40 protein-coding genes (1 of these 40 running past the window's edge) are annotated in these 57,671 nt (G+C 64.8%); 19 read left to right on the plus strand and 21 right to left on the minus strand.

What is annotated here, in order from left to right:
* Together DM373_RS05350 and DM373_RS05355 are read left to right on the plus strand one after the other, a co-directional pair.
* Positions 1-6,307: DUF637 domain-containing protein (locus DM373_RS05350; protein ID WP_208642779.1), on the plus strand; the 6,307-nt coding region annotated here is incomplete at its 5' end.
* Entirely contained in the window at positions 6,308-6,766 is a 459-nt protein-coding gene (locus DM373_RS05355; protein ID WP_110992592.1) for a hypothetical protein, read from the plus strand.
* 80 nt (positions 6,767-6,846) lie between these two features.
* Here the strand turns inward: DM373_RS05355 and DM373_RS05360 are convergent, their stop codons facing one another.
* Both DM373_RS05360 and DM373_RS05365 read right to left on the minus strand, forming a co-directional pair.
* Complete coding sequence (locus DM373_RS05360) at positions 6,847-7,740, minus strand: dihydrodipicolinate synthase family protein (RefSeq protein ID WP_110992593.1); 894 nt, start codon at positions 7,738-7,740, stop codon at positions 6,847-6,849.
* A gap of 33 nt (positions 7,741-7,773) precedes the next feature.
* Positions 7,774-8,556 carry an aldolase gene (locus DM373_RS05365; protein WP_110992594.1) on the minus strand — a complete coding sequence of 261 codons (783 nt, stop codon included), beginning with the start codon at positions 8,554-8,556 and terminating at the stop codon, positions 7,774-7,776.
* A gap of 154 nt (positions 8,557-8,710) precedes the next feature.
* On the opposite strand from DM373_RS05365, the gene DM373_RS05370 reads away from it, so the two are divergent.
* Together DM373_RS05370 and DM373_RS05375 are read left to right on the plus strand one after the other, a co-directional pair.
* A complete protein-coding gene (locus DM373_RS05370) occupies positions 8,711-9,253 on the plus strand; it encodes a helix-turn-helix domain-containing protein (protein ID WP_110992595.1) in 543 nt (180 codons plus the stop codon).
* Positions 9,254-9,263: 10 nt separating this feature from the next.
* Positions 9,264-10,055 (plus strand): AraC family transcriptional regulator, encoded by a 792-nt coding sequence (locus tag DM373_RS05375; protein WP_110992596.1) that lies wholly within the window; start codon positions 9,264-9,266, stop codon positions 10,053-10,055.
* Between the two features lie 112 nt (positions 10,056-10,167).
* On the opposite strand, the gene DM373_RS05380 is transcribed toward DM373_RS05375, so the two are convergent.
* Positions 10,168-10,752 (minus strand): LysE family translocator, encoded by a 585-nt coding sequence (locus DM373_RS05380; RefSeq protein ID WP_110992597.1) that lies wholly within the window; start codon positions 10,750-10,752, stop codon positions 10,168-10,170.
* Between the two features lie 260 nt (positions 10,753-11,012).
* On the opposite strand from DM373_RS05380, the gene DM373_RS05385 reads away from it, so the two are divergent.
* On the plus strand, positions 11,013-12,584 hold the full coding sequence (locus DM373_RS05385; protein ID WP_110992598.1) for a TerC family protein: 1,572 nt from the start codon (positions 11,013-11,015) through the stop codon (positions 12,582-12,584).
* Here DM373_RS05385 and rarD read toward each other — a convergent pair.
* Positions 12,547-13,434: an EamA family transporter RarD gene (rarD, locus tag DM373_RS05390; RefSeq protein WP_110992599.1), complete on the minus strand. Its 888-nt coding sequence runs from the start codon at positions 13,432-13,434 to the stop codon at positions 12,547-12,549. The two genes, DM373_RS05385 and rarD, sit on opposite strands and share 38 nt — an antisense overlap.
* Before the next feature lie 36 nt (positions 13,435-13,470).
* On the minus strand, positions 13,471-15,057 hold the full coding sequence (locus DM373_RS05395) for an EAL domain-containing protein (RefSeq protein ID WP_110992600.1): 1,587 nt from the start codon (positions 15,055-15,057) through the stop codon (positions 13,471-13,473).
* A gap of 314 nt (positions 15,058-15,371) precedes the next feature.
* On the opposite strand from DM373_RS05395, the gene hppD reads away from it, so the two are divergent.
* On the plus strand, positions 15,372-16,448 hold the full coding sequence (gene hppD / locus DM373_RS05400; RefSeq protein WP_110992601.1) for a 4-hydroxyphenylpyruvate dioxygenase: 1,077 nt from the start codon (positions 15,372-15,374) through the stop codon (positions 16,446-16,448).
* Between the two features lie 70 nt (positions 16,449-16,518).
* Here the strand turns inward: hppD and DM373_RS05405 are convergent, their stop codons facing one another.
* Positions 16,519-17,214 carry a type 1 glutamine amidotransferase domain-containing protein gene (locus tag DM373_RS05405; protein WP_110992602.1) on the minus strand — a complete coding sequence of 232 codons (696 nt, stop codon included), beginning with the start codon at positions 17,212-17,214 and terminating at the stop codon, positions 16,519-16,521.
* A gap of 143 nt (positions 17,215-17,357) precedes the next feature.
* On the opposite strand from DM373_RS05405, the gene DM373_RS05410 reads away from it, so the two are divergent.
* Together DM373_RS05410 and DM373_RS05415 are read left to right on the plus strand one after the other, a co-directional pair.
* Positions 17,358-17,801 carry a nucleoside deaminase gene (locus tag DM373_RS05410; protein ID WP_110992709.1) on the plus strand — a complete coding sequence of 148 codons (444 nt, stop codon included), beginning with the start codon at positions 17,358-17,360 and terminating at the stop codon, positions 17,799-17,801.
* Positions 17,802-17,826: 25 nt separating this feature from the next.
* Positions 17,827-19,842: an ATP-binding protein gene (locus DM373_RS05415; protein ID WP_110992708.1), complete on the plus strand. Its 2,016-nt coding sequence runs from the start codon at positions 17,827-17,829 to the stop codon at positions 19,840-19,842.
* A 6-nt stretch (positions 19,843-19,848) separates the two neighbouring features.
* Here DM373_RS05415 and DM373_RS05420 read toward each other — a convergent pair whose 3' ends face one another.
* Together DM373_RS05420 and DM373_RS05425 are read right to left on the minus strand one after the other, a co-directional pair.
* Positions 19,849-21,429 carry a response regulator gene (locus tag DM373_RS05420; RefSeq protein WP_110992710.1) on the minus strand — a complete coding sequence of 527 codons (1,581 nt, stop codon included), beginning with the start codon at positions 21,427-21,429 and terminating at the stop codon, positions 19,849-19,851.
* Positions 21,430-21,537: 108 nt separating this feature from the next.
* Positions 21,538-22,593 (minus strand): tetratricopeptide repeat protein, encoded by a 1,056-nt coding sequence (locus DM373_RS05425; protein WP_110992603.1) that lies wholly within the window; start codon positions 22,591-22,593, stop codon positions 21,538-21,540.
* 112 nt (positions 22,594-22,705) lie between these two features.
* Between DM373_RS05425 and hisN the strand changes: the two genes are divergently transcribed.
* The 3 genes from hisN to DM373_RS05440 all read left to right on the plus strand — a co-directional run bounded on the left by hisN (position 22,706) and on the right by DM373_RS05440 (position 25,523).
* Positions 22,706-23,497: a histidinol-phosphatase gene (gene hisN / locus DM373_RS05430; protein WP_110992604.1), complete on the plus strand. Its 792-nt coding sequence runs from the start codon at positions 22,706-22,708 to the stop codon at positions 23,495-23,497.
* A gap of 96 nt (positions 23,498-23,593) precedes the next feature.
* Complete coding sequence (locus DM373_RS05435) at positions 23,594-24,328, plus strand: hypothetical protein (RefSeq protein ID WP_110992605.1); 735 nt, start codon at positions 23,594-23,596, stop codon at positions 24,326-24,328.
* 238 nt (positions 24,329-24,566) lie between these two features.
* Positions 24,567-25,523: an AraC family transcriptional regulator gene (locus DM373_RS05440; protein WP_110992606.1), complete on the plus strand. Its 957-nt coding sequence runs from the start codon at positions 24,567-24,569 to the stop codon at positions 25,521-25,523.
* Positions 25,524-25,568: 45 nt separating this feature from the next.
* Here DM373_RS05440 and DM373_RS05445 read toward each other — a convergent pair whose 3' ends face one another.
* A complete protein-coding gene (locus DM373_RS05445; protein ID WP_110992607.1) occupies positions 25,569-26,267 on the minus strand; it encodes a pirin family protein in 699 nt (232 codons plus the stop codon).
* 187 nt (positions 26,268-26,454) lie between these two features.
* Here DM373_RS05445 and DM373_RS05450 point away from each other — a divergent pair, with 187 nt between their 5' ends.
* Positions 26,455-28,959 (plus strand): UvrD-helicase domain-containing protein, encoded by a 2,505-nt coding sequence (locus DM373_RS05450; RefSeq protein WP_110992608.1) that lies wholly within the window; start codon positions 26,455-26,457, stop codon positions 28,957-28,959.
* A gap of 3 nt (positions 28,960-28,962) precedes the next feature.
* On the opposite strand, the gene DM373_RS05455 is transcribed toward DM373_RS05450, so the two are convergent.
* Positions 28,963-33,930 carry a dermonecrotic toxin domain-containing protein gene (locus DM373_RS05455; protein ID WP_157966811.1) on the minus strand — a complete coding sequence of 1,656 codons (4,968 nt, stop codon included), beginning with the start codon at positions 33,928-33,930 and terminating at the stop codon, positions 28,963-28,965.
* 232 nt (positions 33,931-34,162) lie between these two features.
* Between DM373_RS05455 and DM373_RS05460 the strand changes: the two genes are divergently transcribed.
* The 4 genes from DM373_RS05460 (at position 34,163) to DM373_RS05475 (ending at position 38,339) form a co-directional block, all read left to right on the plus strand.
* Positions 34,163-35,089 carry an alpha/beta fold hydrolase gene (locus DM373_RS05460; protein ID WP_110992610.1) on the plus strand — a complete coding sequence of 309 codons (927 nt, stop codon included), beginning with the start codon at positions 34,163-34,165 and terminating at the stop codon, positions 35,087-35,089.
* Positions 35,090-35,137: 48 nt separating this feature from the next.
* On the plus strand, positions 35,138-35,560 hold the full coding sequence (locus DM373_RS05465) for a VOC family protein (protein ID WP_110992611.1): 423 nt from the start codon (positions 35,138-35,140) through the stop codon (positions 35,558-35,560).
* A gap of 91 nt (positions 35,561-35,651) precedes the next feature.
* Complete coding sequence (locus tag DM373_RS05470) at positions 35,652-36,431, plus strand: alpha/beta fold hydrolase (RefSeq protein ID WP_110992612.1); 780 nt, start codon at positions 35,652-35,654, stop codon at positions 36,429-36,431.
* Positions 36,432-36,659: 228 nt separating this feature from the next.
* The gene (locus DM373_RS05475; RefSeq protein WP_110992613.1) at positions 36,660-38,339 is read left to right on the plus strand and encodes an MFS transporter; all 1,680 of its coding nucleotides are present in this window, start codon (positions 36,660-36,662) and stop codon (positions 38,337-38,339) included.
* 58 nt (positions 38,340-38,397) lie between these two features.
* Here DM373_RS05475 and DM373_RS05480 read toward each other — a convergent pair whose 3' ends face one another.
* The 10 genes from DM373_RS05480 to DM373_RS05525 all read right to left on the minus strand — a co-directional run bounded on the left by DM373_RS05480 (position 38,398) and on the right by DM373_RS05525 (position 49,738).
* Entirely contained in the window at positions 38,398-38,967 is a 570-nt protein-coding gene (locus DM373_RS05480; RefSeq protein ID WP_110992614.1) for a hypothetical protein, read from the minus strand.
* Positions 38,968-39,063: 96 nt separating this feature from the next.
* Positions 39,064-39,450: a VOC family protein gene (locus DM373_RS05485; RefSeq protein ID WP_110992615.1), complete on the minus strand. Its 387-nt coding sequence runs from the start codon at positions 39,448-39,450 to the stop codon at positions 39,064-39,066.
* A 79-nt stretch (positions 39,451-39,529) separates the two neighbouring features.
* Positions 39,530-40,174, minus strand: a complete 645-nt coding sequence (alkB, locus tag DM373_RS05490) for a DNA oxidative demethylase AlkB (RefSeq protein WP_110992616.1) — start codon at positions 40,172-40,174, stop codon at positions 39,530-39,532.
* Positions 40,175-40,288: 114 nt separating this feature from the next.
* Positions 40,289-41,734, minus strand: a complete 1,446-nt coding sequence (locus tag DM373_RS05495; protein WP_110992617.1) for a curlin — start codon at positions 41,732-41,734, stop codon at positions 40,289-40,291.
* Positions 41,735-41,762: 28 nt separating this feature from the next.
* Positions 41,763-42,233 (minus strand): curlin, encoded by a 471-nt coding sequence (locus tag DM373_RS05500; protein ID WP_110992618.1) that lies wholly within the window; start codon positions 42,231-42,233, stop codon positions 41,763-41,765.
* A 16-nt stretch (positions 42,234-42,249) separates the two neighbouring features.
* Positions 42,250-44,490: an Ig-like domain-containing protein gene (locus tag DM373_RS05505; RefSeq protein WP_110992619.1), complete on the minus strand. Its 2,241-nt coding sequence runs from the start codon at positions 44,488-44,490 to the stop codon at positions 42,250-42,252.
* A 20-nt stretch (positions 44,491-44,510) separates the two neighbouring features.
* Positions 44,511-45,842: a hypothetical protein gene (locus DM373_RS05510; RefSeq protein WP_110992620.1), complete on the minus strand. Its 1,332-nt coding sequence runs from the start codon at positions 45,840-45,842 to the stop codon at positions 44,511-44,513.
* 363 nt (positions 45,843-46,205) lie between these two features.
* Positions 46,206-47,402, minus strand: a complete 1,197-nt coding sequence (locus tag DM373_RS05515; protein WP_110992621.1) for a hypothetical protein — start codon at positions 47,400-47,402, stop codon at positions 46,206-46,208.
* Positions 47,403-47,489: 87 nt separating this feature from the next.
* Positions 47,490-47,957, minus strand: coding sequence for a VOC family protein (locus tag DM373_RS05520; protein WP_110992622.1), 468 nt, complete (start codon positions 47,955-47,957; stop codon positions 47,490-47,492).
* Positions 47,958-48,118: 161 nt separating this feature from the next.
* Entirely contained in the window at positions 48,119-49,738 is a 1,620-nt protein-coding gene (locus DM373_RS05525) for an NADP-dependent glyceraldehyde-3-phosphate dehydrogenase (RefSeq protein ID WP_110992623.1), read from the minus strand.
* Positions 49,739-49,877: 139 nt separating this feature from the next.
* On the opposite strand from DM373_RS05525, the gene DM373_RS05530 reads away from it, so the two are divergent.
* Entirely contained in the window at positions 49,878-52,121 is a 2,244-nt protein-coding gene (locus tag DM373_RS05530) for a putative bifunctional diguanylate cyclase/phosphodiesterase (protein ID WP_110992624.1), read from the plus strand.
* Between the two features lie 21 nt (positions 52,122-52,142).
* On the opposite strand, the gene DM373_RS05535 is transcribed toward DM373_RS05530, so the two are convergent.
* Entirely contained in the window at positions 52,143-55,988 is a 3,846-nt protein-coding gene (locus DM373_RS05535; RefSeq protein WP_110992625.1) for a leucine-rich repeat domain-containing protein, read from the minus strand.
* Between the two features lie 324 nt (positions 55,989-56,312).
* Between DM373_RS05535 and DM373_RS05540 the strand changes: the two genes are divergently transcribed.
* Together DM373_RS05540 and DM373_RS05545 are read left to right on the plus strand one after the other, a co-directional pair.
* Positions 56,313-57,467: a GNAT family protein gene (locus tag DM373_RS05540; RefSeq protein ID WP_110992626.1), complete on the plus strand. Its 1,155-nt coding sequence runs from the start codon at positions 56,313-56,315 to the stop codon at positions 57,465-57,467.
* Positions 57,468-57,532: 65 nt separating this feature from the next.
* Positions 57,533-57,671 carry the 5' portion of a glycosyltransferase 61 family protein gene (locus DM373_RS05545; protein ID WP_110992627.1) on the plus strand. 977 nt of this gene lie beyond the right edge of the window, so only the first 139 of its 1,116 coding nucleotides appear in the window; it begins with the start codon at positions 57,533-57,535; its stop codon lies off the right edge, out of view.

The raw sequence follows: 57,671 nt of genomic DNA on the forward strand, positions 1-57,671 counted from the left end.
CGCGCAGGTGCGCAACCAGGGCGTGATCGAGGCCGGGGTCGAGGCGGACAAGCGCCGCAACGATACTTCTGACCTGACTCTGACCAGCACTGGCCTGGTCAACAGCGGCCAGATCGTCGCCAGCCGCGACCTGGCGGTGACCGTCAGCGACACCCTGGTGAACAGCGGCGGCCTCAAGGGCCAGCGCCAGACCGTGGTGGCCGACACCCTGGACAACCGCGGCGGCAAGGTGCTCGCGGACAGTGAACTGAAGGTCACCAGCCGGGTGCTGGACAACCGCGCAGCCGGCGCGCTGAGCAGCGACGGCAACACTACCGTCACCGCCCGTGAACGCCTGGACAACCAGGGCGGCCGGGTGGTCGGGGTGACCGAGCTGCAAGTAAACGGCGGCGAGGTCAACAACGGCGCCAAGGGGCTGATCGCCAGTGATGGGCAACTGACCGTCGACGTCGCGCAACTGAACAACCAGGGCGGCAAGCTCTCCGCCAGCCACCAGCAGCTCAAGGGCGGCGGCCTGAACAACCAGGGCGGCAGCGTGGTGGGCAACACCATCGAGGCCAGCTTCGACCGGCTCGACAACCAGGGCGGCAGCCTGGTCGCTCGGGAGGGTGAGGCGACCGTCACCGCCCGCCAGCAGTTGAACAACGGCGGCGGTACGCTGCAGGCCAAGACCCACCTGCAGGTCAACGGCGGCGAGCTGCTCAACCAAGGCGGCGCGCTGTTGGGCGCCAGTGTCACGCTCGATGGCGCGTCCCTGGACAACAGCCAGAAAGGCCGGGTGGTGGCCGAAGAGGGGGACTTGACCGTCAAGGCCAGCGGGGCCGTGAACAACAGTGGCGGGCGCTTGCAGGCGACTGTCGCGAACGTGGACATCAGCGCCGCCAGCCTGGATAACCAGAGCGGCGTGGTGGTCGGGCAGAAGGCTGTGAAGGCCACCGCCACCGGCGGCACCCTCGACAACCGCGCCGGCCAGTTGCTGGGTAGCCGCCTGGAACTGACCGCCGACACCGTCGACAACCGGGTGGGCGGGCAGGTGCTGGCCGGCAGCGAAGGCCTGCTGATCAAGGCCAGCACCGTGCGCAACCAGCAAGGTAAGTTGCTGGCCGGCGGTTCGCTGGCCGAGCTGCTGCTCGGCGCCGGGCGGCTGGATAACCAGCAGGGCAGCCTGACCGCCAGCGCCATCACCCTGGTGGCCGGCGATGCCGACAACAGCGGTGGCACCCTGGCCAGCCTGGCCGGCAACCAGCAACTGACCGTGCAGCGCCTGATCAACCGCAGCGGTTTGATCGAAGCCAGCCAGTCCGTGCAGGTCAAGGGCCAGAGCCTGGACAACAGCGGTGGCAAGCTGATCGCCCACGCGGGCGACAAGGCGAGCATCGAGCTGAGCGGCCAGTTGGACAACCGCGGTGGCCGCATTGCCAGCGCCACCACCGACCTTGAGGTCAAGGCCGCCAGCCTGCTCAACCAAGGCGCAACCCTGGAGCATGCCGGCCTCGGCAGCCTGGTGCTGAACGCCAATGCTTTCAGTGGTAGCCAAGGCAGCGTCAGCAGCCTGGGCAAGGGCAGCTGGACCCTGGCCAACGTTGCCAGCGTCGGCACCTGGCACACCAACGGCGCCCTGGATGTCAGCGGCCTGCAAAGCATCGCCCTGGGCGCAGGCGAGCGTATCGCCAGCGCCAGCGACCTGAGCCTGGCCGGCGTGCAACTGAGCAATGCCGGGGAGCTGGTGACTGACGGCAAGCTGACCCTGGAGATGTCCGGTGACCTGGTCAACCAGGGCCTGTTCTCCAGCCTCAAGGCCATGAGCATCAGCGGCAACAACCTGGCCCAGGACGGTGGCCGCATCGCCAGCAAAGAGGCGATGACGCTGACGCTGAACGGTGCCTTGAGCAACCGTGGCAGGCTGACCAGCAGCCAGACCCTGGACATCACCGCCGCCAGCATCGATAACCAGGGCACCCTCGGCGCCCAGGGCAAGGCGACGCTGCATGCCCGTGGGGCGATCAACAACCAGCAGGACAGCCTGCTGTTCGCCGGCGGCCCGCTGGAGTTGCGCGGCACCAGCCTGCTCAACCGTTACGCCGACATCTACAGCAAGGGCGACTTGAGCTTCGCGGCGCTCGGCGGCGGGCGGGCGGCGAGCCTGCAGAACCTCTCGGGCAGTATCGAAAGCGAAGGCAGCATCGACCTGAAGGTCGATTCGCTGGAGAACGCCAAGGCCGACTTCGTGGCCGGCACGGCCATCGTCAATCGCTACTTCCGCATCAATTGCACCGACTGCAGCGGCGGTCACAACACCGGTCAGTTCATCCTCACCACCACCTACAAAGGTACGGTGACCCGCGACTCGCCAGCTGCGCGCCTGCTGGCCAACCGCGACATGACCCTGGATACCGTCACGGTCGATAACCGTCACAGTCTGCTGGCGGCCAACGGCAATCTCACCGCCACCGCGCAGAATTTCTATAACCGTGGCCTGACCCTGGACGGCCGGGTGGAAGAAACCAGCTACCTGGTGCACGACGTTAGCTCTGGCACCTTCGCTGCCGTGCGGGCTATTGCCGACAGCTGGAACGCGCAGAACCGCGACCTGCCGGGGGACCAGCAGGCGCCGTTGCCGACCGAGATCACCAGTTACCCGATCTGGAGCGATGGCAGCACCGTGCGGCCGGGGGCCGAAACCGCCTACGCCGGTACGGTCCAGGCAGGCGGCACCCTGTCGCTGAATGTCAGCGGCGAGCTGGTCAACGGTACCCTTGATGCGCAGACCAACGCCCAGCTCACCGGCAAGGCGCTGGACAGTTCGGCGGGCGGCGCGGGCGGGGTCCAGGTCACCCTGGGCACCCAGGCCGGCGACCCTGGCCCGTTGAAAGACGTCAAACGCATCGAGACCACGCTGGAGGATGGCACCAAGCAGATCAGCTTCGTGCCGGTCGATTTCAGCGGCGCGCCCTTCGTCAGCGTCGACCCGACTGCGCTGCCGAGCTTCCGCTTGCCCCAGGGTGAGTACGGCCTGTTCGTCCGCAGCCAGAACCCGAGCGCCCGCTACCTGATCGAGACCAACCCTGAGCTCACCGACCCAGGGCGCTTCATGGCCTCGGACTACCTGCTCGGCAACCTCGGCTTCGACCCCGACCAGGCCTGGCGCCGTCTTGGCGACGGCCGCTACGAAACCCGCCTGGTCGCCGACGCGGTGCGTGCGCAGACCGGCCAGCGCTTCCTCGCCGATGGCCTGAGCAGCGACTACGAGCAGTTCAAGTACCTGATGGACAACGCCGTGGCCAGCAAGGATGCCCTCGGCCTGAGCGTGGGGGTGGGCCTCACCAGCCAGCAAGTCGCGGCGTTGACCCATGACATCGTGTGGATGGAGGAGCGGGTCGTCGATGGCGAGAAGGTATTGGCGCCGGTGCTGTACCTGGCCAAGGTCGATTCGCGCAACCTGCGTGGCGGCAGCCTGATCCAGGGCCGCGACCTCGACCTGGTCACCGGCGGCGACCTGAAGAGTGTCGGTACCCTGCGTGCCAGCAACGACCTGATCGCCACCGTGGGCGGCAGCTTCTATCAAGGCGGGCTGACCCAGGCCAACGAAAGCCTGGCGATCACGGCCCAGGACAGCATCCGCAATGCCCTGGCCGGTGAAATCCGCGGCAACGATGTCGAGCTGGTATCGCTCAAGGGCGACATCCTCAACGACCGCACGGCCACCGAGGTCGGGGTGGGCAACGACCGGGTCACCCGTGTCGATGCAGGTTCGCTGATCAGCGCCCGAGGTGACCTGAAAATGGTCGCCGCCGAGGACCTGACCAACAAAGGCCGGATCAGCAGCGGTGGCGATCTGACCGTCAAGGCGGGCGGTGATATCAACCTGGTCGCGGTACAGGACCGGACCGTCACCGTCGAGGGCCTGGACCGCGGGCTGCGTACCGAAGAAACCGTGAAGCTGCTCGGTTCCAGCGTGGAAGCGGCGGGCAACCTGACCTTCCAGGCGGGCGGCGACTTCAACATGGTCGCCAGCAGCGCCAGTGCCGGCAAGGACCTCGCTGTTAACGCCACCGGCGACGTCAACCTGATTTCCGGCGAGGACCTGCACAGCGTCGATACCCACCGCAAGGATGGCAAGAAGAAGATCCACGAGGTCGAGGAGCAGACCCATGTGGTCTCGGCCAGCCTGAGCGCCGGAAACAACCTCGACGTCAAGGCCGGCAACGATGTGAACCTGGTGGCGAGCAAGCTCACTGCCGGCGACGAGGCGTACATCTTCGCCGGCAATGACATCAATCTGATCGCCGCGCAGGAACGTGACTACAGCCTGTACGACATGACCAAGAAGGGGGGCTGGGGCAGCAAACAGACTCAGCGCGACGAGGTCACCGACATCACCCATGTCGGTACCCGGATCACCACCGGCGGCGATCTGACCCTGATCAGCGACGGCGACCAGTTGTACCAGGCCGCCAAGCTCAACAGCGGCAATGACCTGACCCTGATCAGTGGCGGCAGCATCACCTTCGAGTCGGTGAAGGACCTGCACGACGAGAGCCACACCAAGTCCAAGGGCGACCTGGCCTGGAACAGCTCCAAGGGCAAGGGCAGCACCGACGAGACCTTGATCCAGAGCGAGTTGAACGCCAACGGCAGCCTGATCATGCAGGCCGTCGATGGCATCAAGATCGACATCAAGCAGGTCGACCAGCAAAGCGTCAGCCAGATCATCGACAGCATGGTCGAGGCCAATCCCAACCTGGCCTGGCTCAAAGAGGCGGAGAAACGCGGCGACATCGACTGGCGCCAGGTGAAGGAGATCCACGAGTCCTTCAAATACAGCCAGTCTGGGCTCGGCGCCGCCCCATCGTTGATCATCGCGATTGTCGCGGCGGCCTATCTGGGCCCGTTGATGGGCGCGTTCGCCAGCAACCTGGCGGTGGGCTCGATCAACAACGGCGGCAACATCGGCCAAGGCCTGAAATTCGCCCTGAGCAAGGAGAACCTGCAGAGCTACGCCATCGCGGCGGCCTCGGCGTACCTGATCTCGCCGCAGCTGGACAAGGCGTTCGGTGTCTCCACCGACAACGCCAACAAGATCACCAAGGGCTTCGACCTTGGCAGCATGACCGACATCGTCCGCTTCGGCGCCTATGCGACTACCCAGAGTGTGCTGCAAGCGGGGCTTGAGACTGCCATCAAGGGCGGCAGCTACGCCGAGAACCTCAAAGGCAACCTGGTGGTCCAGGCCGGCAATGTCGGCATGGCGATTGGCTTCAACATGATCGGCGACTGGTCGCTGGGCAAATACCCCGACGGCAGCCCGCAGAAAGTCATGGCACACGCCTTGTTCGGCGGCCTGGTCGCCAAGGCCTCGGGCAGTGATTTCATGACCGGTGCGTTGGCGGCCGGGGCCAACGAGGCGCTGAGCAAAGCCCTGCAGAAGATGGTTGGCGGCGATGAAAACCTTGAGCTGATGGCGTCGCAGATTGTCGGGGTGCTGGCCGGCGTGGCGGTGGATGGCGACTTTGCCAAGGGGTCGGAGATCGCCAAATACGCAACGGCTTACAACCAGCAGGTTCACCGTCAGGCCAAGGAACGCCTGGAGAAAGGCCTGGCCGTCCTGCACGCCCAAGGCAAGTACCTGGACCTCGATGCCGATACGGTACTGGTGGACTTGCGCAAGATTGCCGATGGCAAGGTGGACAGTTCCAAAGAGCTCAACCCCCAGGTGGTCGCCTTCCTCAATGCGGAGTTCGATCCAGGCAGTCTCAGGGAGAAGATGTTCGAGCCTGAGGACTGGGAGGAGTATGCTGGCATCGCCATTGAACTGCTCTACCCGCTGCCCGCCGGCAAGATTAACGCCTTGCAGAAAATTGGCGGCAAGCTGTCACCCAAAGCCTTGGCGATGCTGGAAGAGAAGTTTGGTGTCGATGTAATCAACGCTGCTTACAAGGGCGCTGACGACGTGGCCACCGTGAGTGGCAAGACGTGCGTCTATAGCTGCGTCATCGATGGTACGACACGCTATGTAGGCATTACCAAGGACATTGTTGCGCGCGGCAAGGCCCACTTGAACGAAAAGGGTATCGTCATTGAAAAGATCAACGGCCTTGAGAATCTGTCGCGAGCTGATGCGCGTGCAGTCGAGCAAACGCTGATCGTTTGGCACGGGTTCATCAAATACAATAACCGCGAGCTGCAAGGGGGGACGTTGTTGAACATGATCAACTCGATTTCGAAGGTCAAGGATCCGACGGCATACGAAAAAGCCTTGATTCGCGGTGTTCAGTTGCTGAGAAGCGTCAAGTACGAAGGGTTTTGAATGGCTAAGAGAGTGAAGTTGGGCGACGTGTTGCAAGTGTTGACGTCGCAGGGGGTCGCTTATGCGCAGGTCACTCACAAGCACCCCGAATATGGCTATTTGATCCGGGTGTTCAGCGGCTTTCATGACCGCCAACCCGGCGATTTTGCAACTGTTGTAGCTGGGCCGGTGCTGTTTTCTGCATTTTTCGTGGTGCAGACGGCGGTCAACCAGAGCCTGTTGGCAGTAGTGGGCCATGTTCCGGTGCCCGAGCACCTGCAAGCATTCCCGGTCTTTCGCAGCAGGAATGGTGGGGCGGGTGGGTCCTTGTGGCTATGGGATGGCGAAACATCCGTTTGCCTGGAACGGGAGCTGAGTGAACAAGAGCAACGCTACCCGGTCAGAGGCATCATCAGCGCACCGCTGCTGGTAGAGCGTATCGAGAAAAACTACCGGGCCGAGACACACGAGGCGTGGTGAGCGAACGACAACACCCGCCTTGCACGAGTGTTGTCGTTTTCGAGCGGCGCTGACACAGCGGCCAGCCTGGCAGATCTAACTCAGTTGGCCTGTTTCAGGCCATCGAGCAGGGTCAGCAGCCGGGCACGATCCTTCTCCCCCAGCCCGAACACTGGCCGCCGTGGCTCGCCCACCGGCAGCCCGGTCATGCCCAGCCCGGCCTTTATGGTCGCCGGCAAACCACCCTTGAGGATGAAATCCAGCAACGGCAACTGGCGGTAGAACAGCGCCTGCGCCTGGGCAAGGTCGCCGGCCAGCACCGCCTGGTACAGCTGCTGGTTCAGCGCGGGGATCAGGTTGGCCGCCGCCGTGCACCAGCCCTTGGCCCCGGCAACGAAGGCCTCCAGCGCCAACGGGTTGCAGCCGTTGTAGAACGGCACTTGGCCCTCGCCGAGCAGCTGCAGCTTGTGCATGCGCTGGATGTCGCCGGTACTCTCCTTGACCATGGTGACGTTGTCCACCTCGCGCACGATTCGCAGGATCAGCTCCACCGGCATGTCGGTGCCGCTGGTGGCGGGGTTGTTGTAGAGCATGATCGGGATATCGATGGCCGCGCCGATGGCGCGGTAGTGCTGGAGGATCTCGGCTTCGCTGAGCTTCCAGTACGCCGCCGGCAGCACCATCACCGCATCGGCGCCGTGTTGCTGGGCGAAGCGCGCACGGCGCACGGCACCCGCGGTGGTCAGGTCAGAGACACTGACGATGCTCGGCACGCGCTTGCCGATGCGTTCCAGGCTGTACTGGGCGACTTGCTGCCATTCGCTGTCGCTGAGGTAAGCACCTTCGCCGGTGCTGCCCAGCGGGGCGATCACTTGCACGCCGCCGTCGATCAATCGGTCGATGGATTGGCCCAGGGCGGGCAGGTCGAGCTGCTCGCCGTCGTGGCTGAAGGGGGTGATGGTGTAGCCGATGATGCCGTGGAATTGAGTGGTCATGCTAAAGGGCTCCGCAAGCAAGGCAGGGTAGGGTCAGGCGAGGCAATCGGCGTGCTGGCGCAGGGCCTGCCGGGCGTAGTAGTTGAATGCGGCGCCATGGCGCTTGGGGCGGTCGATCCAGTCGTGGGCGTCGCGGCCAAGCTCGGGGGCGATCGGTTTGATGGTGCCGGCGGCCATGGCCAGCAGTTGCAGGCGCGCGGCGCGTTCGATCAGCTGGGCGTAGACACAGGCCTGCTCGATGCTGGCGCCGGTGGACAACTGGCCGTGGTGCGAGAGCAGGATGGCGCGCTTGTCGCCCAGGGCGGCGCTGATGATTTCGCCTTCTTCGTTGCCCACCGGCACGCCAGGCCAGGCTTCGAGGAACGCGCAGTCTTCGTACAACGGGCACAGGTCCATGTGCGACACCACCAGCGGCACTTCGAGCATCGACAGCGCGGCGACGTGGGTGGGGTGGGTGTGGATTATGCAGTTCACATCCGGGCGGGCGCGGTACACCCAGCTGTGGAAGCGGTTGGCCGGGTTGGGCATGCCCTGGCCTTCCAGCACTTCCAGGTCTTCGTTGACCAGCAGCAGGTTGCTGGCAGTGATCTCGTCGAATCCCAGGCCCAGCTGCTGGGTGTAGAAGGTGCCCGGTTGCGGGCCACGGGCGCTGATCTGCCCGGCCAGGCCCGAGTCGTGGCCATTGTCGAACAGAATTCGGCAGGTCAGGGCCAGCTTTTCGCGCACAGTCCACGTATTATCCGCGAGCGAGCCTTGCATCTGCGTCAGTGCCTTTTGCACCAGTTGGTCTTTGCTGTGTGTCAGGGTGTTGGCCATGGGGAGTGATCCTCTGTGGCGTGATGGTGGATGTCTCGGCTGGCCCGCCCCCTTGCTTTCGACGGTGGAGGGGCGGTCCATCAGATGACACAAATAATCCTATATGACACAAAGTGTCATTAGCAAGTGCGTTTGTCCGGGAAAGCCGCTTCACATGTCTATCCGACTGAAATTGCTGCGCAAGAAATTGGGGATCACCCTTGAGGTGCTGGCTGAAAAATCCGGCATGACCAAGAGCTACCTGTCCAAGGTCGAGCGTGGCCTGAATACGCCGTCGATCGCCGCCGCGCTGAAACTGGCGCGGGCGCTGAACGTCAATGTCGAGGAGCTGTTCGACGGCGAGCAGGAAGGCCAGGCGCGCTATAGCCTGGTACGTCGCGGCGAGCGCCAGGCGCTGGTCGGCAACGGCCAAGGGCCGGGTTACGCGGTGCTCACCTCGCAGGTTGGCCAGCGCAGCCTGTTGCCGTTCTTGATCCAACCCCCCACCGAGTTCACCGATCCGACCTTCAAGGAGCACGAGGGCGAGGAGTTCCTGTTCGTCCACGAGGGCCAGGTGGAGGTGGACTTCATGAGCGAGCGGGTGCTGCTGGAGGCGGGCGACGCCCTGCATTTCAACGCCCAGACCCCGCACCGCCTGCGCTCCGTGGGCGAACGCCAGGCCCAGTTGCTGGTGGTGGTGCAGGGCGGGGAAGGGTGAGGGCAAGGCGATGATCGAGGCCTCGCGGTTTTGGCGTGACCCTGCCTTGCCGTTTGTCGAGGCCCGGCGCGTGGGGGATGGGCGCCAGGTGTGCTATGCCGCGCATTCCCATGAGAGCTTTTCGATCGGTGTGATCACGGGCGGGCGCAGTAGCTACCTCACGGGGGATGCCCGGCATGAGATCAGCGCTGGCAGCACCGTGCTGATGAACCCCGGCGTGGTCCATACCTGCAACCCGATCCAGGGGGAACCCTGGTCGTACCTGATGCTGTTTGTCGACCTGCCGTGGCTGCAGCAGCATGGCTTTGCCCTGCCGGAGGTGACGCTCAGCACCTCGTCGGGGTTGTACGGTCGGTTGCTCGAGGTGTTTGCGGGCCTGTTCGACGACCGACCGGTCTCTGACAAAGAGGCGCTACTGGTTGCATTTTTCGCAGCGCTGCCTGGCTATTTCGATCAGCGAACAGGCCAGCGCAGGGCGGAGCATCCGCGGCTTGAAATGGCTGCCGCGTTCATCCGCGCCCATCGTCTGGATCCGCTGACCCTTGAAGACATCTGCAGTGCGGTGGGGCTTTCCCGTGCCTACCTGATTCGCGCTTTCGGCAAGCGTTTCGGGCTGACACCCCACGGCTATCTGCTCGACCAGCGGGTGCAGCATGCCCGCGCCCAACTGCGCCTGGGCCGGCCGATTGCCGAGGTGGCGCTGGAGGCCCGGTTTGCCGACCAGGCGCATCTGCAACGGGCGTTCAAGCGCCACCTGGCGGCTACACCGGGGCATTATCGGGCAGGTTGCTCAGCAACATAATCGCGGGGCAAGCCCGCTCCCACGGTATGGGCTACCTGAACTGTCCAACTTTTCAGGGGCAGTCCAGGGGCGTGGGAGCGGGCTTGCCCCGCGATGCGGTCGTGACGGGCATTCAACCTGCCAGCAGATACCCCGCACTCGCCACCAACAACACTGCCAACCCGCGATTGAACAAGCGCAACCGCCTTGGCTCCCCCAGATACTGCCGAATCACGCTCCCGGCCCACGCCCAGCTGGCCACCGAGACAAAGCAGATCGGCCCATAGATCCAGGTGAACAGCCACAACAGTTGCTGCTCGCCAGCGGTATAGGCACCCACCCCGGCCACCGCCGCCAACCAGGCCTTGGGGCTCAGCCACTGCATGGCCGCGCCGTGCCAGGCCGTGGGCGCCCGTTGTTCAGCGTCGGCCTGCAATTGGCCATCGTCACTGGCCAGCTTCCAGGCCATGTACAGCAAGAACAGCACGCCACCCCACAACAAAAGGTGCTGCAGCCACGGCCAGCGCAGCAGCAGCTCGTGCAGGCCCAGGCCGGTGAGCACCAGCAGCAGGCAGAAACCCAGGGTGGCGCCGGCGGCGTGCCCGAGGCTGGCGCGCAGGCCGTGACGGGCGCCGCTGCCCAGCGCCACGATATTGACCGGGCCTGGGGAAATGGAGGCCGCCAAGGCGAAGGCGGCCATGGACAGGGACAAGCTCATGCGCAGATTCCTTGCAACGATGGAGTACCGCCATGCTCGACGACAGGTACGGCTCAGGTATTGAACAAAAATGCTCAAGGCCTCTGTTACAGATTTTGTAATAGTTTCGCGCTGTGGGAAAAAGCTGCTTCGATTGTAGGATCGTCATCCCTTTTTCTGATCAAGGTCTATATGAGCACCTTCGCGGAGCCCCCCAGTTTCCGGCCGTCCCGGCCATCCTTCCCGCGTCCCCGTGACGCCGCCTTTGTGAGTACCCGCTAATGGAATGGCTAGCCGACCCCACGGCCTGGCTGGGCCTGCTGACGCTTATCGTCCTCGAGCTGGTGCTGGGTATCGACAACCTGGTGTTCATCGCCATCCTCGCCGACAAATTGCCGCCCCATCAGCGCGACCGCGCGCGGGTGATCGGCCTGTCGTTGGCGCTGATCATGCGCCTTGGCCTTTTGGCCAGCATCTCGTGGATGGTCACCCTGACCGCCCCGCTGATCGAGGTGTTCGGCAAGACCTTCTCCGGCCGTGACCTGATCATGCTGTTCGGTGGTGTGTTCCTGTTGTTCAAGGCCACCATGGAGCTGCACGAAAGGCTGGAGGGCCATGTCGCCCAGTCGGGCGGCGTGACGCGGCATGCGGCGTTCTGGCCGATCGTCGCGCAGATCGTGGTGCTCGATGCGGTGTTCTCGCTGGATGCGGTGATTACCGCGGTGGGCATGGTCGAGCAACTGTCGGTGATGATGATCGCGGTGATCTTCTCGATCGGCATCATGATCGTCGCCAGCAAGCCGCTGACCCGCTTCGTCAACGCCCACCCGACAGTGATCATGCTGTGCCTGGGCTTTTTGATGATGATCGGCTTCAGCCTCACCGCCGAAGGCCTGGGCTTCCATATCCCCAAAGGCTACCTGTACGCGGCCATTGGCTTCTCGCTGCTGATCGAGCTGTTCAACCAGCTGGCTCGCGCCCGCCGCAAGCGCAGTGTGCAACAGCACCGACCGCTGCGTGAGCGCACCGCCCATGCCGTGCTGCGCCTGATGGGCGGGCGCCGGGTGGAGGCTGACGAGGTGGGCGAGGAGATCGCCGACCTGGTAGAGGACGGCAGCGAGCAAGTGGTCTTCGACCGTCGCGAGCGGGTGATGATCAGCGGCGTGCTGAACCTGGCCGAGCGGCCGATCCGCACGGTGATGACGGTGCGCGCCAAGGTCGATGCCATCGACCTGGCGCAACCGGCCGAGGTGATCACCCAGGCGTTGATCAACTCCTCGTACTCGCGCCTGCCGCTGATCCGCGGCGGTCGCATCGAGGAGCCGCTGGGCTTCGTGCACAAGAAGGAATTGCTCAAGGAACTACTGGCCGGCAACGAGCCGGACCTTGAAGCCCTGGCCCGGGCGCCGCTGAATCTGCTGGAGAGTTTCAGCATCCTCAACGCCCTGGAGCAGATGCGTGGGCAGTCGACGCACATTGCCTTCGTGGTCAACGAATTCGGTGATTTCACCGGTGTGCTGACCATGACCGACATCCTCGAATCGATCGCCGGCGAGCTGCCGGACGCCAGCGAGGTCGAAGGGCCGGGCGTGGTGGAGGAGGCGGGTGGTTTCGTCGTCAGCGGCGCCCTGAACCTGGCCCAGGTGCAGGCGCGTACCGGCTTCGCGGCCCGTGCCACCGAGGACTACCAGACCCTCGCGGGCCTGGTGATGAGCCTGCTCGACCGTCTGCCGGTGGTCGGTGACCGTCTGCAGTGGAACGGCTGGAGCATGACCGTGGTGGCGGTGGAGGAGCGGCGCGTGCGCCAGGTGCGCCTTACACCGAGCGCCGACGCTGACGCAGCAGGTGCTTGATGCCTTCGAGCACCAGCACCAGCACCGCGGCCCAGATCGGCAGGTAGGTCAGCCACTGATCCGGGCCGATGGTTTCGCCCAGCAGCAGGGCGACGCCCACCAGCAGCACCGGCTCGACGTAGCTGAGCAGGCCGAACAGGCTGAACGGCAGCATGCGGCTGGCCAGCACGTAGGCGATCAGGGCGCTGGCACTGATTGCCCCGAGCAGCGGGATCAGCCAGTAGAGGTTCTGGTGTTGCGCCAGGTCCGCGCCCGACAACGGGCCCTGGACCACGAAGTACAGGGCCCATGGCAGCAGCAGGCACATGTCGCACCACAGGCCGCCCAGGTGGTCGGTGCGGCAGCGTCGGCGCAAGACGAAATAAATCGGATAGCCGATCGTCACCAGCAGCGTCTCCCAGGCGAAGCTGCCGTTCTGGTACAGCTCGTGGCCCACGCCCAGGGCTGCGCAGCTGACCGCTACCTTTTGCAGGCGCGACAGGCGCTCGCCGTAGACCAGGCGGCCGGTCAGCACCATCGCCAGTGGCAGCAGGAAATAGCCCATCGACACCTCCAGGCTGCGCCCGTGCAGCGGCGCCCAGAGGAACAGCCACAATTGCACCCCCATCAGCCATGAGGTGCCGACCATGCCCAGCAACAACAGGGGTGTGCGGCGTACCCGCGCGAACAGTTCGCCAACCCGTTTCCAGTCTTTGGAAATCAACATGAACAGCGTCAGGCAGGGCAGCGTCAGCAGGGTGCGCCAACCGAAGATTTCCTCGCCGTCGAGCGGTGTGAGGAAGGAGGTATAGAAATACATCACGGCGAACAGGCAGGACGCCATGACCGATGAAACGATGCCTTTTGACACGAATGCCTCGAAAAACGGGAAGGGTGAGCGGGCGGATCAGCCGCGCATGATCTCAGGGGGCGCGTCTTGCGGCAACCGCAGCCTGCCTGGGCGCGTGGCCAATGCCATGAGCAGCTCGGTGGCGGGCATTGGCCGGGCGAACAGATAACCTTGCTGGAAGTCCACCCCGTGACGCTCCAGGTAGTCGCGCTGCACCGCGGTCTCGACCCCTTCTGCGACGATGCCCAGCCCAAGCTTGGCCGAGAGTTCGATGATGGTGTCGAGGATATGTTGCGACAGCGCATCGCCACCGATCATGGCGACGAAGCTCTGGTCGATTTTCAGGTAGTCGACCTTGAACTGACGCAGGTAGTTGAGGCTGGACTGGCCCGTGCCGAAGTCGTCGAGGGCGATCATGACCCCCATCTCGTGCAGCTTTTCGAACAGTTCCAGGGTCACCGGGGTGGGTTCGATCAGTTTGCGCTCGGTCAGCTCGAGGGTAAGTACCACACGGCCGGGCGGGAAGTGCTGGAGGAAGGTGCGGCAATCGTCGAGCAGGCCAAGGTCGCGGCAATGATCGGCGGTGATGTTGATGCCGACGTGAAATCCATCGTCCAGCAGCTCGACATGGGGTGCCAGGGCTTGTGCGGTGTTGAGCATCAGCGCGCGGGTCATGGCGACGATCTGCCCGCTGTGTTCGGCGTAGGGGATGAACAGGTCCGGGCGTACCAGGCCCTCGCGCGGATGCTGCCAGCGCATCAGCACTTCGACCCCGGCCCAGTGATAGTCGCCCTTGCGCACCACAGGCTGGAAGTACGGCAGGAACTCATTGGCTTCGAGCGCACGGTCGAGTTCGGCGCGGGGCGAGGTGGCGCGGCGTACCTGCCAGCGGCAGACGCTGCCGGCCACCACGCCGAGTACCAGCAGCAGGCTGAGCAGGGCCGGGTAGCGCGAGCGCATCAGCTCGCCCAGCTTGCCCGCGGCGTAGCCGCCCTGCACGCTGAACGGGTAGCGTGTCGAGGAAACGGTGACGGGGGCGCTGGCAGCGACGGGCGGTGTGCCTTGATGCACCAGGCCTTGCTGGCCCATCCAGTGGCTGCCCACCCGCACCAGCAGCTCGTCATCCTGAGCGATCAGGCGCAGGGCCGTCAGCAGGTGGCTGCCGTCCACCGTGGCGATCGCCCCGCGATCACCCTGGCTGACCCGGTAGACCAGCAGTGGGTGGCCCGGCGTGACGGAGTTGCCGTCCATCAGCCAGAGCTGCCCGTTGGTATAGTCGCGTGCATCCACCGGCTCGTCGAAATTGCCGAACAGCGAAGTGCAATAAAGGTTGTCGCGGTCGAACAGGCTGGTGGAACGCGCGAACGCATTGCGCGTGACTTCTATGCGCAGTGCCAACTGCACCTGTTCGCAGGGCTGGCCGGCCTTGGGCAACAGGTGATTCGCGACACTGGACAGGCTGTCTAGAATCATCTCGATGTGCCCGACCACTTCGCGAGCGGTGGCCAGGCTGTTGGCCTGCAGTTCGCGCTCGGTCTGCCAGCGGGTCACGGCCAGCCCGCAGACCAGTGGCAGCACCCCGACGATCCAGGGCAGCAGGGTACGCCAGCTCCAGCGGGCAGGGCGTTTGGGGGTCAGGGGCATGCGCAGGTGAACCAGTGACGGACGGGCGTGTCAGTGCCAAGGATAGCCGTTTGTCGGCGAAGCCTACGAACTAAAACGCGACAAACAAATTTACGCAATGTAGAATTGCGTTACGAATACAACAATAAGGTTCTCCGCCAACCGGAGGATCAAGCCCGCCGAGAATGGGTCCCCATGAAAAACCCTGCATTCAAGCTGATCATTGGTGCCTATTTGGCCCGCAGCGTGCGCGGCATCCCCTGTTCGCCTCCTGTTCCGTTCGCCATCGCAAGCCAGTAATCCAACCGTTTTTTGCTGCAGATGAGGACACGAACATGGCAGATATCTTCGAAAACCCGATGGGCCTTGAAGGCTTTGAATTCATCGAGCTCGCCTCGCCGACCCCTGGCGTGCTGGAGCCGGTCTTCCAGATCCTCGGTTTCACTAAGGTGGCGACCCACCGCTCCAAGAATGTGCACCTGTACCGCCAGGGTGGCATCAACCTGATCCTCAACAACGAACTCAAAAGCGCCGCCTCGTACTTCGCCGCCGAGCATGGCCCATCGGTGTGCGGCATGGCCTTCCGTGTGCGCAACGCCCATGAAGCCTATGCCCGCGCCCTGGAGCTGGGTGCCCAGCCGGTGGAAATCGAGACCGGCCCGATGGAGCTGCGTCTGCCGGCGATCAAGGGTATCGGTGGCGCGCCGCTGTACCTGATCGACCGTTACGAAGAAGGAAGCTCGATCTACGACATCGACTTCAAGTTCATCGACGGCGTGGATCGCAACCCGGTCGGCGCTGGCCTGAAGATCATCGACCACCTCACCCATAACGTCTATCGCGGGCGCATGGCCTACTGGGCCGGCTTCTACGAGAAGCTGTTCAACTTCCGCGAGATCCGTTACTTCGACATCAAGGGCGAGTACACCGGGCTGACCTCCAAGGCCATGACCGCGCCAGATGGCATGATCCGCATTCCGCTCAACGAAGAGTCGTCCAAGGGCGCGGGGCAGATCGAAGAGTTCCTGATGCAGTTCAATGGCGAGGGCATCCAGCACGTGGCCTTCCTCACCGACGACCTGCTCAAGACCTGGGATGCCCTCAAAGGCTTCGGCATGCGTTTCATGACCGCGCCGCCGCAGACCTACTACGAAATGCTCGAGGAGCGTCTGCCGGGGCACGGCGAGCCGGTCGACCAATTGCAGTCGCGTGGCATCCTGCTGGACGGTGCTTCCGAGGCGGGCGACAAGCGCCTGCTGCTGCAGATCTTCTCGGAAACCCTGCTGGGCCCGGTGTTCTTCGAGTTCATCCAGCGCAAGGGTGACGATGGCTTTGGTGAAGGCAACTTCAAGGCACTGTTCGAGTCGATCGAGCGTGACCAGGTTCGTCGTGGCGTGCTGAACGTCGAGTAATCGACGCAACGCTATCCATCGCGGGGCAACTCGTATCGGTGCGCCGATGCGACTTGCCCCGCGATGCGTTTCAGCCAATCTTTGCCTTGGCCAGGAACTTGAGCGTCGCCTGAGCCACGCCCGCAGTGGACGCCGGGTTCTGCCCGGTGATCAGGCCTTTGTCCTCAACCACGAAGGGTGCCCACGGGTCTTCCGCTTTCTGGTACTCACCACCCCGTGCGCCAAGTTCGTTCTCGGTAAGAAAAGGCACCTCCTTGTCCAGCTCTGCCAGTTTCTCTTCGATATTGGAGAAACCGGTCACCGCCCGACCTCTGAGCAACAGGGTGTTGTCGCTGAGTTTCACATTCAGCAGCCCCACTGCACCGTGGCAGACCGATGCCACGGCCCCGCCACGTTCGTGAATGCGCCGCGCCAGGTCTTGCAGCGGCTGGTTGTCGGGGAAGTCCCACATCACGCCATGACCACCGGTGTAATAGATGGCGCTGTACTGCTCGGCCTTGACCTCGCCGGGGCTGAGGGTGGCGCCCAGGCGTTTCATGAAGGCCTTGTCGTCGTACCAATGCCAGTCCAGATCCGGGGCCATTTGCAGGCTGTGCGGGTCGATCGGTACGTAGCCGCCCGCCGGGCTGACATAGTCGACCGTGAAGCCAGCTTGCTGCACGGGGTCGACGAAATGCACGGCTTCACCCAGCCACAGGCCTGTGGCGCGTTTGATGTTGGGGTATTTGGCGGTATTGGTCAGCACGACCAGGATCTTCTTGTTCATGTGCGCATGCCCATCCAACCCAAGGGGGCCGGTCGCCCGGCGAAGGGAAAAACCCTATGAGCATAGCCGCCGCTGGGCGCGGCGCCATGGCCGGCTGGCGTTGTGCTAGTCTCGAGCCAATCATGTGCAGCCAGGAAGTCACCATGACAACGGACAAGTTCATGCAAGCGGCCATCGACGAAGCCCGCAAGGGGCTGGCGGAAGGCGGCATCCCGATCGGCTCGGTGCTGGTGCACGACGGCAAGATCATCGGCCGTGGCCACAACCGCCGGGTACAACAAGGCAGCGCCATCCTGCATGGCGAAATGGATGCCCTGGAAAACGCCGGCCGACAGCCTGCCAGTGTCTATAAGGAAGCCACGCTCTATACCACCCTGTCGCCCTGTGCCATGTGCAGCGGCGCAATCCTGCTGTATGGCATAAAACAGGTGATCATCGGCGAAAACACCACTTTCCTTGGCGAAGAACAGCTGCTGGCCAGCCGCGACGTACGGTTGGAGGTGCGCCATGATGAGGATTGCAAAAAGATGATGCGTGATTTCATCGAGGCCAAGCCGCAACTGTGGAATGAAGACATTGGCCGCTGACGACTCTGTGCAAGGGGCCGCGCAGATGATTCACCTGGCGCCCATTTCGAGCGCCGAGACCGTGGGAAGCGCCCAGATCAGCAGCTTCAACTGGGGGGCAACGCCATTGGGGCCCCTGACTCGATGGCCGCCAGCCTTGCGCATCGCCGTCGACATGCTGCTGCTTTCCGCTTACCCCTGTGCCCTGGTCTGGGGCCCGGCGCTGACGGTGATTCACAACGAGACCTATCCTGCCCCCCTGGGCGAGCGCTCCCATGCCCAGGGCGACAGTTTCGACGCGCTCTGGGCAACGGCCTGGGACGAGATGGGGGCTGCTGTTTTCCAGGCGCTGGAAGGGCAGGGCAGCCTGGCCGAGAACAGCCTGCTGACGGTCAACCGCGACGGGCGCCCTGTCCAGGCCTGGTTCACCTGCAGCTATTCGCCTATTCGCGACGACCAAGGCACGGTGGTGGGCTTCCTGCACGCGCTGATCGAAACCACCGCCAGTGTCGAGCGCACTCGCGAATGGCGCGAACTGGCGCAATCTTTCGAGGCACAACTCTCGCGCTACATGGCCGAGAGTGAGCATACCTGGCAGTTGTCGCCCGACGTGATGTTGATGCTCGACACCGAGTTGCGCGTGCGCCTGGCCAATCCGGCCTGGCATCGGCTGTCGGGTTGGACGGATGGGCAGCAAACGCCGGCCCCGCTGCTGGAGCTGATCCACCCAGCCGAGCGTACCGAAACCAGGCTGGCCCTGATGGCGCTGATGCAAGGGCATGACGCCCCGCCCTTCGAGGCCCGCGTGCGTCAAGGTGAAGGGCATTATTGCTGGCTACGCTGGCATGCCGTGCCGGGCCAGGCGCTGCCGATCCTGATTGGCCACAACATCACCGAGGAACGCCATTCGGTCCAGCGCATGGCCGAAGCAGCGGTGCGCGACAGCCAGCGCATGGAGTCGGTGATCAAGGTGGCGGGCGGCCTGGCCCATGAAATGAACAACGTGCTGTCCGGGGTCGGCAGCAGCCTGGAACTGCTCGAGCGGCGCCTGGCCCAGGGGCGGCTCGAGCGCTTGGACAGCTACGTGCAGGTGGCCCGCGAATGCGCCCAGCGGGCCATCGGCCTGACCCAGAACTTGCTGGCGTTCGCTCGCAGCCAGCCGTTATCGCCCAATCCACTGGACATCAACCAGCTGATACGCAAGGCGCAACCGATGCTCGAGCAGTGCGTTGGCGCCGAGATGCACCTGCGCTGGGAGCTGGACATCGCCCCCTGGCCCGTCCAGCTCGACCCCGACCAACTGCGCAACGCCTTGTTGCACCTGTGTGCCAACGCCCGCGACGCCTGCCTTGGCCGGGGCAGCCTGTCGATCCGTACCAGCAATGAGCGCCTGGCCGGCGCGACTGCCGGGCTGCCGGCAGGCGACTATGTGATGGTCCAGGTCGAGGACGATGGCCATGGCATGTCGGCTGAAGAGGTGACGCGTGCATTCGAGCCGTTTTACACCACCAAGCCTCTCGGGCAGGGCTCAGGCCTGGGGTTGCCCATGGTCCATGGCTTCGTGCGCCAGTCCGGCGGCCAGATGTGGATAGAGTCGAGGTTGCAGCACGGCACTCAGATCGTGCTGATGTTTCCTCGTTATTCGGGCAGCCAGCCGATACCCGAACCCCCGCCGATCACAAGGAAGGCAAGGCAGGGCGAACGCGTGCTGCTGATCGATGACGAGCTCAACCTGCGCGGGTTGATCAAGGAGATATTGGTCGACCGCGGTTTCGAGGTGTTCGATGTGACCGATGCCAACACCGCGCTGGGGCAGTACCGTCATGCCGGCCCATTCGATCTGGTGATTACCGACATCGGCCTGCCGGGCGGCTTCAACGGGCGTCAGGTGGCCAGGGCGATGCGCATGATCAATCCCGAACAGAAAATCCTGTTCATCACCGGCTACACCGAGGATCCGGTTGAGCAGCAACTGCTCGACGAGCCCGGTACTGCCTTGCTGCTCAAACCGTTCTCGCTGGAGAGCCTGGTCATCCAAGTCGACCGCATGCTGCCGGCCTGACCCTGCTCAGGGCGCTACCAGCATCCGCGCGACCTGCTTGCGCAATTGTTCCAGGGCGAAAGGCTTGCGCAACAACTGCATGCCTGTGGCCAGAAACTCATCGCGAGCCATCGCGGTTTGCGCGAAACCCGTGATGAACAGTACCGGCAGCCCGGGGCGCAAGCGGCGGGCGATTTCCGCCAGTTGCCGGCCGTTCATGCCCGGTAGCCCGACGTCGCTGATCAGCAAACCGAACGGCTGTGCCGAATGCAGCCAGCGCAGCGCTTCACCGGCATTTTGCGCGGCACGACAGGGGTAGCCTTCTTCGTGCAAGGTCCGTTCGACCAGTTCGCGCACATCCGGGTCGTCTTCCACCAGCAAGATGTCCTGGCAATCACCGGCAGCGCTCACGGCAGCGGCCTTGAGCGGTGCCGGGCTGTCGGTATGGCGAGGCAAATACAGGCGCACCCGGGTCCCTTTGCCGATCTGGCTGTCGAGCGCCAGGTAGCCGCGTGACTGCCTGCTGAAGCCGTAGACCATCGACAGCCCGAGCCCGACTCCCTGGCCCGTCGGCTTGGTGGTGAAGAACGGCTCGATGGCATGCTCCAGGGTGGCTTGCGACATCCCTTGGCCGCTGTCGCGGATGCTCAGGCACAGATAGTCACCGTGCGCCAGGCCGACCTTGGCCAGCTGCCCGTTGCTGATCTGGACGTTGTCCGCCTCGACGTTCAGCACTCCGCCGCTGGGCATGGCCTCGCAGGCGTTGAGCAAGAGGTTGTCCAGGGACGCCTGCAGTTGCTCGCCATCGGCGCTGGCTTGCCACAGTTGCGTGGCCAGGCGGACCTGCAGCTCGATGCCTGTACCCAGCTTGGCGGCCAGGGCATCGGGAGCCAGCAGCGTGCGCAGGTCGACTGCCTGGCTCTGCAATGACTGGCGAGCGGAGAACGCCAATAGCCGATGGGTCAACAGGGCAGCGCGAGCCACGGCTTGCCGGCCCAGGCGCAAGGGTGGTTCCAGGCCTTCGCTGCGGCCTTGACGCAGGCGTTTGTCGATCAGCTCCAGGCTGCCGCCGATGCTGGTCAGCAGATTGTTGAAGTCATGGGCCACGCCGCCGGCCAGTTGGCCGATGGCTTCCATCTTGCGTGTTTGCTGCAGTGCCCGGTCGTCGGCCTGTTGTTGCTGCGCCAGGGCTTCGAACTGTTCGCACAAGTCTCGCGCCTGATACTGCCGGCGGCGAGCCCGCAGCGCCCACAGTGCCAGGCTCAGCAGTTGCTCGTCAGGGTAGGGTGGGGCAAGGCGCAGCAGGTTGCCTGGCACTGCGCTGGTGTCGGCCTCGGCGTGACTGGTGAGCAGCACCACTGGCAGGTCGGACCAGCCAGGCTGCTGTTCGAGGTAGCGATGCAGGGGGGATTGGAGGTTGCGCGGTAGCGCCTGTTCGATGACCACCAGCAGCCCAGCACCTTCACTGAGCCAGCGGCCAAGGCGCCCCACATCGGCGGTGCGGCGGCTGTGGATACCGGCTTGCCGGAGTAATCGGCAGGTGCTTGTCCCCACCTGGGCAGGCGCCAGGACCAAGGCGCGTTCTTCCACAGCCAGGCATGCGGCCAAGAGCATTCTCCTGTGACGATGGGCACGCCGTGATGGCGTTGCCGCCTTCCTTCTCCTATCACTGGACCTTCGTCGCGGGCCTGGGGTTCAACCGGATTGTGGAAGGTGTCAAAGGCCTTGTTGCAGCACCGGGTCGTCGGGGTTCTGCCGCTCAAGCTCGGCCAGCAGTACCTGGACGTTCTGCAGTTGCCCGGTCTCCTTCCAGTACTCGATCAGCAGTACCCGCGCCCGGCGGTTGGCGGGCTGGCGGCTGAGCAGCGTCTGCAGTTGCTGCTGCGCGGCCTGGACCTGCTCCAAGTGGTGCAGGGTGACGGCAAGGGTGTAGCGATAGTCGCTGTTTTCCGGCTCCAGCTCGACCGCGCGCGACAGTGCCAGCAGGGCGTATTCGTGCTGGTCGTGGCGCGTCAGCCACAAGCCCAGCTGATACTGCAGGAAGGCCGAATCCGGGCTGAGCGCCAAGGCCTTGCGCAGCACCTCGCGCGAGGTGTCGTGGTGGCCCTGGCGCTCCAGCAGGCGTACCTGAGTCGCCAGGGCGTCCAGGTTTTCGGGGGCCAGCGCCAGGGCGCGGGCGAGCGCTGCGCCGGCGGCGTCATAGGCTTGCTCGTGCATGTACAGGCGCGCCAGGTGAACCTGTGCGTCGGCGTCGTCGGGCTGTTGTTCGAGGGCTTGCTGGTACTGCTCCAGCGCTTGTTGCAGTGGGCCGAAATACAGGCCGATGGCATCCGGGTCGAGGCCGAGCAGCGCGTCCACCACGGCAAAGCGCACGCTCTGCTCGTCATCGTCAAGCAACGGCCCCAGCACCAGGCTGCGTTGGGCGGCCGGCAGCAGCCGGCGGATGCTGGCGATGGCGGCGCGACGCACCAGGGGGTCGCCCTGTTCAAGGTCCTGCTTTGCCAGTTTCAGTGCCTGGGGTGACGGGTAGTTGGGCAATTCGGCGTACAGGGCGGCGCGGCGGATCGCCGGCAGGTCGCTGCGCTGCAGCTGCTGGTACAGCACCCGCGCGGCACCCGGCTGGCCTTCATGGGCCTGGCGCAGGGCCTTGGCGTAACTGTGCGGCGGCAGCGTAGGCGGGGTGGATTGCGGGGCCCGCCACAGATAAGCGAGCACGCCTGGCACCAGGATCAGCAGCAACAAGGCGATCAGGATAAGCGGGCGGCGTGGCATCGGGCAGTCCGTGGCGGCGGGAAGGCCAGAGCTTGGGACAGCCGGGCAGTAAATGCAACGGGCGAGGAGTCGGGTATGATGCGTGCCCTTCCCAAGCATTGAGGCCTGATCCATGTCCCTGAGCGCTGAACAGACCGCCGAATTTCGCGCCTTCGCCGAACAGCTGGCCGATGCCGCGGCCATGGCGATCCAGCCGTACTTTCGTGCCAGCCTTGACGTCGAAGACAAGGGCGGGCGCCTGTACGACCCGGTGACCGTGGCCGACAAGGCCGCCGAAGATGCCATGCGTGAGTTGATCCAGGCGCAATACCCGGCACATGGCATCCTCGGCGAGGAGCATGGCGCAGCCGTTGGCAGCAGCCCGCTGACCTGGGTGCTCGACCCGATCGACGGCACCCGCGCCTTCATCACCGGCCTGCCGCTGTGGGGCACGCTGATTGCGCTCAACGATGGCACACGCCCGGTCATCGGGGTGATGAACCAACCATTCACCGGCGAGCGTTTCGTCGGTACCCTCGAAGGCGCATGGCGCAGCGGTACGCCCCTGAAAACCCGGGCCTGCGCCGACCTGTCGGCGGCCACGCTGATGTGCACCACGCCAGACATGTTCGACAACGCTGCGCGCAAGGCCGCTTTCGAGCACGTGGCCGGCCAGGCCAGGCTGATGCGTTATGGTGGCGACTGCTACGCCTACTGCATGCTCGCGTCGGGGTTTGTCGACGTGATCGTCGAGGCCAGCCTGCAACCCTACGACGTGCAGGCACTGATGCCGATCATCGAAGGCGCCGGCGGGGTGATCACGGCCTGGGATGGCAGTAGCGCACAGCACGGCGGCTGCGTGGTGGCCTGTGGCGACCCGGCGCTGCATGCGCAGGTGGTGGAGATGCTGCGCCACGCCATGTGACGGGCACCGGTCATCGCACTTTTTCGCTTTTGCGCGCTCTATGCTTGGCCAGGCTACGCCACCCCCCGGCGTAGCCATTGACCAACACCGGTGCCGATGGCCGCAAAACGACTCGATATTCTCCCGCGCGGCCTGCTGCTGGCAGTTGCCCTGACCTGCCTGGAGGCCTGTACCCAGCAGCAGGGCCGCGACATGCTGACGCAGATCGGCAACGGCAAGCCCGACGAGCTGTTCCAGACCAGTGTCGACCGCATGGCCACGCTGTCCATGCGCGATAACCTGCAAAGCCTGTACCTGCTGATGGACAAGCTGTACCTGCGCAACCCCAGCCAGTGGAAGCAGTCTGGCTACCTCGACGCCACCACCGCCGCCCGGCAGATCCGCATCGCCATCGAGCAGCGCCAGCCCTTGGCGCAACTCGGTGAGCGGCGTGACCTGGCAGCGCTCAGCCATGCCCTGAGCCCGGAGTTCAGGGGCGATCGGGTCGGTGCCTTCATCTACGCCATCGGCAGCATGCTGGTCACCGCCCACGGCGGGCGCACCCAGTTCTACATGACCGACACCCTTGACCCGCTGTTCATCAACAACGCCGCGCGCAATATCGAGAAAGCCACCTGGATGCTCGGCCAGCGCCAGGACGCCAATGGCGTGCTGCTGCTGTTCTCCAACGAGATCTCCGAGCAGGGCAGCAACCTGAGTTTTGCCGTGGAGTTCGGCAAGGTGGTCGCGCGCCTCGACCTGCTGGCGCAGATGCTCGACGAGCGCTACCGGCGCATCGGCCTCAACTATGCGCAGAGCCTGCTGCTGTTGAACTTCCTGCCGGTGCAGTGAGTTGTGCGGTAATCGCACGCCGGGCCTGTGCCAGTGTCCGCTGTCCGCCCGCCGTTTGCCTTGGTCGCATTGCCCTCGATCCTGCTTTTTGCTTAGTGTGGCGCTCAGCATCCGACCGTCGCCTGCCTCAGTACCCCGATGACGGTTGGTTAGAATGACCGTGAACGACCGCAGCCACACGCCCACAAGGCGGTAGGCCGCGGCGCCCATAACAATAATGATGGCGAGTGCCTTGCCCATGGAAAGCCGCCTGTTGAGCGAGCAAAGCTGCGTGTTCCACCGCGCCGACCCTTACGCGGTGTCCGACTACGTCAACCGGCATGTGGGTCAGCACCACATTGGCCTGTCCCGCACGACCCATCCCCAGGCCAGCTTGAGCCATCGCAAGTTCGCCGAGCTGGACCTGTGCCGCATCAGCTATGGCGGCAGTGTGCGGGTTACCTCGCCGGCGCTGGAAACCATCTTCCACCTGCAGGTGCTGCTCAACGGCAATTGCCTGTGGCGCGGCCACCAGCGCGAGCACCACCTGGTGCCGGGCGAACTGCTGCTGATCAACCCGGACGACCCGGTCGATCTCACCTATTCCGATGACTGCGAGAAGTTCATTCTCAAGGTGCCGGTGCACCTGCTCGACTCGATCTGCGACGAACAGCGCTGGCAGCGCCCCAGCGGCGGCGTGCGCTTTGTACGCAACCACTATCGGCTGGAGGAACTGGATGGTTTCCTGAATCTGCTGGGGATGGTCTGCAACGAAGCCGAGGTCAGCGACTCGCTGCCCAGGGTGCAGGGCCACTATAGCCAGATCGTCGCCAGCAAGCTGCTGACGCTGATGAATACCAATGTGCGTAAGGACACCCTGGGTGGCACGCAGGCCAGCCTGGAGCGAATCCTTGAACATATCGAGGGCAACCTGAAGCTTGAGTTGGCAGCTGAAACCCTGGCCGAGCAGGCCAACATGAGCCTGCGTTCGTTGTACGGCCTGTTCGACCGACAGCTGGGTACCACGCCCAAGCAGTACATCCGCCAGCGCAAGCTGGAGCGGGTCAACGCCTGCCTGAGCGACCCAAGTTGCAAGGTACGCAGCGTGACCGAACTGGCACTGGATTACGGCTTCCTGCACCTGGGGCGGTTTGCCGAGAGTTACCGGCAGCGGTTTGGCGAGTTGCCTTCAGAGACCTTCAGGCGCCGAGTGTGATCCGAACAGCAAAGGGCTGCAGGGCAGCCCCTTGCGATCTTCAGTTCACGCCACGTCAACCAGGACGATTTCGCTGTCCTCCAGCGCCGTCACCGTCAGCAGCGTTTCCTCCTCGATGGCCACGCCATCCCGGGCCTTGGCCTGCAGCCCGTTGACCTCGACCCGGCCTTTGGCCGGTACCAGGTAGCCGCGTCGGCCTTGGTCGAAGCGGTACTCGGCGCTTTCCCCGGCGCGCAGGGTGGCCGCCACCAGGCGGGCGTCGGTGCGGATCTGCAGGCTGTCGCCATCGCCTTCGCGGCCACTGGCCAGGGTCACGAAACCTTCGCCACGTTCACCCTTGGGGAACGGACGCGTGCCCCAGGACGGCGCGTCACCGACTTTTTCCGGAATGATCCAGATCTGGAAGATCCGCGTGTCGACCTTCTCCTGGTTGTATTCGCTGTGCACGATGCCGCTGCCGGCACTCATTACCTGCACGTCGCCCGCTTCGGTACGGCCCTTGTTGCCCAGGCTGTCCTGGTGGGTGATCGCGCCTTCGCGGACATAAGTGATGATTTCCATGTCACGGTGCGGGTGCGACGGGAAGCCACTGCCGGCGGCGATCAGGTCGTCGTTCCATACCCGCAGGTTGCCCCAGTGCATGCGCGCCGGGTCGTAGTACTCGGCGAACGAGAAGTGGTGGTGGGCGTCGAGCCAGCCGTGATTGGCGTGGCCAAGGCTTTCGAAGGGTCGCAGTTGCAGCATGATGGTGCTCCTCTGAATTCGCTGGAATGGGGCCATGATCTGCGTTTCAAATATCGAAAAAAAGCGTAAATATCGGCTTGTTATTATCAGATATGTAGATGTGTATTTTGCGATACAACATGCGATTCATCGCCTAATCCACTGATACAAAAGCATTCGCTGGCGCTTTTTGGCGGATGAGGCGAACATGCCCGCTGTTTCGATTTTCAATGGAGTGACCGTGCCCCACGAGCAGCCCCAGGCCCCGGCCAACCTGACCCCGCCCGCCCAGTTGCCCTGGCTGCGCCGCCTGGCTGCGCGCCTGCTTGGCCGTGGCCTTAGCCGTCTGCAGGCGCAGCACCGCGATTCGTGGTTCCTTGGCCATGCCATCGGCCAGCGCAATGGCCATGCCGACGGTTTGCGTGACGGGTACGAACGTGGGCGCTCGGACGGCTACGAAGCGGGGCGTCAGGTCCTGGTGATTCGTGATATGCGCCCGGACACCGCTGCGGTGCCTGGCCAGGACGACAAGCTGTTCGACGACTGGCGCCTGCCGCTCAGTGCCGAGCTGAAAAAGCGCTTCAAGGCCGACGTGGCCCAGCGCCTGCCGGCCGAGGCACAGCCCAGCGCCGCGCAGTGGAAGCTGATCCTCAGCGACACGCCGTCGACCTGCGTGGTCGCCGGTGCCGGTGCCGGCAAGTCGACCTCGCTGGTGCTGCGCATCCTGTTGCTGCGCCACTACCTGGGCTTCGAGCTCGATGCCATGACCGTGGTGACCTTTACCCGCGAGTCACGCAAGGACTTTATCCAGCGCCTGCTGCAGGTGTTCGCGTTGTGGCAGGTCCAGCTGTCGCCGGCACAGGGCCGGGAGCTGGTACGCACCTTCCATTCGCGCATCCTGCCGCTGGTACGCAGCCTGCCGGGTTTCTCTCAGGTGCGTGCCTTCGAAACCCTCGGCAACGAGATGCCGGCAGGCCTTGATGCGAATGCCGACAGCAACCCCTTCGACCTGCGCCTGAATGACGCCCAGCGTCAGCAGTTGAACCTGTCCTACCGGGACCTGTTGGCAGAGAGTCCGCGTTTCGCCGCCTTGATCGGCCAGCTGCGCCAGGAGGCGCTGCTGCTCAAGCCACTGGACCCGGATCACCCGGATGTGCAGAAGCGTGTGCAGGTCACCCAGCTGGCCGCGCAACGCGACGAAGAACTGTGCGATGTGATCGAGGACCTGTGGTTCGCGGCCGGCGCCTGGCCGATCAAAGGCATCGAGCCGTGCCGCGACACCGTGCAGATCCGTGGCAGCCGTTTCCATGTGCACGGTCGCCTTGAGGGGCTGGATGCCTGGGTGGTACTGGGCTTTGACCCCAGCGAGAGCGCCCAGTACCAGCGCCCTGGAGCAAAGCTTGCGGTGCGCGCGGAATGGGCGGTCAAGCGCACGCTGTTCCAGGCGTTCAGCGACAAGCCCGTGATCTGGCTGGACAACTATGCCTCGGCCAGGCGCCTGGCGGCCTCGCTGGCAGGGGATGCCGTGGCCGGGCCTGGGTTCGAATACAAGGTCAAGGGTGAACTGGCCCCGGCGCCGCTGCTCGACGCCTTCGTCACTGCGGCCAGCTTCATCGAAAACCTGGGCCTCGACGTGAGCGCCGCAGTGGCCGCCATGAGCTTCCCGCCGGGTGACAGCGATGGGCCGTTTTTCGAGGCGCTGGCGCTGTACTGGAAGGCGTTTGAAGCCCACCTGATGGCCCTGTCACCGCCGGTGATGACCTACAACCGCATGTTCGCCCTGTTCGGCGAGAACAATCCGGAAAACCTTCAGCTGTTGCCCGACCCTTTGTTGCGGCCGCTGGCACACCTGATGATCGACGAATTCCAGGACGTTTCACCGCAGATCGTCAGTTGGCTGCGCGCCTGCCTTGCGGAGATCCGCCGACGTGGGCCTGCCATGAACCATGGCCGGGTGGCGCAGCATTCGTCGCTGATGTGCGTGGGTGACGATTGGCAGTCGATCTACGGCTGGCGCGGCAGTTCGCCCAAATACTTCGTGGAGTTCACCAAGGTGTTCCCGTCACCCTCCAGCACCCGGGTGATGCTGGTGGAAAACTACCGCAGCCAGCAGTACATCATCGACGCCGCCGAGCATCTGGTGAAGGGGACGCCGACCATCAGTGGCAAGAAAGCCAAGGCCAGCGGGCAGGCAGCCGCGCTGCCATTGGCGCCCGTACGGGTGTTCGAACGTGACGAGGCAGCGCTGGCGCAGACCTTGATCGAGCACTATGAGCAGGGCGAAACGGTGATGATGTTGTTTCGAAAAAGTAGCGATAAGTTATTGATTGAGCAGCATTTATTGCCTGTACTTAAAGCTGATTCTAGCTTGCCTTCCGGGCAGCGCCGGCTCAAGCAACTGACCTACCACAGCGCCAAAGGCCTGCAGGCCGATGCCGTGTTCATGCTCGGTGACTGCCAGTACCTGACCAGCTCGCCGTACAAGAATCAGGTTTACCGCCTGGCCGGGCTGGGTAAACCGGGCGACGCCCAGGCATTCGATACGGCGCAGCAGGAAGAAGTACAGCGCCTGGCCTACGTGGCCGTCACGCGGGCCATCAGCCACTGCTACTGGCATGTGGAAAAGCCCAACGGCGAGGCCATGAATCAGCCACGCGCGTCGAGCCAGGTGCAGGGCCGGCAGGCCTTCTTCGAGGACCTGCGCGGCCAGTGAGGGTCAGTCGTCGCTGTCCAGAGGCAGGGTCAGTTCCAGGCACAGGCTGTCTTCGTCATCTTCCAGGCCCTGGGCCATGCGGTTCATCCCAGTGACGTACTGGTCGCCGTTGATTTCCAGGCGCAGCGGCTGGCCACGTTCGTCCAGCGGGCCCATGCCCAATGCAGAGGTCAGGGCGTCGATCACGGGCGGCTCCAAGGTCCCTTCCATCGGGCTGCCATCATTGCACCACTCCAGGAAATCGATGCCCACATCCCAGCGCGACCTCAGCGCCTCGAACCGCCCTGGGAATTGCGCCCGCAGCACGCGCCTCCAGCTGGGTTGGCGCGAGACCCATTGACGTCTTGCCGGCAAGGCGTTGTTGCGAGTGAGCACCTCCAGCAACACGGCATTCTCCGTCGGGCCGACAATATGAGCGGTGTCGCGGTAGAGCATCTGCATTTGCGGTTCGGTGAAATCGAGTTCTTCGGCCAGGTTGGTGCGCAGGGCCAGGCGCATTTCGATCAGGTCCAGCCCCAGGTTATCCAGCAGCAGGTTGTCGGGGATCCAGTCGAAGCGGTGCAGCGCACTGACACGGGGCTGCAATCCGCGCTGCGCTGCCGGCAGCGCGTCCCAGCGTTGCCTTGCCAGCAAGCCCGTGCGACGGTTCAGGCGCGCGTTGTAGAGCTCCTGAGCCATCTCGTTGACCTGGTCGCGCCGATACAGGCTTTGAAAGTAGGTGAACAATGCATGGGTCGCCTGAGGCTGGCCGGCGGTCATGCGAAAAGCCCGTGCCTCGATCTGCAGGTTGCTCAGCACGTCGGCCCCGGCATCCCCGCAGCTGACGGGGAACAGGGCAGCCACCTCGTTGAGGCGGGCGCACAGTTCGCTGTCTGCCGCGGCGTCCTCCAGCAGGCGCCAGATCTGTCGAGTCATTGCGTGGTTATTGGAGTGTGCCGCACTGGACAGCCCTGCCTGCTCCACGGCCTCGCGCAGGTTACGGTTGGCATCGTCGGCGAACAGGCTGTCCCAGGTAGTGCGCTGGGCCTGGTCGGCGGGCTGTAGCCAATTGCGCGGCCGTTGTCCCGGCAAGGGCGGCGCCGCCACGGCAGGGCGCTCTACCACCACGCCTGCCGCGCGTAGTTCCCGGCGGGTGCCTTCATCCAGCGGATTGTAGTTGAAGCGCCAGCGCTCGCTGTCTCTACCAGTGAGCAGGGCCCAGACGAAGGGGGTGTCCAGGAGGTTTTCGAGATCGGGTACAGCGACGATTTGATTGCGGCTCAGCTCGACCTGGCGCAAGGCATAGTTCGTGCGACCCATCAACGTTTCCAGCCCTTCGGGCCAGCCGGCCAGCTCGCAGTTGTCCAGGTTCAGGGTGCTCAGGCAACGCAGGTTACGCAGATCTGGGCTGATCCCCAGTGGATTGTTGCCCAGGTTCAGCTCGCGCAGCTCGGTCAGGGTGCCGAAGCGCGCCGCCATCCCAGGCGTTAATTGGACCCGGTTCTGGTAAAGGTTCAGAACGCGTAGATGGGCGCTTGCCGTCAGCAGCGCCAAGTCTTCGTCGGTCAAGGCCAGCCCATTGCGACGCAGGGCCAGGAAGCGTAGTTGGGTCAGTGTTGGCAGTACCGCGTGAGCCTGTGCCGGCAACTGCGTCAGGCCACTGCTTTCGATACTCAGCTCCACGAGCTGTGGCGCATTGTTAAGCGCCTCGAACAGCGAAGGCACCCCCAAGGCAGGGCTGCTGATGACACGCACGCGCCGCAGCGACGGGAACGATTGCAAGTAGTCGGCAGGAATCGTCGGCACGTCGAGGTTGTCCAGAAACAAGGTACTGACATGGTCGAAGCGCGTGCTCAGCGGCGGCAAGCTGTCCAGTTCCAGATTGGCCAGCGTTAACGAGTCACCCTCCAGTCGATGCCAGGCCCTGATCAGCGTGCTGGCTAACTGGTTGGCGTGGCGCTGATACCGGGGCGCTTGCTGCGCGATCCAGTTGTCCAGGCCATCGCGCAGGATGCCAAGCTCCGTACGATAGGCCTGGATCTGTTCAGTCACGTTGCCGCGTCGGCGCAAGGTGGCCAGCAATTGCCTGCGCTGCTGATTGTTCATGGCAGGAAACAACGCATGCAGCTCGCGCTCCTCCCGGGAGGCGAACACGCCCGGGCTCAGCGGATAGCCAAGACGCCCGTCGCTCAGGCGCATGGGCGAGCGCAACCCCCTGCGCGCAGGCTGTTGACCGATCAGGCGGGCGGCCTGGGCGCGGTCGGCGATGGCCGTCTGGTATAGCTGTTGATCGGTCCAGTCGGGGTGCAGGGCCAGTAGGCTGTCGCGAATCAGCTGGGTGTCGGCGTTGGCCAGGCTAGGTCGGTACAGGCCGAGGAGCGCCCGGTCCAGGCGCACATTGGCCTGCATAGCACGTGCCTCCTGGGCGACCCGCAAGGGTACGCGCCCATTAAGCAGGTGGGTGCGCTCGGCTCGGGTGGTGGCGCCGATGATTTCCTCCAGCGCATTAACGGGTACCGAGGGGAACTGCCTGGCCAGTGCCCGGGCGGCCGGGCTCAACGGCGGTTGTCGGCTGTTGTAGAGGCTGTCGAACAGCGACGAGCGCCTGCTGCTCAAGTGATCGGCCAGCAGGTCCTGCAGGGCTTGCCGGCGTTGCTCCCTGGCGGTACCCGCGGGCAGCAGGCGGGTGATCCTGGCCTCGTCGAGCTGTTCGAGGACGCGGCGTGCCAAGTCTCCGTTGTCCAGGTCGCTGCTGGTCAGCTCAATCACCTGGTCACCTGGATGCTCGCGGCCGTAGAGGCTGAAACCACCCCAGGCTTCGGGGCCATCGAACACCTTGAGCACCACGTCTTCGGGCCAGTCGGGCAGTTCGCTCAGGACGGTGATGGCGAAACTCTTGTCGGCGGCCAGTGGGCGGCCATTGCGGGTACGGGCGATGATGTCGGTTACTTCCATGTCCTTGCTCAGGCGTAACAGGGCATCATCCAGCTGCGGCGGCACCGGCTCGCCATCGGCAAGTACCGGCTCCAGAACACCCTGTTCCAGCCCTGTGCTGTCGAACGCTGCGGCCAGGTCGGCATCGCTTTGCCCTTCGGTGACCGGGCCCATCCGTCGTAGCAGTCTGGCCCGGCCCCAGCCCTTGACCTGTTCGTGGGCCAGGCGCCAGGCACCTTTACCGTTGCCGTGAAGGACGGGGCGGTAACCTTGCTGGTCGATTGCATGCACCAGTTCCCAGGCGCCGGCTGTGTTCTCGAGGACTTCGCAAGGCTTGCCATCGAGGCGCACGTAATGCCGGCCGTCGAGCTCATAGATGCCTTCTGCGTCCGGTTGGAGGTCAGGGGGAAGCTCCACCTGGCTGTGGTAAGGCGTGAGTTGCGGGTGCCACAACAACTCCTCGCCACCGAATATCACGCGTTCCAGCCAGTCGACGAAGCCCGATGCCTTGATCGCCGTGGAGGCCGCGCCAATGACCACAATGCTGCCAACGGTCAGCGCCAGCGCCTTGAGCTGCGCCACTGCCTCGGCGTAATCGCCCTCCGACCAGGCCTCGTAGGCGAGGTAGACGTTGTCCAGCACCTGCGCGGCGAACACCAGCAGCATGACGGCATCGAGCCCCGGTACCAGCATGGCGGCGACGTTGAGCAGGTTCAAGCCGGCCTCTTCCCAGAACGCCAGGCGTTCCTGGCGCACCTTGGCGTTCACATCGGCGGTGGGCACCGCAATCGCCCTGGCGTTGTCCTTGAGAAAGGCGACATGATCGTCGTAAAGGCTCATCCAGTACGGCAAATCGACTTGCCGCTGCCGGATACCAAGGCCCGGTGAGGCCTTGGGCCGATTGCCCTGCAGTGAGTGACCGGCAGCGGGCCAGAGCGGCTCCAGGGGAATCAGGGCGCCCACGCCGTGGTATTCGCTGTCGTCTTCGTACAGCTGTTCAAGCAGTTGTCCACTCATCTTCGGCTGGTCGCCGTGCGCGACATGCTCGACGAAGCGCCGGCGGTACTGCGCATCCAGCAGTTGCCCGGCCAGATAGGTCTGCAGTTGCTGCAGGTTGGTGAATTCCTGCATCGGCCGTCGATCATCGAAGGGCAGGTAGGCGACGATTTCGGCGTCTTTGCCGGCAGGGCCGAGCAGCAGTACGCCATGCACCTTCATGCCGAGCACCGCCAGGTTGCGCACGGTCACGGGTTGACTGCCATAGCGCGGTGTCGCGCCTTCGATGCAGAACTGGCGCAGTGCCTGGTAGCCAAGGCTTGAGAGTTCGCCGCGCATCAAGGCGATGACGGCCTTAACCGTGAGCATCGCCCGATGTGCTTGAATCCAGGCGTCCTGCACCTGAACCTTTTGCTGGCCATTGAAGATGTCGTCCAGGTGCGCCTGATAGCGTTTGCCCAGGTCCAGGGCGCGGCAGCTAGTGACGAAGTGGGCCATGCTCAGGCCGGGCAGGGTGCTGGCGTCGTTGGCGTTGACCTGCAAGGTGCTGAACGGGCCGACCTCGGCCATGCCCTCGAAGTTGTGCATGGCCGCCTCCAACAGGCTGCGCGATTCGATGGCGCCAACCGGTACGTTGTTCCATTCCGGCTCATAGGCCCCCGCGCCCAAACCCAGTGAATCCAGGCCCGGCACGGTTTCAAGCGAGCCGCCGAGGTGGGTGTCGAAGGGTTGGAAGCTGTACTGTGCCTGGGTGACCGGTACGTCGATGGCCAGTTTCTGTTGCAGCAGGGGTTCGCAGAACTGCGGTAGCGATTGCAGCTTGCTCAGTGCCTGGTGCAGGGTTTTGCGCGTGGCCGTGCGCACCTTGATGGCGTCGCGCAGCAATTGCTGGTGCACTGCTGAGGCGTTGGCGAACCACCCGATCGGTGTTCCGTCTTCGTCGATATGCTCGTTGTGAGCGCTTTGCAGCACCCGTTCCAGGTGACGGGGATGCAGTTGTTTGGCCCAGGCCGGGATGCGGCGCTGGATCTGGTTCTGATGGTACGGGGTGGGGTTTTCCATTTGCGTTGCCTGGCAGTTAGCGGGGCCGCCATCGAACACCGGATCCGCGTCGTGGCTGCGGTACATAGTTGCCGGCGCCAGGCTGTCGCAGCGGGGAATGCACGGTCGGTGACGCGCACGTCACAGTCGGTAACGGGCCAGCCTGCCAGGGCCACGTGGGCGATGGTGGGGCGTGCGGCACCCTGCGGTGTCGAAGGAGCCGGCCCACTGGGCCCTGCCATGGAGTGAAGTGATGGCTGTATCGACTCGTGCAAAAGACCATTTGCTTGACCTCAACGGCATCGAGATTGCCGTGCGTACCTGGGGCCCGGAAGGCGGTATCCCAGTGCTGGCACTACATGGCTGGCTGGACAACGCCGCCTCGTTCGAGCGCTTGGCGCCCTTGCTGGAGGGGTGTTTCGTAGTGGCGCCAGATCTGGTCGGCCACGGTCGCAGCGACCACCGCCGCGACGACAGTGGCTATTACCTGTGGGAGCACGCCGAGGACATGCTGGCGGTGGTCGAACGTCTTGGCTGGTCGCGCTTTCACGTCCTCGCCCATGGCATGGGCACGGGTGTCGCCTCGATTCTCGCGGCGTTGACCAGCGCCATTGCCAGCCTGCAGTTCCTCGATGGCATGGGCGTTCCGTTTACCGTGGCCGAGGGCGACCGGGTCGAGCACATGGCTCGCGCTTTTCGCCTCAAGCGCATGCTGCTGCGCAGCCGCCAGCAGGGCTTTGCCGAACCCGAGGCGCTGTGTTTCGACAACCTTGAGCAAGCCCTTGGCCAGTGCCGTAAACGCTTCGCCTGCGACTTGCCGGCCGATGCCGCGCGGCTGATGGCGCTGCGCGACCTGTTGCAGGTGGGCGACGGCTATTGCTGGCGCCACGACCCGCGCCTGGACCTGCCCGAGCCCATGCCGCTGACCGAGCGCGAAGCCTGCGAGCTGCTGCAGCAGATCCGTTGCCCGTTGTATCTGCTGCTGGGGCAGCAGGGCGCTTTCGCGGGCGATGGCTTTGCCCGGCGCCAGGCGGCGCTGCCTGGGCAGACGCGGGTGACCTGGCACCCAGGGGGGCACCATTTCCATCTACAGGCACAGGGCCAGGCGCTGGCGCAGCAGATCCTGCGCACCCTGGCGCGGCACGAAAAAGGGCGATTGCTGCGCAGGGTCAACGAATGAGTGCTGACCCTGCTAAGGTGCACAGACGCCCGTTCATGGAGTGCCGCCATGTTGCCTTCGCGCATCCTGCATATCGATCATATCGTGCTACGTGTCAGCGACCTGCCGCGCAGCCTGGCCTTTTATCGTGACGTGCTCGGCTGCCCGGTCAGCCGTGTGCGCGAGTCGCTGGGGATGATCCACCTGGCCGCCGGCAGCAGCATGATCGACCTGGTGGCGGTCGATGGCCCACTGGGGCTCAAGGGCGGCCCGGCCCCTGGCCGCCAGGGGCACAACCTGGACCACCTGTGCCTGCGGGTCGAACCCTTCGATGAACAGGCGCTCTGTGATTACCTGCAAGGGGCAGGGGTGCGCGTGGAGTCGGCCGAAAAGCGTTATGGCGCCGAAGGCGAAGGGTTGTCGCTGTACTGCTTCGACCCCGACGGCAACCGGGTCGAGCTCAAGGGTCCGTGCATGACCACGTCGGCCTGAATGGCCCGGCGTTCAGCCGATTTCGCCCTCGCGCCACGCCGTTGCCTGGCTTAGCATGCTCAGTTTCGCTCAACAGCCTGGCACCTGGACGATGACGGACATCACTCACACGCAACATTTGATCGCCACGCCTGCGGGCACGCTCCATGCCGAAAGCTGGCTGCCTGTGAATGCGCAAGGCGTACCCATTGTGCTGCTGCATGACTCGCTGGGCTGCGTGGCGCTTTGGCGCGATTTCCCCGCGCAGCTGGCGCAGGCTACCGGGCATCGGGTGATCGCTTATGACCGCCTGGGCTTCGGGCGCTCCGCCGCGCACCCCGGCCAGTTGCGCCGGGGCTTCGTCGAGGCCGAGGCGCACGAGGGTTTTGCTGCGCTGCGCAGGCAACTGGCCATCGATGACTTCATCGTCTTCGGCCACAGCGTTGGCGGTGGCATGGCGGTCGGCTGCGCGGCAGCCTTCAGCGAGCATTGCCGGGGGCTGGTGACCGAGTCGGCCCAGGCCTTCGTTGAAGCCCGTACCCTCGAAGGTATCCGCGCTGCCGATCGCCAGTTCGCCGAGCCGGGGCAGCTCGAACGCCTGGCGCGTTACCACGGCGACAAAGCCGAATGGGTACTGCGTGCCTGGGTCGACAACTGGTTGTCGGCCGATTTCGCCGACTGGCACCTCGACGGCCTGCTCGCGCAGCTGCGCTGCCCGCTGCTCAGCCTGCATGGCGACAACGACGAGTTCGGCAGCCTGGCCCACCCCGAACGCTTCACACGCCTGGCAGGCGGCCCGAGCCGAATGCGGGTGCTGGCCGATTGCGGGCATGTGCCCCATCGTGAGCAGGCCGACCAGGTGCTCGAGCAAGTGCTGCGTTTTCTCGGCTGAACACCGCCGCCCAAGCACCATGTTTATCCGTCTGCGTGGCCCGATCAGCCATGCGCCATGCAGGCGAATGGATATCCCGGCAAAGCCGATTATGCTTCTGATTAACCTGCCGCGATCCGGGGCAATGCTCCGTCGTGCTTCGCCGCAACCTGTAAGCCCTATGGCCTGGGTGCGCGCCTTTGAACCTGTTGAGCAACCTGGCCTACCTGATCTTCACGGAGGCGACCCATGGCGGTCCTCGACAGCGCATCCACGGGCAGTAGCGCGCCCCAACGTGGCATCACCCGGGAAGAGCGCAAGGTCATCTTCGCCTCTTCGCTGGGCACCGTGTTCGAATGGTACGACTTCTACCTCTATGGCTCGCTGGCGGCGATCATTGCCAAGCACTTCTTCGCGGGGGTAAACGAAACCACCGCGTTCATCTTCGCCTTGCTGGCATTCGCTGCCGGTTTTGCCGTGCGGCCGTTCGGCGCGATCGTGTTCGGCCGCCTGGGTGACATGATCGGGCGCAAGCACACCTTCCTCATCACCATCGTGATCATGGGGCTGTCCACCGCGATCGTGGGTTTGCTGCCCAACTACGCCACCATCGGCGTGGCGGCGCCGATCATCCTGATCACCCTGCGCCTGCTGCAGGGGCTGGCGTTGGGCGGTGAGTACGGCGGCGCGGCCACCTACGTGGCGGAACATGCACCGAAAGGGCGGCGCGGCTTCTTCACCGCGTGGATCCAGACCACTGCCACCCTCGGGCTGTTCCTGTCGCTGCTGGTGATCCTCAGCTGCCGCACCCTCATGGGCAGCGAGGTGTTCGAGGACTGGGGCTGGCGGGTGCCGTTCCTGTTGTCGATCCTGCTGCTGGCGATCTCGGTGTATATCCGCATGCAGCTCAACGAGTCACCGGTGTTCCTCAAGATTAAGGCCGAGGGCAAGGCGAGCAAGGCGCCGCTGACCGAGTCGTTCGCCCGTTGGGACAACCTCAAGGTGGTGATCATGTCGCTGCTCGGCGGCACCGCCGGGCAGGCGGTGGTGTGGTACACCGGGCAGTTCTACGCGCTGTTCTTCCTGTTGCAGATGCTCAAGATAGACCCGCAGACCGCCAACCTGCTGATTGCAGGGTCGCTTTTGATCGGCACGCCGTTCTTCATCCTGTTCGGCAGCCTGTCCGATCGCATCGGCCGCAAGCCGATCATCATGGCGGGCTGCATCCTGGCCGCATTGACTTACTTCCCGATCTTCAAGGGCCTGACCGAGTACGGCAACCCGGACGTGTTCGTTGCCCAGGAGCAGAACCCGGTCGTGGTAGTCGCCGACCCTGCGCAGTGTTCGTTCCAGTTCGACCCGGTGGGCAAGGCCCGCTTTACCAGCTCATGCGACATCGCCAAGAGCCTGTTGGCCAAGCGCGCCATCCCCTATGAAAACCAGGCCGCCGAGCCCGGCAGCGTGGCCCAGGTGCGCATTGGCGAGCGGGTGTTGCCCAGCTTCGACGGTCGCAGCCTGGCGGCGGCGGACTTCAAGGCGCAGAACGACGCCTTCACCGGCACCCTGGGCACGGCGTTGAAAGAGGCCGGTTACCCGGAAAAAGCCGACCCTGCGAAGATCCACTACCCGATGGTGTTGCTGCTGCTGACCATCCTGGTGATCTACGTGACCATGGTCTACGGGCCGATCGCCGCCTGGCTGGTGGAGCTGTTCCCGGCGCACATCCGCTACACCTCGATGTCGCTGCCGTACCACATCGGCAATGGCTGGTTCGGCGGCTTCCTGCCGACCGTGGCCTTCGCCATGGTGGCGGCCACCGGGGATATCTACTACGGGCTCTGGTACCCGATCGTGATCGCGGTGATGACGGCGGTGTTGGGTACCTTCTTCCTGCCGGAAACCAAGGACCGGGACATCACCCACACGTGATGGGCCAACATCATCGCGGGGCAAGCCCGCTCCCACGGTGGGAGCGGGCTTGCCGGTTTCAGTCGAAATACCCGCGCAGGCTGTAGCGATAGCCGGTATCGACCTCGGCGTTGCCGGCGTTCTGGTAAGTCTTCTTCAAGACGAATTCGAACGCAGGCTCATACAGCCCGTCGCGCACCAGCGCCCCCGCCAGCACCTCCACCTCGTACAAGCCGTTGTCCAGCTCGATGATCGGCCGCCCTGGCTCCTGGTAGCGGGCCAGCAGGTCGCCCAGGGTCTTGTTGGTGAAATGCTGCAGCACGCGCCAGGTGAACAGCATCAGTGCGCGGTTTTCCACCCGCAGCACATGGCCGCTGCGGCGGTGCTTGAGGCGGCTGCCCGGTTCGAGCAGGGCCGGGGTGGCCTGGTCGAGGGTGAACAGGATGCGGTAAGGCAGGTTGTCGATGCCGGCCAATGGCAGGATCACGCCCTCGTGCACCGCCAGGTCGCCACTGTCTCCGGTGGTGAAGGCGCGCGCCAGGTCGTCGGGCAGATCGTGTTCGTGCTTGAAGTGCTCCAGCAGTTGAATGTCGCCGAGCAGGAAATAGTCGACCAGGTCGTTGAGGACCTCGCTGAATTCATAGCGCATGGTTTTTCCTTGTTGTGGCTGCGCTGAGCGGGATCGAGCAATGTAGCGGAGCGAGCAAGGGCGACGCCACCGTGGCGTTGCCCGATAGCGTCGGGGTCAGTGACGTTGCGCGATCTGGATGAGGTTGCCGCAGGTATCGTCGAATACCGCCACGGTGACCGGCCCCACATCCGTGGGGGGCTGGGTGAACTGCACGCCGGCCTTGCACAGCCGGGTGTATTCGCCCTGGATATCGCGCACGCCGAACGAGGTGGCCGGGATTCCATCCTGCTTCAGCGCGGCCTTGTAGGTCTTGGCGGCCGGATGGGCATCGGGTTCGAGCAGCAGCTCGACGCCGTTGGGATCGTTGGGGGAGGTGAGGGTGAGCCAGCGATGCTTGCCCATGGGAACATCGTGTTTGGGCTCGAAGCCGAGCACGTAGTGGTAGAACGCCAGGGCCTTGGCCTGGTCGTCGACGAGGATGCTGGTGACCACGATCTTCATAGGCGCACACCGTTGTGGGTGGGTGTTACAGCAAGTAAAGACGGTCGCGGCGCTTTGACCAGCGTGGGCCGTCAAGTCCTCACCCCGCCTTGCGCAAGGTCAGGTTGATACGCCGCTCCCCCAGCCGTGGATGCACGCCGGGCTTGACCGGCAGCACGCCGTGAAAGCGCAGGCGGTCCTCACCGCCCCAGACCAGCACGTCACCATGGTTCAGCGCGATCCGCTGTGCGCGGTCGCCGCGTTGCAGCCCGCCGAACAGAAACACCGCGGGCAACCCCAGTGAAATCGACACGATCGGCTGGCCGAAGTCGCGCTCGTCGCGGTCCTGGTGCAGGCTCAGCCGGGTGCCGGGCAGGTAGTGGTTGATCAGGCAGGCATCCGGCACGAAGCCTTCGAACCCGGCCAGCGCGGCAGCGCGCCCGGCCAGTGCCAGCAATGCCGCTGGCAGGGCCGGCCAGGGCTGGCCGCTCTGGGGATCGAGCGGGCTGTAGCGGTAGCCGCGCTCATCGCTGACCCAGCCCAGCGCCCCACAGTTGCTCAGCGCCACCGCCATGCGCTGGCCGCCGGGGGTGTGCATGTGCCGCCAGGGTGCGGCGCGCAGCACCGGGCGCAAGGCATCGAGCAGGGCTTCGATCTCGCCCAGGGCGAAGCCGGGCAGCAGCACGGTATGGCTGGCCAGGCGTTGTGGCTGGGGGCCGAACAGGTCGAGGTCGGACTGGATCATCAGGTGGCGGCCGAGCAGGCAGGTCAGGCGGCCAGTGTAGCGCTGTTGCCAGGCGAGGGAAAAAGGAACCGCGGCGCCAGGGAGAGCGGACCCCGCGGTTCAAGGGGGAGCGGGTCAGTGCTGGGTGACGGTGGCCGTGTTGGTGTTGCCGAACTGGGTGATGCTGGCGGTCTGGCTGGCACCTGCCTGGTCGACGAAGGCTTGGTTGGCGTTGCCGCCCTGGGTCACGTAGGCGACGTTGACGCCGTCGGTCTGCTTGATGGTGGCCTGGTTGCCGCTGCCGTACAGCTGGTAGGTGTAGCTCTGGTTGCCGCTGCCGGACTGGTCGATGTTGACCATGCCGCCGTTGCCGGCGGAAATGCCCTCGGCGTAGTTGGCGGTGCCGCGCTGGTCGGCAATCAGCAGGTTGTCGCTGCCGTTCTGCTCGAAATACAGCTCGTTGTTGGTATCGGCCTGTTTGGTTTCCATGGTGTTGCGGTTGCCGTTCTGGCTCAGCTTGGCGTACTGACCGGTGTCCTTCTGGTTGAGGTTGACGCTGTTCTGATTGCCCACCTGGCTGATCTCGGCGCGCTGGCCGTTGCCGAACTGCCCACCGGATTTCTCGCCCTTCCAGTTGCTGGCCAGGATCTTGTTGCCGTTGCCCTGGGTGGTGATGGTCAGGCTGTGGTTGTCACCGGTCTGGTAGGTGAAGTGCAGGTTGTTGTTGCCGGTCTGCGAGATGCTGGTCACCGACTGGTTGGTCTCGAACTGGTCCGACCAGCTGGCGTTGGCGCGGCCGTTCTGGCTCAGGGTGGCACTGTTGCCCTCGCCGAAACTCTGGTCGATGTAGCCTTCGTTGAGCTGGCCGGTCTGGTAGACGCTGGCCTGGCTGGCGGTCTGGTTGTCCTGCCACACCTCCACGGAATGGCCGGTGCCGTACTGGTCGATACCGATGGTGCCGCCGAAGCCGTTGCGCTGGTCACCGTAGGCCCAGTTTTCCCGGCCCTGCTGGTAGATGGCGATGTCGCCGTCCTGGTGGGTGAGGTGCTCGGCGGCGGCCTGGTTGTCGTTGCCGCTCTGGTTGATCAGGCTGCGGTTGTTGCTGCCGCCGAACAGTTGCTCGATGGTGGCGTCGTTGCGCTGCCCCGATTGCTGGGTGGTGGCCTGGCTGCCGAGTTGGGTGTCCTGCCAGATCACCGAGCGGTTGCCGTTGCCTTCCTGCATCTGCAGGGCCTGGTTGTTCTCGCCCACCGACTGGCTGGCGAAGGCGTCGTTGAGGGTGCCGCCGGACAGCTGGGTGATCTGGCTGCCGTTTTCGAACAACTGCTCGGCATAGCCTGCGTTGAGCGAGCCGGTGGCGATCTGCTGGATATCGCTGGTGCTGTTGTCCTGCACGGCCATGTGGTTGTGGTCGCGGCCGGCCTGGCTCTGGCTGGCCGAGGCATACGAGGCCTGGGTCTGTTTCACTTCGGCGATGTTCTTGTTGCCTTGCTGGGTCTGGGTCGAAGTGCTGTCGTCGGCCATGGCCTGGCCGGCCAGCGCCAGGACAATGGCGGCGCTCAGAGGGGCGAGCTTGTACATGGTGAAGCCTCCTGCGGTGTCGATGGCGTTAACGGTATTGGGTGATGTGCACTTGCTGGCCATTGCCGGCCTGGGTCACGGCGCTGGTCAGCCCCGTGCCGCTCTGCTCGATGGTGGCGTTGTTGTGGTTGCCGATCTGCTCGATGGCGGCGGTGTTGCCGCTGCCGTTCTGGCGGATCGACGCGTTGTTGCCGTAGCCCTGCTGGTTGATCGAGGCCATCAGGTCGCTGCCTTGCTGCAGGATGTACGCCTCCTGCGCGCCCCCGGCCTGGACGATCTGGCCCAGCAGGGCCACGCCGTTCTGGTCGAGGGCGGCGCGGTTGCCGTTGCCCTGCTGCTCGATCACCGCCAGCTGGCCGGCAGCGCTGGGCAGCAGCCGCAGCACCAGCGGCTCGCCCAGGTCGTTGCCGGCCGCGAGGTCGGCGTTGTCCATCAGGTCGTCGGCCCAGGCCTGGCCACTCAGGGCCAGGCACAGCAGCAGTGGGGACAGGCGTTTCATGGCGCGCTCCTGGGGCTCACTGCACCACCACGTTGACGGTGCGCGTGGTGCCCTGGCTGCTGGTCACGGTTGCCGTAGGCGCCGCCGTCGGGACTGCCGTGGTGCTGTTGCTGACGGCCAGGCGCCAGCGGCCGGTAACCGGCACGGTAGTGGTGCCCAGGGTCTGCACGCCGGTGGTGGTGGTCACCCGCACGGTGATGGTGTTGCCGGTGGTCACCGAGGAGGTACCGCTGATGTCCCAGTTGTAGCGGTTGTTGGAGCGGGCCGTGACCGTCGCCGCGGTGACCGCGAAGGTCTCCTGGGGTGGCCGTGGCGACACCTGCACGGTGACCGTGCCAGGGGTGGACAGGGCGCCAATCGAGTCACGCGCGATGTAGGTGAAGGTGGTGCTGAACGCTGCGGTGACCGTGGCCGGTGGCGTGTAGGTGATGGTGCTGCCGTTGGTGCTCACCGAGCCGCGCCCGGCCGGGATTGGCTGGGTGACGCTGGCGATGGTCAGCGGCAGGTTGCCTTCCGGGTCGGTGTCGTTGGCCAGGGCGTCGATGGTCAGGGGTACGCCCAGGGTGGCGACACTGTCGGCCACCGCAGTGGGTGCCCGGTTGGGCGCGACGTTGACGGTGACCGTGGCCGGGTCCGACTTCAGCCCCTTGGCATCCATGGCGCGGTAGCTGAAGGTCGCCACCAGCGGGCTGGTGGCGCCGGCCGGTGGGGTGTAGGTGACGGCGGTGGTGCCGTTCATCACCACGCCGCCCAGGCCGGTGCCGGGTTGGGTGAGGTCGCTGATGGTCAGCGGCAGGTTGCCGTCCGGATCGCTGTCGTTGGCCAGCAGGTTGAGGGTGACAGGGACGCCGACACTGGTACTGGCGCTGTCGGCCTGGGCCAGCGGTGGCTGGTTGCCGGCCGAGATCGGCGCATTGCCGACCACCACCACCGGCTCGACGTCGCTGCCGCCATGGGCGGACTTGACGGTGATGCTGGCGGGTGGCTGGCTCAGGTCGTTGACCGTCAGGCTTTGCAGCACGCCAGCCTTGGACATGCGCCCGAAGCCTTGCACCACCAGGTCAGGCACCGCCACCTCGTCGCTGGAGCGGGCCTCGACCAGCAGGCGCTTGGTGACCCAGTCGTAGCGGGCGTTGGTGACCCGTACGACGTCGCTGAGCTTGCTCGACACGGCGGTGGGTTTGGTGGTGCCGGCGCTGCTGCTGGCGGTGACCACCACCACCGGCGGTGGCGCGGCCTGGCTCAGTTGCTGGCTGAAGAACAGCCCGTTGTTGTCTGGCAGCAGGTTGAACTGGCAGGGCGAGGGTGGCGTGCCGACCAGCGCCAGGCCGTTGCGCAGGCACAGGCTGGCGGTGTTCGGCGCCTTGGCGAAGACTTCGACGCGAGTGCCGACACCGTTGCGCGAGTAGGTGGCACGCTCGAGGGTGACCGGAGTCTGGGCGCGTTGGTCGAGGACCTTGCCGGAGACCGTGAAGACGTTGGTCTGGATCGTGCCTGCCGGGCCTTGGATGCGCACGAAGTTGGTGTTGTTCGGGCTGCCGGTCACCGCTTCGGTGGTGTTGGGGTCGCCAACGAAGGTTTCGGTGGCGCCGGTGTCCGGATTGACTTCGCTGTACGGGCCGTCGACACCGCGCAGGAACGGCCCGATATTGCCATTGAGCGCACCACTGAAGTTGCCCGGTGCGCCGATGCCGATGTCGCGGGTGATGTTGACCGCGCGCCGGCCCACTTGGTTGGCGGCGACGGTGACGGTTTCCACGCCGTAGGGGTGGGTGATGGTGTAGGTGCCTGCCTGTGGGATGGAGGCACGGATACGGATGCGGGCGAAGCTCTGCTGGTCGCCGTCGACCGGGTTCTCGGCGGCGAAGGCCGCCTCAACCCCGGCCACATAGACTTCCAGCTCGTAGCCACTGTTGCCGACTGCGGGGATCGAGGTCTCGGCGAGGAACCAGAACATCTCGGGCGGCCAGTTGTCGGGGAACACCAGCGGCAAGGTGTCGTCATAGACCCCAGGCTCCGGCAGCAGGGTGCACATGTAGGCCGGGGCGCCTGGCCCGCCGGGGAAGCGGGTACTGGTGGCGCGCGACTGGCACAGCTCCAGCGACAGGTTGGTGGCGTCCTTGTACCACATGGGGTAACCCCCAGTGGCGAAGGTGTAGGGGCCCGGGTCGACCTCGGTCAGCACGGCCCAGGCCGCGCTGCTCACGCTGAGGCTGAAACCGGCGGCGCACAGCGCCCGGCGTGACCAAGTATTCATGCTGCCTCCTGGAAGTCTGTTCATGGCACCAGCACCACGTCTTCGCTGTCACTGCCGCCATGGGAGCTGCTGACCTGCACCTTGGCCGGCGGTATCGGCGTGAGCCCGGTGGTCATGGATTTCACCGCGCCGCTGCCGCTCAGGTTGCCGATCAGCGCACCGTTGCCGGTGCGCGCGGTGAGGGCCGGCGGGCTGGTCTCGTCGCTGCTGCTGGCCACCAGGGTCAGTTGGCCGCTGCCCAGGCTGTATTCGGCGCGGCTGATCACCACCAGGTCGGTCAAGGGCATCGGCGTGGTGGTCGGGGTGCTGGTGGCGATGGCCAGGCTGTTGTCGGCAGTGACCTGCAGGGTCAGTGGCAGGGTGGGGTTGAGCACGGACTGGGCATACCAGCTGCCGGTGCCGTTGGCTTCGCCCAAGGCCAGTGCCGGGCTCTGGCTGCTGAGGGTGACGGTGGCCGGCGCTGGCGGCGCCATGACGAACACATCCTGCTGGGCGCGCAGGTTGCCGTTTTCGGTATGCCGGGAGTACGTGCTGCGCTGCGGGATCAGCGGGGTGGGCCGGTTGACCTCGGACAGCTTGCCGGACACGCTGAATACCGTGGTGCGCAGGTCGATGCCGTTGGGGCCTTCGATGCGCACATAGTTGGTGTTGAACGGGCTACCGGTGACCGGCTCGTCCAGGTTGGGGTCGCCGATGAAGCGTTCGTTGCCTTCGGTATACGGGCCGTTGACGCTGCGCAGGAACGGCCCGACATCGCCCTTGAGTGCGCCACTGAAGTCGCCCGCACCCGCGATACCGATGTCGCGGGTCATGTTGATCGCCCGGCGCCCGCCAGCCGGCACGTCGAACACTTCGACGCCATAGGGGTGGGTGACGGTATAGGTGCCTGCCACCGGGACATCGACGCGAATGCGCACCCGGGCGAAGCTGACCTGGTCGCCGGCGATCGGCTCTTCGGCGGCGAATGCCGCTTCGATGGCCGTGCCAAAGCTCAGGGTTATACCGCGGGCGGCGTCGACGATCGCGGCATCGGCGGTGAACCAGAAGGCTTCGTCAGGGAAGTTGGTGGGGAACACGATGGGTTGGGTGTCATCGAACACGCCGGGCGTGGGCAGCAGCGTACACATGTAGGCTGGCGCGCCAGGCGCACCGGCAACCCGAGAACTCACGGCCTTGCTCAGGCACAGGTCGAGGGTGCGGCCGTGACTGTCCTGGTACCAGGCGGGAAAGCCGCTTGCGGGCGCGGGAGGGTAGGGACCGGGGTCGACCGCATACAACGCAGCCTGTGCCGGTAGCTGGAGCAGGCCGGCGACGATCGCGATGGCCAGCGGACGGGGTGTCGGTCGGTGCATGAGTCGATTCCTCCTGCAAACGGGCCCATGGGTTGGGGCGTCTGGGGAGGAGTCGGCAAGTGTTGTGCCAGGTTGCTCAGGATGCTCTGCAGGCCGTTAACGGCGAGGCCTACAGTCTGTTTGGCCATCTACATATTGGAAAAATGGGGTGGGCAGGTGGCCCCAGCTTTGGGGAATCGGGTGTCGCACCAAACGATGCATCACCGGCATTCACGGAACCTGTGTGTAGGAGCGGCCTTGTGCCGCGAAAGGGCTGCGAAGCGGCCTCAGGTTCTGGGCAGCGGCACATATAGCTGGGGCTGCTGTGCAGCCCTTTCGCGGCGCAAGGCCGCTCCTACAGAGGTCGGCGCTGGGGCCTGCTGACTACCGTTCGCGCATGAAGAACCCGGCCACATACTTGCGGAAGGTCTCCAGGCTCTTGAAGTCGGCGTAGCGCTTGAAATGCTCGGTGTCCGGCTCCGGACCGACCGGCTGCTCCAGCAACGACACCGACAGCACCCGGTCCTGGTCAGAGGTGAGCACCAGCTCATCCATGACCTGCCCGCCGATCACCGGGCGGCGCATCAGCACCTTCACGCCTTTGCCGGCCATCCAGTCGATCAGCGACACCAGCGCCTTGAGCGGTTCGCGCTCTTCGTCGCGGTACACCGGGAACAGCTGCGCGCGCGACAGCACCGGCACACTGGCCACGTGGATCATTTCGTAGAAATGGCTGCCGGCGGTGGCCGGCGAATACAGCGCCAGGGCAAGCAGTGGGCCGCTGGTGCGGTTGCCGCCCCAATACTGGTGGTGGCCCTGGAAGTCGAAGCCATCCTCGCTGCGCGCATTGATCACCTTGCGCCCCTTGATCTGGTCCACGCAGTCGAGCAGCAGGCCATGGCGGCGGTGGTTGCCGAATACCGTGGCTTCGCGCAGGCGGGCCTTGAGCATCATCATGTGCTTCATGTCCAGGCGGGTTTCCAGGTAGTTGCTGGCCGGCACCCGCTCCAGCAACGGGTAGCGAGCGGCCACGCCACGCAGCTCGGCGAACTGGGCGGTGAGGTCCTTCTTCAGGTGGGTGGCGTAGACGTTCAGGCCGCTGGCCTCGATCCAGGTCAGCAGCAGCGACAGCAGGCGCTGCTGTTCACGGCGCTCACCGGGTGTGCGCGGGCTGGTTGCGCTGGCTTCGCGCTCATCGGCACGGCGGTAGTCGCCGATCAGCCGCAAGGGCGTATCCGGGGCCAACCAGGCGGCAGGTTGGTTGATTTCCTCGCTGCGCTCGGCGGCTTCGCGCTCATCCTTGCTGAACGGGCAGCCGGGGGCGTGCTCGGGGGTGTCGGGGTTGTTGCGCAGGAACAGCGTGCCGGTGCTGCCGTTCAACGATATGTTGAGCACCGGCAAGGCGTCCTTGCGGCAGTCGCAGGCCAGCCACTGGTTGGCGCCGCGCACTTTCATCAGCCACTGGTTGGCCTGCAGCAGTCGGGGGCCGGCGAGGGTGCCGTTGACGAAGCCGACCAGCAGCTCTTCTTCTGCCGGGGTCAGGCTGCGCACTTGCGCGGCGGATTTTTCGATGATTCGCATTAAGGGGCAGCTCCAAGCTACGAGCTGCAAGCTTCAAGCAAAGCCGCGAGGGATTCAACTTGAAGCGTGCAGCTTGAGGCTTGCAGCTCAACTGCCGCCGAACATTTTCGCCGCGCGGGCGCGGATCTCCTCGACGCTCAGGTCTTCCTTGTGGGTAGAGACGAACCACATGTTATTGAACGGATCCTTCAAGGTGCCGCTGCGGTCGCCGTAGAACTGGTCCTTTACCTCGCTCAACGGCTTGGCGCCGGCAGCGATTGCCTGGGCGTAGACCTTGTCGCAGTCCTCGACGTAAAGGTGCAGACCGACGGCTGGGTGCTCGATGGTCTGGCTCGGCTTGAGGGTGTTCGGCATGTCGCAGGGGTCGCCGAGCATCAGCGAGGAATCGCCGATTTTCAGTTCGGCATGGCCGACGCGGCCTTGGGGGTCTTCAAGGCGGAACATCTCGACCGCGCCGAAGGCCTTCTTGTAGAACTCGATGGCCTTGGCGGCATCCTTGATGCCGAGGTAGGGGGTGATGCTGTGCTGGCCTTCGGGGATGGGCTTGACTGCCATTTGCGTACTCTCCTTTCACCTGGGTGGGCCATGTGCGCGTTGCGCCACGGTGGTGACTTAGAGTCGTACAGGCGCGCAGGAAATCGACCTGAGGTTTAGATCGATTGCCTATAAAAACGCGCCGCCCCCGCGTTTTGCAAGCGCGGGGGCGGCGGCGCCGGTCAGAAGATGTAGTCGGTGGTCAGGAAACTCGACTGGCGATTGCGGATGATCTCGCTGATCAGTTCCTTGTTCGCCTCCTGGAACCGGGTCGCCACCAGCGTGCGGATGGAGAACACCCGCAGCGCGTCATGCACCGACAGCGTGCCCTCGGCGCTGTTCTTGCGGCCATTGAATGGGTAGGTGTCCGGCCCGCGCTGGCACTGGGCATTGATATTGATGCGGCCGACCTGGTTGGCGAAGGTGTCGACCAGCGCGCCGATGGTGGCGGGGTCGTTGCCGAACAGGCTCAGTTGCTGGCCGTAGTCCGAATCGAGCACGTAGTCGATCACGGTCTGCAGGTCACGATAAGGCACCACCGGCACCAGCGGGCCGAACTGCTCCTCATGGTAGACGCGCATGTCCTGGCTGACCGGGTAGAGCAGGGCGGGGTAGAAGAACGAACCGCGGCTGAGGCCTCCGCCTTCGTTGAGCACCCGCGCGCCCTTGCCGGTGGCATCGGCCACCAGGCCGTCGAGGTAGTCGAGCTTGCCCGGCTCAGGCAGTGGCGTCAGCGCCACGCCGGGCTCCCAGGGCATGCCGGGCTTGAGCGCGGCGAGCTTGCGCTGGAACTTGTCGAGGAACGACTCGACCACGTCTTCATGGACGAACAGGATCTTCAGCGCGGTGCAGCGCTGGCCATTGAACGACAGGGCGCCGGTGACCGCCTCTTCGACGGCATTGTCCAGGTCGACCTGGGGCAGCACGATGCCGGGGTTCTTGGCGTCCAGGCCAAGCGCTGCGCGCAGGCGGTGCGGGCGTGGGTGCAGCTTTTTAAGGTCGGCGGCGGCCTTGTGGGTGCCGATGAAGGCGAATACATCGATCTTGCCGCTGGCCATCAGGGCGCTGACGGTTTCCCGGCCACGGCCATAGATGACGTTGATCACCCCGGCCGGGAAGCTGTCGCGGAAGGCTTCGAGCAGCGGGCGGATCAGCAGCACGCCGAACTTGGCCGGCTTGAACACCACGGTGTTGCCCATGATCAGCGCCGGGATGAGCGTGGTGAAGGTTTCGTTGAGCGGGTAGTTGTAGGGGCCCATGCACAGCGCCACGCCCAAGGGCGCGCGGCGGATCTGGCCGAGGGTGCCTTGTTCCAGCTCGAAGCGGCTGGAGCGGCGGTCGAGGTCCTTGAGCGCATTGATGGTATCGACGATGTAGTCGCAGGTGCGGTCGAACTCTTTCTCGGAGTCCTTGAGGTTCTTGCCGATCTCCCACATCAGCAGCTTGACCACCGCCGTGCGCTGTTCGCGCATGCGCGCCAGGAAGGTTTCGACATGCTGGATGCGCTCGGCCACGCGCATCGTCGGCCAGGCGCCGCGGCCCTTGTCATAGGCCTGGACCGCGGCGTCCAGGGCAGTAAGGGCGGTGTCGGCGTCGAGCAGCGGCGCGCTGCCGAGGGTCACCTGGCGCTCGCCGTCACTGTGCTTGAGCCACACCGGGCTGCGCACCGTGGCCAGCGGGCCGTCCCAGTGCCTGAGTTCACCGGCCACCAGGTAATCGCGTTGCTCCAGGGGCTCGTCCAGGCGCCATTGCGCGGGGATGCCGTCAGGGGTGGGAAACAGCGAGTCGAGCAGACGTTCCATGGAGCTAGCACCTCTTGTATTTGGTTGGGTGAAACGCTTCAGCATCCGAGCATGCACCCCGCGCAGGAAAAAAACCAGTCTGGCTCAACATTGCCCAGGGTGCGCCGATACAGGATGAATCGACTCCGATGTCAGGCCTATGACCAGCAACAATCGCCCCGCACTCGATGACCCCTTGCCCGAACAGGGCGCCCTGCGCCGCACCCTCAATCGCCTGCTGCCGGTAGGTTTCGCCGTGGTCGGGATCGGCCTGTCAGCGGTGCTCGGCCACCTCGATGCCCAGCGTGAGCAGGCCGAGCAGGTGGCCAACCTTGCCGCGCGGCTGTCCGGTGTGCGCGGGGCGTTGGAGGCGCAGTTGCGCGCAGCGTTCAGCGAGGCCGAGGGTATCGCCCAGCTTATCAGCGCCGACGGCAGCATCAGTGTCGAGCATTTTCACGGCATGGCCCGGGATGCCTTGGCTTCGGTGCCTTACATGCGCCATATCGCCCTGGCCCCGGGTGATGTGGTGAGCGATGTCTACCCGTTGGAGGGCAACGAGCGGCTGCTTGGCCTCGATTACCGGCTTTTGCCGCTGCAGTTTCCGCTGCTGGTGTCGGCGCGTGACCGGCAGGCTCCGGTACTGGCAGGCCCCCTGCAACTGCTGCAGGGTGGTCGAGGGCTGGTCTACCGGCGGCCGATCTTCGTCACCGGCAAGCGCGGGGTGAAGTTGTACTGGGGCAACCTCTCGGTCGTCGCCGACATCGACCGCCTGCTGCTCAGCGCCGGCCTGCGCCCGGAGGCGGGCTTCGAACTGGCAGTGCGTGGCAGTGATGGCAAGGGGGCCGATGGCGAGGTGATCTGGGGGGATGCGCAGCTGTTCGAGGCGCCCCAGGTGAAGGTCAGCGTGGACGTGCCGGGCGGCCTTTGGCAACTGGTGGCCGCGCCGCGTGGCGGCTGGTCGGGGCTCAATCTGTTCGCCTCGCCGCTGTTCCTGTTTGCCTTGACCACCACCGGCCTGTTCAGCCTGTTCGTCGCCCAGCTCAACCGCAAGCAGCGCCTGCTCGCGCTGCGTAACCGCGAGCTGCGTCAATACCAGGCCCAGCTGGAGCGGCTGGCCCATTACGACACCATCACCGGGCTGCCCAACCGCGTGTTGTTCCTGCAGCAGTTGAGTGCGGCCATCGATCAGGGCCATGGCCTGGCCGTGCTGATGCTCGATATCGACGGCTTCAAGCAGGTGAACGACAGCCTCGGCCACCCCATGGGCGACCTGTTGCTGCAGCAGGCCACCGCGCGCTTCTTGCAGGAACTGGACACGCAAGACCGGGTTTGCCGGCTGGGTGGCGACGAGTTCGTGTTCATGCTGCAGGGCGCGCAAGGCCAGGTCAGCCACCAGATCCGCGCCGTGCTGCGTTGCCTGCAGCGGCCGTTCGACCTCAACGGCAATGCCAGCCTGGTCACCGGCAGCATTGGCCTGGCCTGGTGCCCGCAACATGGCGAGGACGCCGACAGCCTGCTGCGCCACGCCGACACCGCCATGTATGCGGCCAAGGAGAGCGGCCGCAACGCCTGGCGTCCGTACCACCCGGACATGACCGAACGCCTGCAGCAGCGCCTGGAGCTGGAGCGCAACCTGCGCCGGGCCTTGGAATACAACGAGTTCGAGCTGTGGTACCAGCCCAAGCTCGACCTGTTCAGTGGTGGCCTGGAAGGGGTCGAGGCGTTGCTACGCTGGCGCGACCCGCAGCACGGCCTGGTGTCTCCGGGTGAATTCATTCCGTTGGCCGAGCGTACCGGGTTGATCATTCCGTTGGGCGAGCGGGTGCTGGAGCTGGCCTGCGCGCAGTTGGCGCAGTGGCGAGCACAGGACCTGCTGCCCGGGCCGCTGGCGATCAACGTGGCGGCGCTGCAGATTGAGCGCAGCGACTATGTCAGCGCCCTGGCCTGTGCCCTGGAGCTGCACGGGCTGCCGGCCAGCCTGCTGGAAGTGGAGATCACCGAGAGCCTGCTGATGGAGAGCCAGCAACAGGCCTGCGCGGTGCTGGCGCAGTTGCAGGCGATGGGCGTGGCCACTGCGGTGGACGACTTCGGCACGGGCTATTCGTCGCTGGCCTACCTGCGCGCGCTGCCGATCGACCATTTGAAGATCGACCGCGCCTTCATCAAGGACCTGCCTGGCGACGACGACGCGGTGGCCATCGCCCGGGCGATCATCGACCTGGGGCATGCCTTGGGTTTCAGGATCACCGCCGAAGGGATCGAGACGCAGGAACAGTACGACTTTCTGCGTAACGCCGGGTGCGATCAGGGGCAGGGCTTCTTGCTTGGCCGGCCGATGCCGGCGTCGGCCTTGCAGCACTGGCTGGCCGAGCACCGCGAACGGCGGCGCCCGGCCAGGGAGTGAGCGTCGCCGCTGCAGGTTGCACTACATGGGCAACTCGAGTATTCGCCAGGGGGCCTGGCTCATCGCATAGTCATGCATCAGCGGCTCTGCGTCGATGCGCTGCAGGCGCCGCCAGAGTTCCGCCAGTGCGGCATTCGGGTCGTGCATGTAGGCATCGTTGACCAGAACGGCGCGCAGCCCGCGTCGATAGGCAATGGGCAGACGCTGCCAGATCGCCTGTTGGGCGGCAGTAGTGCCCTCGAGGAGCTCTTCGTACTGGTAGTCGGCCACCAGCAGGTCGATGCCATGCGCTTGGTAGTACGCATCAATCTGGTCCCGCACGGCAGGCGTCAGCCAATCGCTCTCCAGTTCCATGGCCCGGGCGACGTGCTCCGGGAACACCACCCCCTGCGGCAGGGTCGTGAACTGGTTGTCGGAGAGGTCCAGCACCGACAGGCCGATGCCGTCGCTTGCTTCGGTTGGCGTTGGCAGGCTGTCCAGCCCCTGTGGCAATTGCGTGAGGCTGGTGTTGTCGAGGCTCACCAGTTGCAGGCCCCGCAGGTTGCCGATGTCGGGTGCGCGCAGCAGCGGGTTGTCGGAGAGGTCAAGGTGCAGCAGGTTGGGCGAGCGCTCCAGGCGTGCCTGGGCCAGGTCGTCCCAGGTGATGCGGTTGCCTTGCAAGTCGAGCGAGATCAACCGCCGTGGCGTGGCCAGCTCCGGCAAGGTGGCGAATCGGTTGTCCCGCAGGTGCAGGCGCTCCAGCAGTGGGAAGCGCTCGAGGAATTCCGGGTGCAGCCAGCTCAACTGCGGGTTGCTACTGAGCTCGAGCTCCGCGACGTGCCTGAAGTCATCCGGCAGGGCGAGGCTGGCGATATCCTCGTTGGTCAGTTCGAGGCCCGTCAGGTCCAGGGCCTGGATGCCCTGGTCCGAGGCGATCGGGCTGGGTGAGTCGCGGTGCCAGGCGTCGAGGATCGGGCGCACGGCCCGCTGGCGCCGGGGTGAACCGGCCGACCATTCGGCCAAGTCGTCGCGCAGGCGTTGCAGGCGCGCTTCCAGCCTGCCCAGCTCGAGCCCCGGGGTAATGCCGTGGATGCGCCAGCGTGACAGGTCGGCCAGGAACTGTTGGTCATCGGCGCTGGGGTACAGACGCCGGTAGCGTCCACGGGTGGCGTTACGCAGCAACGGCGGCGGGTAGGCGCCTCCTGCATCGCCGCCGCGCAGCTCGCCCTGTCGCCACCGCGCGGGAGCGCTGCCCCAGAGCCGTCTGGCCAGGCCCTGCCGATTATCCTGGGCCAGGGCCAACACCTGCTCGCGCAAACCTTCCGCGCCCTCGATGCGCAGCCCCAACGCCTGTAACCGGGCGCTGGAGAAGACCTGAACCAGTGCGCGGCACAGGTCTTGATCGATCGTGCCGGCTACCGGGCGCTCGCCGCGGTAAGCCTCATACCCCTCGGCGGACTTGATCAGGGTGTAGCGTTCGCTTGCCTGGCTGTCGCCGATGGCATGCAGCACTGTTCCTTGGGGGCTGCCAGCGCGCAGTTCCAGGCGTAGCGCCGAGCGGCCGGACATCCGCTCGACGCACATGAGCAACAGGCGCTCGCTGTCGGTCGAGGCCAGGCGTGGTAACCACACGCCTTCCAGGGCACGGGTGAGGGGCAAGTCGCTTGTCACCTGGCGGGCGGCATTGTCGAGCCAGGCCGGCAGTTGGCCGGTGCGGCGCTCGCTGGCCGCGAGCCTGGCGACCAGGCGCGTGGCCAGCGGCCGGGTCAGGCGGGGATGGGCGATCAGCAGTTGATCGACCAGTGGGTCAGCTGGGCGGGTTGGATTGTAGTAATCCTCGAACAGTGGCGCGTGGGCGAGGGTGGCGTCCTGCGCAATCCGGGCCAGGGCCTGCTGCTCGGCACGCAGGCGTGCAAGGGTATCGGCCAGCAGTGGCGGGGCGGGCCTGGATCGCAGGTGAACCTGGCGCAGGGCGTCTTCGCTCAGGCCGCACACCTGTGTGGCCCGGCGCAGCTCATCGTCGGTGAAACCCGTGAACTCCGGCCCCAAGCGCCGTATCAGGTCGACCAGGCCCCAGTCCTGGGGTTGTTCGTGCTCGGCATGCCAGGCGCCTTCGCCATTGTGCTCGAGCAGCGGCTGATAGGCGTCTTTGCGCTCCGGGTGAACGATGCGCCAGCGCTTGAACTGTGGGTCGAGGCGCTGTTCATACAGATGTCCGTCGATGCGGATGAAATACCTGCCGCCATGTTCGAACTGCCCGCTGACGTTGGCTTGCAGCGTCTCAGGCAGGGCCATCGGGCTGCGATATGGGGCAAGGTCCGGGCGCCATAGCCGTCGGCTGCCGTCGGCCACTCGGACCTGATCGAGGCTTTCCATCAGCGAGCTGTTGAACAGCTTCGGCAACACCTTGCCGGCCACATGCAGGCCACCGATCAAGGCCAGGTTCAGCCCTACGGCCTCAAGGTGACGCAAAGCCAGCTGGCGATCGCCGATGCTCCATGCTTCATAGCCCTCGTAGACCTCGTCCAGCAGTTGGCAGGCGATGACGGCAAGCAGCAGGGTGCCGACCCCGGGGACAAAAAAACCGGCAACGGTCAGTACATCCATGCCCAGGCTCAGCCACTCGTCGCGACGGCGCTTGCGCGCCTGCGCGTCGGCATCGGCGGTCGGGACTGCCAGCAGGCGCGCTTCGGCCTTGAGCCGGGCCAGGTGCCGATCCTGAAGGAAGCCGAATACTTCGCCAGACACCGGGGTGAGGGTCAGGTACAGGCTCGCCGGGCTGGCACTGACCCAGGTCTGGTCGCTGAGGCCGAGGCCACTGGCGTCGAGGTTCTGGCGCAGCAGGTCGAGGAACTGCGCGCGCTGGTCAAGCGGCAGGTAGGCCAGAAATTGCTGGCGGGCTTGCGGGTCGATCAACCGTTGCGCCAGCGCAGCCTCCACTGCTTGTTGATCCTTGCACAGTTGCAATGCGGGGCTATGGCCAGGCAGGTACAACAGCAGGCCGGCCTTGCCAGCATCGATCAGCAGCACCTCATGCAAGAGAATGCCGAACAGCGTGAGCGTCCAGCAGCTGCCGGGTTCACCGTTGAGCAGGCGTTCCACTTCATCGCGGGCGGTGCCGCTGAGGGCGTGGCGCAGGTAGCCGATGTCAGCCGCCACCCGCAGGCGGTCGCGCTGCACCGTCATGGCCAGGGAGCGCAACCGTGCCTGGTCGCTGCCGTCGAAGATGTGCTGCAGGTGCTCCTGGTAACGTTGGCCCAGGTCAAGTTGCCTGCAGCTGTTGGCAAAGGCCTGGGGGGTGAGGGGCAGGGCTTTGACCTGATAGGCCTCGGAGGTCATCTGAAAGGTAGCGCCCGGGGTGTCGAAACCGATTGGCGCGAAACCTTCGACGGTGATCGGCTGCACGTTGATGTCGGCTGCCGCAGCAATGGCACTGTGGCTGTCGAACGATTCATCGCCAGCAAAGTTGAGCAATGCCGCCTGCAGCAGGCTGTGCCGTTCGCTGCGGTACAGGAAGCGGGTGCCCAGCCAGGACCACTCGCTTTGCACATGCAGCAGTTGGGTGTCACGTACAGATGCGAGCATGCCGTCTTGAGCAAGTTGTGCTTGCAGCAGGGGCTCGCAGAATTCGCTTATTTGCTGCAGCCCCTTGAGTGCGCGGGACAAGGCCTGTTGCGAGCGTGCCAGGCGGCCCTGGCTGGCGAGCAGGGTTTCGCGCAGGTCGGGGGCGGCATTGTTGAACCAGTCGGCCTCTGCCCCGGGCAGGCCTTGGGCGGGCTCCAGCGCGCCGCGCAGAGCTTGCCAGTGTTCGGTTGGTAGTGGTTGGGTCCAGCCAGGCAGCTGCTGTTCGAGTAGCTGTTGATGCGGGTTGATAGCCGGGTAGGGCATGCGGTGACTCCTGTTCGATTGAGCGAACAGCAGGCGCCGAAAAGATTCAGCGGGTGCGGTAGATAGCTAATGACGGGGACGATAGGCAGGCGGACCTGGAAACACTGTGCTTGGCTATTAAATTGGCGCCAAGGAATACCTGGCCTTGATATCAATGTGCCGCTTGCAAAGTGATTTTCTTGCACCTTTAATTGTTTCTAAATGTGAGTGCAGTTAATGATTTTATAATTGTTGAATATCAAATGGTTAGGTTGGCGCTTCAAGCACTTAGGCAGTTTTATTCAGGTGTGTCCATCCGATAACAGCAAGGGACGTTGACGCGCGATGAAACAATACTTGGCGGCTGTTGCCCGTAGATTCATATCGCCCTCCATGCGTTATGAACTCAGGAATGTATCAAACAGGTTACGCGATTTTCTCGGGCGCGCCTGTTTCTGGCGCTGGGAAATAGCCAGGTTCCGCCTGCAACAGGAAAGCCCCTACGAAATTCTGTACATCGGTCGCAAGCAGCGCCGGGAAATGGCCAAGTTGCTCATCGGCGGCAAGGGGCAGGGCAATGCGCCCGCCGCCAACGAGCACGTGCAGCCTGCAGCCTCGGGGCACGTGGTGGTGGTGAGCGAGATGCCGACCACCGGCGCCTTGAACGTGCCGCATTACCTGAGCGCCGTGGTGCCGTTGGGGCGCCCGCTGGAAGAGATCACCGCGCGTTACGACAGTGAACTGCGCCGCAGCATCCGCAAGAACCGGCCGCTGTATCAGATGCGCCAGACCCTGGACGATGACGAAATCGCCATGGCCGATCGCGATCTGCTGCGCCCGTACGCCTCGGCACGGCAGGGTATTCATGCCGCGCAGTTTCCCACCGACGATGTGTTCCGCCTGGCCAAGGGGGTCGGCCGGCTCGACCTGATCACGCTGGAGGGCGAGGTGGTTGCCTGTCACCTGGGGTGCGAGATCACCCGTGGCGGCAAACGTTACTGGAGCACCCTGCGCTTCGGTTATTGCGAAGCGGTGTTCGCGGACGCGAAGCGCCTGCGCGAGGTCAACTCGATCACCACCTTCATGGCCCTCGAGTGGGCCCTGGAGCAGGGCTACGACTATTACGACATCGGCCTGTGCGTGGCGCGGCCAGATGACGGGCTGCTGAAATGGAAACGACGGCGCGGTGGGGATATCGATGGCTTGAACAACCACGCGTACATGTTTGTCCGGCTGCCCAAGGCGGGCGTTGCCCAGTTTCTCTGGGACACACCTTTGTTTGCCGTTGAGGGCAACAAGCTGACGCTGCACTTGGGTGTGCCCGACGGGCCAAGCGATGAGGAAGTGGCCAGTCGGTACCATGAAATGGTGTTCGGCGGCCTGCACAAGATCTACCTGTATGGCGCAAAAGGCGCGGGTGAGCAGTTTCTGGAAAACCTGCGCGGCCGTTACGCCAGCGTGCAGACTCCGCCGACCATGGAACGGGTCGTGTCCAGCTGACGTCCGGTACTTCCAGCGGATGTTGCGCCAAACCAGTGACGCTGTGCTCAAGCAGGGGGGACATCATGGGAAGTGGTATTTCGAATTTCAGCGCACCGCCCACCCGACATAACACCTGGACGCTGGCTGCTTACAAGAACATGGCCAGAAAGCGCCTTGGGCGCAAACCGGACATCGACCTTAAAAGTATTGCGGACAAAAGCT

The organism is Pseudomonas sichuanensis, assembly GCF_003231305.1.
GTDB lineage: Bacteria > Pseudomonadota > Gammaproteobacteria > Pseudomonadales > Pseudomonadaceae > Aquipseudomonas > Aquipseudomonas sichuanensis.

Coding starts and splice junctions, on each gene's coding strand:
- DM373_RS05435 (WP_110992605.1), top strand. CDS start 23,594: ATGGCCGCAAAACGACTCGATATTCTCCCGCGCGGCCTGCTGCTGGCA.
- DM373_RS05480 (WP_110992614.1), bottom strand. CDS start 38,967: ATGCGCTATGAATTCAGCGAGGTCCTCAACGACCTGGTCGACTATTTC.
- DM373_RS05500 (WP_110992618.1), bottom strand. CDS start 42,233: ATGAAACGCCTGTCCCCACTGCTGCTGTGCCTGGCCCTGAGTGGCCAG.
- DM373_RS05525 (WP_110992623.1), bottom strand. CDS start 49,738: ATGGAACGTCTGCTCGACTCGCTGTTTCCCACCCCTGACGGCATCCCC.
- DM373_RS05520 (WP_110992622.1), bottom strand. CDS start 47,957: ATGGCAGTCAAGCCCATCCCCGAAGGCCAGCACAGCATCACCCCCTAC.
- DM373_RS05440 (WP_110992606.1), top strand. CDS start 24,567: ATGGAAAGCCGCCTGTTGAGCGAGCAAAGCTGCGTGTTCCACCGCGCC.
- DM373_RS05425 (WP_110992603.1), bottom strand. CDS start 22,593: ATGCCACGCCGCCCGCTTATCCTGATCGCCTTGTTGCTGCTGATCCTG.
- DM373_RS05415 (WP_110992708.1), top strand. CDS start 17,827: ATGATTCACCTGGCGCCCATTTCGAGCGCCGAGACCGTGGGAAGCGCC.
- DM373_RS05485 (WP_110992615.1), bottom strand. CDS start 39,450: ATGAAGATCGTGGTCACCAGCATCCTCGTCGACGACCAGGCCAAGGCC.
- DM373_RS05460 (WP_110992610.1), top strand. CDS start 34,163: ATGGCTGTATCGACTCGTGCAAAAGACCATTTGCTTGACCTCAACGGC.
- DM373_RS05370 (WP_110992595.1), top strand. CDS start 8,711: ATGTCTATCCGACTGAAATTGCTGCGCAAGAAATTGGGGATCACCCTT.
- DM373_RS05450 (WP_110992608.1), top strand. CDS start 26,455: ATGCCCGCTGTTTCGATTTTCAATGGAGTGACCGTGCCCCACGAGCAG.
- DM373_RS05455 (WP_157966811.1), bottom strand. CDS start 33,930: ATGGAAAACCCCACCCCGTACCATCAGAACCAGATCCAGCGCCGCATC.
- DM373_RS05465 (WP_110992611.1), top strand. CDS start 35,138: ATGTTGCCTTCGCGCATCCTGCATATCGATCATATCGTGCTACGTGTC.
- DM373_RS05360 (WP_110992593.1), bottom strand. CDS start 7,740: ATGACCACTCAATTCCACGGCATCATCGGCTACACCATCACCCCCTTC.
- DM373_RS05540 (WP_110992626.1), top strand. CDS start 56,313: ATGAAACAATACTTGGCGGCTGTTGCCCGTAGATTCATATCGCCCTCC.
- DM373_RS05365 (WP_110992594.1), bottom strand. CDS start 8,556: ATGGCCAACACCCTGACACACAGCAAAGACCAACTGGTGCAAAAGGCA.
- hisN (WP_110992604.1), top strand. CDS start 22,706: ATGTCCCTGAGCGCTGAACAGACCGCCGAATTTCGCGCCTTCGCCGAA.
- DM373_RS05505 (WP_110992619.1), bottom strand. CDS start 44,490: ATGAATACTTGGTCACGCCGGGCGCTGTGCGCCGCCGGTTTCAGCCTC.
- DM373_RS05405 (WP_110992602.1), bottom strand. CDS start 17,214: ATGAACAAGAAGATCCTGGTCGTGCTGACCAATACCGCCAAATACCCC.
- DM373_RS05475 (WP_110992613.1), top strand. CDS start 36,660: ATGGCGGTCCTCGACAGCGCATCCACGGGCAGTAGCGCGCCCCAACGT.
- DM373_RS05395 (WP_110992600.1), bottom strand. CDS start 15,057: ATGCCCCTGACCCCCAAACGCCCTGCCCGCTGGAGCTGGCGTACCCTG.
- DM373_RS05530 (WP_110992624.1), top strand. CDS start 49,878: ATGACCAGCAACAATCGCCCCGCACTCGATGACCCCTTGCCCGAACAG.
- hppD (WP_110992601.1), top strand. CDS start 15,372: ATGGCAGATATCTTCGAAAACCCGATGGGCCTTGAAGGCTTTGAATTC.
- DM373_RS05495 (WP_110992617.1), bottom strand. CDS start 41,734: ATGTACAAGCTCGCCCCTCTGAGCGCCGCCATTGTCCTGGCGCTGGCC.
- DM373_RS05410 (WP_110992709.1), top strand. CDS start 17,358: ATGACAACGGACAAGTTCATGCAAGCGGCCATCGACGAAGCCCGCAAG.
- DM373_RS05470 (WP_110992612.1), top strand. CDS start 35,652: ATGACGGACATCACTCACACGCAACATTTGATCGCCACGCCTGCGGGC.
- DM373_RS05535 (WP_110992625.1), bottom strand. CDS start 55,988: ATGCCCTACCCGGCTATCAACCCGCATCAACAGCTACTCGAACAGCAG.
- DM373_RS05445 (WP_110992607.1), bottom strand. CDS start 26,267: ATGCTGCAACTGCGACCCTTCGAAAGCCTTGGCCACGCCAATCACGGC.
- DM373_RS05385 (WP_110992598.1), top strand. CDS start 11,013: ATGGAATGGCTAGCCGACCCCACGGCCTGGCTGGGCCTGCTGACGCTT.
- DM373_RS05355 (WP_110992592.1), top strand. CDS start 6,308: ATGGCTAAGAGAGTGAAGTTGGGCGACGTGTTGCAAGTGTTGACGTCG.
- DM373_RS05375 (WP_110992596.1), top strand. CDS start 9,264: ATGATCGAGGCCTCGCGGTTTTGGCGTGACCCTGCCTTGCCGTTTGTC.
- DM373_RS05515 (WP_110992621.1), bottom strand. CDS start 47,402: ATGCGAATCATCGAAAAATCCGCCGCGCAAGTGCGCAGCCTGACCCCG.
- alkB (WP_110992616.1), bottom strand. CDS start 40,174: ATGATCCAGTCCGACCTCGACCTGTTCGGCCCCCAGCCACAACGCCTG.
- DM373_RS05510 (WP_110992620.1), bottom strand. CDS start 45,842: ATGCACCGACCGACACCCCGTCCGCTGGCCATCGCGATCGTCGCCGGC.
- DM373_RS05380 (WP_110992597.1), bottom strand. CDS start 10,752: ATGAGCTTGTCCCTGTCCATGGCCGCCTTCGCCTTGGCGGCCTCCATT.